The following is a 57,671-nucleotide window of genomic DNA, read 5'->3' as shown; positions in this document are numbered from 1 at the left end:
AGCTCTATAGGTGTTATATTAAAAGAAAACGGAGAAAGTTCTTTAGCTGTTGGAGTAGTAAGTTCTTGTTTTTTTGTAGGCGCTCTTATTGGAACCATCAGTGCTCATAAAATTATTTCTCGTATAGGTCATATACGCTCTTTTGGGCTATTTGGTGCTATTTTTGGAATTTCAGCTATGCTTCATACAGTAAGCGAAAATCTTATTTTTTGGGCTGTTTTAAGATTTTTCATAGGAATTTGCTACTATGGACTTTTAATGGTCATAGAATCATGGCTTAATGAAAAAAGCAAAAATGCCATTCGATCTAGAATTTTAGGTTTTTATGAAATTGTTTTTTATCTTGCGTTTGGTATTGGAGTTTTAATCATAGCGTTAAATTTAAGCAAACATAGTGTATTTATCCTCAGTGCAACTTTAATTTTACTTTCATCTTTACCTTTAAATCTAATTAAAATCAAAGAACCTGTTTTACCCGCATCAAGTCCTATTTCTATACCTAAAATTTTTGATATAGCTCCTTTAGCTATCGTCACAAGCTTTATAGCCGGAATGCTTATAAATGGCTTTTTTTCTATGGCATCTTTATTTATACTTTTGCAAGGTTTTGATACAAAAGCGGTTTCTTATTTTATATTTTGTGGGGTTTTAGGTGGTTTTATTGCACAAACCATCATAGGAACTATTTCAGACAAACTTGGTCGCAAATTTGCCATTATCACTTGTGCAAGTATAGGATTTATCACTATGCTTATATTTATCTTTTTTAAACTTCATTTATATATGCAATATTTTTTAGGAATTACTCTTGGTATAGGAATATTTTGCTTATATGCTTTAGCACTTGCTAGAGCAAATGATGTTTTAGTAAGCAAAAATAAAGGTGTAGAGTTAGGTCGTGGGGTTCTTTTTTGTTATTCTTTGGGCTCTTTGTTTGGCCCTTTAATTTTAGGTTTTTTAATGCAATATTTTGAAATCAAAGGTTTTATATGGTTTTATATAGTTTCTTTAGCATTTTTAATTCTTTTTGCTATCAATAAACCAAATATTTTAAATAAAAAATTTAAGAAAAAGCCTGGAAATATGGTGATATTTGATGATTAATACTCAACTAGCAAGTCAAATTGCCAATACGCAAAAAAATGATTTAAAAGTAGATAACTCTGCTTCAAAAGATAAAACAAATTTAAAAGACAATCCAAAAGAAGCACTTGCACAAGCTTTAAAGCAAAATTTAGGTTTAAGCAAGGACGCTAGTAGTGAGGAAATACTAGCAAAATTTGTTCAAAATGAAACAGGTACCAAATTAAAAGAACTTGTTAATAAACTTTTAGATCAAATCAATGCTCAAAAAAATCCCGATTCCCCTGTACTTAAACAAGGAAAAAATTTAAATTTAGCTCCTAATTTTGCTAATGAATTAAAAATCTTAAGTACAGAACTTGCAAAAAGTGATACTTTTACACAAGTTTTAGACAGATTAAATCAAATTTTAAAACCTGCCAGTGAAATAAAAAACAATAACTTAGCTCCTTTGTTTAAAAATTCAGGCGTATTTTTAGAAGCTAAATTAAAAGATGCCCTAAACGAAGAATTACTACCCAAAAGTTTTCACTCTCTTTTAAGTACAATCAAAGGTCTTAGTAGCGAAAAACTAAGCGTTCAGATAGCCCAGCTTGCAAATACAAATTTAAGCCCAAAAGACACTTTAAAAGAATTAAAAAATATTATTAATTCTAGCAAAAATGAAAATAAGCAAATTTTAAATCAAAGTTCTTTTAAAGCACTTTTAAATTTAAGTTCTAAATTGGAAAATTTTAAAAATTATATAAGTAAAAATCCCAGTCATGCTCAAGAAAAAATCACCCCTATAGCTAATAAAATTTTAAAAGAATTAAATTCCATCAAAAATGATTTTTTCAAAGCTCTTAATAAGCCAGAAAATTTAATGATAAAAGATCCAAACATCCTTAAGCAAACTGCTACCGCCTTTGAAAAACTTGAAAATACTTTAAAAAATATACTAGGCAATCAAGCTTCTAAAATACAAGATAAAGAAAATATTTTAGAAAATCTTTTAAGTAACAAAGAAAATATCAAAGAAGAAAAACTTAATCATAACACAAAAAACCAAGATGAAGAAAAATATATAAAAGTATCAAAAGAAGAAACTCTCGCAGATGATGCTAAAACCAATATTAAGCAAGATGTAAAAAACGAAGAAAATTTACCTAAAAAAGAAGTTAATGCAAATTTAGATTCTAGCACAAAAACTCACGAAGAAAATATCAAAGAAAATCCAAAATTTTATGAAACAAAAACAGAAAGCAAAACTTCAATCAATACAAATACTAACACAAACAACACGCAAAATTTAAATAATTCTCAAAATATTCAATCTAACAATAACCAAACTATGCAAAATATTTTTAAAAATCAGGAATTTATAAAACAAAATATTGTAAAAAATTTAGCATTTAATGTAGAAAATTTAGATCTAGAACAAGTGCAAGATTTAAGTAAAAATTTAAGCAATCTTTCTCGTAGACTTAATGAAAGCTTAAAAGAACTTGAACCCTATGCTCAAAATGCCAAGCTTAATCAAGCAGAACTTAAAAATCTCGAACACAAACTCAATCTTTCTATCAAAGATCTAGTGCAAATTAAACCAAAAACAGAACAAGATATAGCTGAATCTTTACATCATGATGTAAAATCAACACTTTTGCAAATTTCAAATTTGGCTAAAAATGAAGGCAATGAAGCTGTATACAATCAAGCTAATCGTCTTTTAGCGCAAATTGAAATCAATCAGCTTATGTCTTTAGCTAATGATTCTATCAATACTTATCTGCCTTTTTCTTGGGATGATTTAAATGATTCTAAAATTATGTTTAGACGCGGAAAAAAGGACAAATTTTTTGCTCAGATTAAACTCGAATTTGCAAAACTTGGGGATTTAGAAATTCTTATTTCTTTAAATAATGAAAAATATATAGATATTAATATTATGGCAGAAAATATTGAATTTAGAAAAACCATCTATGAAAATGCCCATGAGCTTAAAAGAAATATCAATAAAGCAGGACTTTTAAGTGCAAATTTCTTTGTAGGTGATATCATAAGAAGTAAATTTGATACTAGAAATATGAAAAATTTAGATCTTGAAATGGGTATGGATAAAAAAGTATGAGCAAAATCAAAAGATCGATTAAAAAAGCTGTAGCTCTAGGCTATCAAAAAGAAAAAAACTCTGCACCAAAAGTGCTTGCAAGTGGCAAAGGCGAAAGTGCTGCTAAAATTATTTCTTTAGCCAAGGAACACGGAGTTCCTATTAAAGAAGATGAAGATTTAATAGAAATTTTAAGCAAGCTTGACTTAGGTGATGAAATTCCACCTAATATGTATAAAGCTGTAGCTGAAGTTTTTGCCTTTATCTATCAAATGGCAAATAAAACTCCTAAAAACTAATCCGCTATTTTTTCTCCAAATTTAATACCCTGCCCTACTTTTAAATTAAAAGTTAAAAGTCCTTTTTGAGAGATTAAAACTATAGTAGAACCTAGCTCAAAATTTCCTAGTTCTTCGCCTTTTTTGAAATTTAAATTTTCATATTTTCTAGTAAAATTATGAGAAATTTTAGCATTGGTTTGTATGCTTGCATCAAAATTAAAACGCATTTTTCCTACATTTTGCGCTCCTACAAAAACAAGCCAAAAAATACCTTTTTCATTTTGACATTTCAAGCTCACTCTTTCATTTTTTACATATAAATTACTAATGCGTTCTAAATGTTTTTCATTTACGCTATAAAGCACTCCACTTGTGTAAGTTGCACTTAAAATTTGCATATCACAAGGGCTGTGATAACGATGATAATCTTTTGGAGAAAGATAAATATTGACATAATCAAGCCCATTTTTAAGCTCATCTTTTTCAAAGCTATCTTTTAAAAGCTCCTCAATGCTATAAGTATGTCCTTTTATAGAAAAAGCAAAATGTTCTTCATTTGCCAAAAAAGTACTTCCACACTCTAAAATTTTACCATCACTTGGACTGATAAAACCTTCTTCAAGCTTTCTTGGAATTTGCAAAGTTCTTGTAAAAAGAGCATTTAAACTCTCGTATTCACAAGGGCTTTTAAATTCACTCATATTGATATTAAAATACTTAACATAATTTTCATTAATAACTTTTTGTATCATTTTAGGAAATTTAATCCCCGCTACAAAACCAAAAAGTCTCGAACTTTCTTTTGAAAAACTCATTTTTTTCCTTTTAAATTTAAAATCACTATTTCACTCGGAGCAAAAACTCTAAGACTTGGCCCCCAAAATCCTGCTCCACTACTCACATAAAGCTTAGTTTTTTCTCCTAAATCATAAAGCCCATGAACAAAACCTTGCTGAAGTTTAACTAAAAACATAAAAGGGAAAATTTGCCCTCCATGTGTATGCCCACTTAAAACAAGATCAAAATCACTTAAATCATAAAGCAAAGCTGTTTTAGGTTGATGTGTGAGTAAAATACTAGCTTTACTTGTATTTAAATCCACTTTTATTCTTGCCAAATCAGGAGCATATAAACCCCTATCAAGTCCGGCTAAATCTCCAAGTCCAGCAATATCTATAAAACTCAAATCTAAATTTTGATTGACTAAAATTTTCATATTAGTATGTTTTCTAAGTAAATCCAAAACTTCATTGATACCATGATAATACTCATGATTTCCCAAAGCATAAAAAGTTCCGTAAGTGGAGTTAAAATCATTAAGTTTTGAGATGTAATTTTTTAAATCTTTAGGATTAGTATCAATCAGATCCCCTACTATTACAACCATATCAGGACTTTGCAAATTCACTTTAGTGATGAGCTTGTCTAAAAAATTTTCATGCAAATTTTTACCCAAATGTATATCAGTAAGCATGACAATTTTTAAATCTTTTTTAAGATTTGGTATTTCAACATCAACACTCTTTACTTCAGGTGTTTTTAGAGCATTATTTATACTTACATAAATTAAAAACACACTTAAAACTATAAGAGAAAGTTCAAAAATCAAACGCAAAATAAGATTATATGTTTTATCTCTTTTACCCATAAGAGCTAAAATCAATTTAACAAAATCCCATGCTAAAGTCATAAAAAACAAACAATAAGTCGGCGCATAAAACATGGCTAAAATTTCATACCAAGTATCACTTAAATATTCATCTCTACGAAATATTAAAAACACAGCTTGAGCTAAAAAAAGCACAATAAAAATAAAGGAAAAAATTTTATAAAAATACTTAAAAAGAGTAATTTTCTTGATTAATCTTTTATAAATATAAACATTTGCTAAGCCAAAAATTAATAACACAATGAAAGAAAAAATTAAAAATATCATAAAAGTATTATAACCAAGTAAAATTAAATATCCGTATAAATTTTTCTGTTATAATAAGCTTTTAAATAATTTTAAAGGCTATAAGATGTACCGTTTTGCACCTTCTCCCACAGGTGATATGCACATAGGAAATTTACGCGCAGCAATTTTTAATTATATCTGTGCAAGACAAAAAAATATGGATTTTATCTTACGTATTGAAGATACTGATAAGGCTAGAAATATAACAGGAAAAGAAGAAGAAATCAAAGAAATTTTAAATCTTTTTAGTATTTCATGGCAGCATTACTATATACAAAGTGAAAATTTAAAATTCCATCGCCAAATGGCTTTAAAACTTGTAAGCGAAAAAAAAGCTTTTGCTTGTTTTTGCACCGAAGAAGAACTTGAAGCAAAAAAAGAGCTGGCTAAAAAACAAGGTAAAGCTTATCGCTACGATGGCACTTGTGAAAAACTAGCCGATATTGATGTTTTAGAATGTGAAAAACCCTTTGTTATCCGTCTTAAAAAACCTACTCATACTATGAAATTTACTGATTTTATCAAAGGCGAGCTTAGTTTTGAGCCTGAAAACATAGACTCTTTTGTGATTATGAGAACGGATAAAACTCCAACTTATAATTTTGCTTGTGCGGTTGATGATATGCTTGAAAATGTCACTTGTATTATACGCGGAGAAGATCATGTTTCAAACACTCCAAAACAAGAACATATCCGCGCAAGCTTAGGTTATAATAAAGCCATGACTTATGCACACTTGCCTATCATTTTAAACGAAGAAGGTGTTAAAATGAGTAAAAGAGAAGCACATTCTTCTGTAAAATGGCTACTTGAAAGTGGAATTTTACCTAGCGCAATCGCAAATTATCTGATCATGCTAGGCAATAAAACTCCTTGTGAAATTTTTACCTTAGAAGAGGCTATAAAATGGTTTGATATTTCTAAAGTTTCAAAAGCTCCCGCAAGATTTGATCTTAAAAAACTTTTGCAAATTAATCGCGAACATATCAAAATGATAAAAGATGATGAGCTTAATAAAATTTTAGATTTAAACAAAGATCTTGCACCACTTGCTAAATTTTACACTCAAGAAGCAAGTACTATAAAAGAACTTAAAGAAAAAATGCAAGCTATTTTTAACGCAAAAAATTTTGGCGAGTTTGAAACAGAATGTAAAATTTTAAAAGAACTCTTAAAAGATATTGAACTTTTTGAAAATTATGAAGATTTTAAAAATGAACTTTTAAACAAAAGCAACTTAAAAGGTAAAAAATTTTTCATGCCTTTAAGGATAATTTTAACAGGAAATATCCACGGACCTGAGCTTAGCGATCTTTATCCTTATATTAAAAATTTTATTCACGAATTAGCAAGGATTTAACTATGGTTATAGACTCTTTTATTATTTCTATTTTTCAAGTACTACAAATTGTCATTAACATTTATACTTGGATTATTATCATCACAGCACTTCTAAGCTGGGTAAACCCTGATCCTTATAATCCTATAGTGCAAATTTTATATAAACTAAGCTACCCTGCTTACGCCTTAGTTAGAAAAATTCCAACACGCATTGGTAATATTGATCTTGCGCCTTTGATTATAGTCTTAGCATTGCAGTTTCTTGGCATTTTTCTTGGGAATATCTTAAGGAGTATATTGTGATAAAAAAAATACTCGTTTTTTTATTTATTTTTTCAAGTTTAAATGCTACACAATATAGTATAGAAAAACTCAAAAAGGAAGAAAATTCACTTGCTAAGGATTATTATATTTATAGGCTTTTAGAAAAAAATAAAATCAGTAAAAAAGATGCACAGGATTTAAATTCTCATATTTTTCGCTATATAGGAAAAATTAAATCTGAACTTGAAAAAATCATCCCTTTAAAGCCTTATATCAACCCAAAATATGCTAAATGCTATACCTATACAGCAAATACTATCTTAGATGCAAATTTAACTTGTCAAAGTGTGCGCTTAAATTCATTAGTTTTTATAGCGAGTCTAAATTCCAAAGACCGAACTACTTTAGCTCAAACCTTTAAAAATCAAAGACCTGATTTGACAAATTTATTGCTAGCTTTTAATACTTCTGATCCTATGAGCTATATAGTACAAAAAGAAGATATTAATGGTTTTTTTAAACTTTATAATTATTCTAAAAAATACGACTTAGATTTAAATACAAGTTTAGTCAATAAACTACCAAACCACATTGGTTTTAAAGATTTTGCACAAAATATTATTATTAAAAAAGAAAATCCAAAATTTAGATATTCTATGCTAGAAATAAATCCTGAAAATGTAAGTGAAGATTCTGCTTTCTATTTAGGAGTCAATGCCTTAACTTATGATAAAACAGAGCTTGCTTATGACTTTTTTAAAAAGGCGGCACAAAGTTTTAAATCGCAAAGTAATAAAGACAATGCTATATTTTGGATGTGGTTGATTAAAAACAATGAAGAAGATTTAAAAACTTTATCGCAAAGTTCTTCTTTAAATATTTATAGTCTTTACGCAAAAGAACTTACCAACACACCTTTTCCAAAGATAGAAAGCCTTAATCCAAGCAAGAAAAAAAATAATTTTAATATGCAAGATCCTTTTGCTTGGCAAAAAATAAACAAACAAATTCGCGATGCTAACGCAAGTCAACTAGATGTCTTGGCAAAAGAATTTGACACACAAGAAACCTTGCCTATTTATGCTTACATATTAGAACGCAAAAATAATTTTAAAAAACATTATTTTATAATGCCTTATTATGACAATATAAAAGACTATAACAAAACAAGACAAGCTTTAATTTTGGCTATTGCCAGACAAGAAAGTCGTTTTATTCCAACTGCTATTTCAGTTTCTTATGCTTTAGGCATGATGCAATTTATGCCATTTTTGGCCAATCACATAGGGGAAAAAGAATTAAAAATTCCAAATTTCGATCAAGATTTTATGTTTAAACCTGAAATAGCATATTACTTTGGAAACTATCATCTAAATTACCTTGAATCACGTTTAAAATCTCCACTTTTTGTCGCTTATGCTTATAATGGCGGTATAGGATTTACTAACCGTATGCTTGCAAGAAATGATATGTTTAAGACAGGCAAATTTGAACCTTTCTTGTCTATGGAACTAGTTCCTTATCAAGAAAGCCGAATTTACGGAAAAAAAGTTCTAGCTAATTATATTGTGTATCGACATCTTCTGAACGATAGTATAAAGATTTCGGATATTTTTGAAAATTTAATTCAAAACAAGGCAAATGATCTAAGCAAATCTTAGCTACAAGCCTAATCTCTTCCTTGACACTAGGAAGAGATGCTTTAAAATAATCAGTATAGTTGTTTTGTATTATATATTTTAAATACTCATCATCCAATTTTTCAATATTGGCTTTTTTATTATTGATAAAAACTTCTAAATTTTGAATTTTTAATGTATTTGGAGTAAAAGATAAAGCTAATACATCATCTTTACTTGTCTTGTCTAGAATTGGGTTTAAATAAGACATAGTTATAATGGCATTAATCTTATCTTGTGTGATTTTGTATTTTTGAGTAAACATTAAAGTTTGAGATTTTAAATTTGTATCCACAATCGCCTGATCTTTTAAAGAACAAGCTCCAAGCAAAAAAGCACCTAAAATTACACTATAAATTTTCATTCTTTTTCCATATTTTTTAGTATTATTGTAGCCTTTTAACCCTATTTTTTGGTTTAAAAAGATATAATTTTGCAAAAAAATTAAGAGTATATTTTATGAAACAACTTATTATAGCTTTTAGCGGGCCTTCAAATTCAGGAAAAACTACACTCATAACCAAAATAGCTGATAATTTTTTGCAACAAAATTTAAAAGTTTTAATCATTAAACATGATCCTGCCGATAAAGCTCAATTTGATTTTAACGGTAAAGATAGTTTTAAATTTTTTCAAAGTGGAGCTGAAGTCATGGTTTTAAGCCCTACAAGAACAACTTTTTTTTCTCATGAAAATAGAGATATTTTAAAAGCTTTAAAATTAAGCCCTGATTTTGACATTTGTTTGGTTGAAGGATTAAAAACTCTTGATTTACCACGCATTAGCGTATTTTGCAAAGAAATTGATGAAAGTTATTTTATTTTTTCAAACGCCATTGCAAGCTATGAAAAAATTTCTCACCCTTATCTTACTTGGCTTGATTTAAACGATATACAAGCTATTTGCCAATACATACTTAAAAATGCTAAAAATTTACAAGGAGAATTATAAAATGCAAGAAGTGATTTCTTATATACAAAAAGCGGTTTTAGAAATTTCTAACGCTTTAAAATTTCCCGATACAAGCTACAGTCAAAATCAAAATTTTACAGGCGATACCCAACTCAAATTTGATGTTTTAAGCGATGAAATCATCACAAAAACTCTAAGTCAATGTTCAAGTATTAAAGCCATCATAAGTGAAGAAAAAGACGAAATTTTAACGCTTAACGAGAGGGCAAATTTTATCGTAGCTTATGATCCTTTAGATGGTTCTAGCTTAATGGATGTTAATTTTGCCATAGGTTCTATTTTTGCTATCTATGAAGAAAAAGCAAGTGCTAAAAATTTAAGAGCTGCGCTTTATAGTATGTATGGAGCGCGATTAGAACTTGTGATTTGCAAAGATCAGCCAAAACTTTATCGCTTAAATGCAAATAATGAATTTATTTTTATAAAAGATCTTAAAATGAATGAAAAAGGCAAGATTAATGCTACAGGCGGAACGCAAAAATTTTGGGAAGAAAAACACGCTAAATTTATCAAAAGTCTTTTTGATGAAGGCTATCGCTTAAGATATTCTGGAGCCATGGTAAGCGATATCAATCAAATTTTATTAAAAGGGGGTGGCATTTTTAGCTATCCTGCAACACAAGATGCGCCTAATGGCAAACTTCGTGCCTTTTTTGAAGTCTTTCCTCTAGCCTTTATTATAGAAAAAGCAGGCGGAAAAACTACAAATGGAAAAAACCGCTCTTTACTTGAACTTGAATTTGATAAAATCCATGCGACAACTCCTTGTTTTTTTGGCTCAGAATATGAAATTTCAAAACTTTTAAAGGCTTACAATGAATGAAGTTAGAGATGAATTTGAGCAAGATATGGATAAAAAAAAAGAAATTTTACTTTCATGTCAAAACTCAAAAAACCTAAACTCTTGTTATAATTGCGATGAAATTTTTAACTGCCAAACTAGAAAAAATTATGTTGATGCAGTCTATAACAGTATGTCTAAGGGTAAAACCGAAGGCGGATTTGACTTTTAAAGGAAAAAAATGCGTTATATTACAACACCAATTTATTATGTAAATGATGTACCTCATTTAGGTCATGCTTATACTACCATCATAGCCGATACTTTAGCAAGATTTTATCGTTTGCAAGGACATGAAACAAGATTTCTAACAGGAACAGATGAGCATGGACAAAAAATCGAAGAAGCTGCCAAACTAAGAAATTCCATTCCTCAAGAATACGCTGATAAAATCAGTTTTGAATTTAAAAAATTATGGGATGAATTTGAAATCACCTATGATATTTACGCAAGAACAACTGATACAAGGCATATTGAATTTGTTAAAGCTATGTTTTTAAAAATGTGGCAAAAAGGTGATATTTATAAAGATGAATACGAAGGACACTATTGTATTTCTTGTGAAAGCTTTTTTACTCAAAGTCAGCTTATTAACGATTGTTCTTGCCCAGATTGTGGCAAACAAACTAGAATTTTAAAAGAAGAAAGCTATTTTTTCAAACTTTCAAAATATCAAGATAAAATTTTACAATGGTATGAAGAAAAAGATCCCATCTTGCCAAAAAACAAAAAAAACGAACTTATAAATTTTGTCCAAAACGGCCTTAAAGATCTTTCCATTACAAGAACAAGTTTTGATTGGGGGATTAAACTACCTCAAGAAATTAATGATGATAAACATATTATTTATGTATGGCTTGATGCACTTTTTATCTATATAAGTTCGCTTGATTTTCAAAGCAAGGGAGAAAATGCTAAATTTTGGCCTGCGCATGTGCATTTAGTAGGAAAAGATATCTTGCGTTTTCATGCCATTTATTGGCCAGCTTTTTTAATGAGCGTAGATTTACCTTTGCCAAAATTTATAGGTGCACATGGCTGGTGGACTAAAGAAGGTGAAAAAATGAGCAAATCTAAAGGCAATGTTGTAAAACCTAAAGAAGTGGTTGATGCTTATGGAAGCGAAGCTTTTAGATATTTCTTGCTTAGAGAAGTACCTTTTGGTAATGATGGGGATTTTAGCGAAAATATGCTGATAAATCGTATCAATGCTGAACTAAGCAATGAATTTGGAAATTTACTTAATCGCATTATAGGTATGAGTACAAAATATTCTCAAGGAAATATTTCAAAAGAAGGTGTTTTAAAATTTTACAATGTTGAATTAAATCAAGCAAAAGAACACTTAAATTTAGCGGTAGAATTTTTAGAAAACTTACAGTGTAATCGTTATTTAGAAGAACTTTTTAAAGCCTTAAGTGTGGCAAATTTAGCTATTAGCAAATACGAACCTTGGAATTTAATCAAAGAAAACAAACACGAACAAGCTAATGCTTTAGTAGCGCTTTGTGCAAATATTTTAGCCAAAACAAGCCTTTTATTAAGCCCTACTCTACCAAAGTCTTGTCAAAAGGTGGCCTTAGCTTTAAATTTTGAAATTTCATCTACAAATTACGCAAAAATAATACTTGATAATGAACTTTTAGATTTTAAAGCAAATCCTTGCGAAGCTTTATTTCCAAAAGTAGAAAAAGCTCTTTTAAAACAAGAAATTAAAGAAGAACCTAAAAAAGAAGAAAGTCCTAAAATAAAAATCGATGATTTTGCAAAAATTGAAATCAAAGTCGCTAAGGTGCTTGATTGTCAAAATATAAAAGGAAGCGAAAAACTTTTGAAATTTCAACTCGAACTTGACGATAAAGAAATCCGTCAAGTACTCTCAGGCATAGCAAAACACTATAAAGCCAGTGATTTAATCGGTAAACAAGTTTGCATTATAAGCAATCTTAAAAAAGCTAAAATTTTTGGACATGAAAGCGATGGTATGATACTTTCTGCAAAAAGCGGAGATAAGCTTGTTTTAATCACCCCTGAACAACTTGTACAAAACGGTTCTTTAGTGGGTTAAAATATGCAAATTAGCAATTTAGGTGAACTTTTAAACGCAACACTCATTCATGAAGGTAGCGTTTTAAGCGCGGAAGGTTTTGCCATAAATTTAAACGAACTTAAAGCAGGCTTTGCCTTCTTTAATAACGATAAAAAAGAAATTACCCAAGCTGTAAAAAAAGGCGCTTATGCTATAATTACAGAAAATGACATTACTATTGAAGATAAAGATATTTTTTACTTTAGAGTAGAAAATCTAGAACAAGCTCTTGTAAGATTTTTACGCTTTTTTTGTGAAGATAAAGAATGTGAATTTTTGCTTTTTAAATCTTACGAACTAAGTCTTTGCAAGGCTTTTTATTTTAACATTTTAAAAGGAAATATTTTTGCTGATTTTGAAAAACTAATCAAAGCAAAAAAGGGTGAAATTTTTTGCTACTGTGAAGAAAATTACTTAAATAAACTTTGTGCCTATTCTCATAGTCTAAAAGATGCTAATTTTACCTTATTATCGCGATCTAGCTTCTTTTTTACAACTTTGATTTGTGAAAATTTATATTTTAAAAATCTTAATTTGCCTTTTTTTTACGCAAATAGTTTTGCAAAAATTATTTCTTTTTTAAAAGAAAAAAATCAAAAAATAATATTTGACTTTAATAAGATTGATGATTTTAAAATTTATTTTATTGATGATAAATTTGAAATCACTCCTTTTGGTTCAAGCTCTCAAGCGTTTATTGTAAGCAACAACCAAAATACCTTTGAATTCTGGAAAGAAAAATTTAAAAACATAAAAGACTTTAAAATTGCTTCTAAAAATTCTTTATTTTGCGATTTTTCCTATAATCAGCTTTCAGATTTAAGAAAATTAAAAAATTTTAAATATTGTTTAATTCTTGAAAATTATGATATTTTTGAACAAGAATTTGAAAACAAAGAAAATCAAACCCCAAGCTTATTTTAAATTCACTCCTTCATTTTCAAGCAAAAATCTTTTTATTTCAAGCCCTCCATTATATCCTCCTATGCCATTGCTTGCAATAACTCTATGACAAGGTATAAAAATAGGAATTTGATTTTTAGAATTTGCATTTCCGACAGCTCTAAAAGCTTTTGGATGATTGATTTTTTCTGCTATATCTTTATAAGTAGCTATTTTGCCATAAGGAATTTCCATTAAAGCCTTATAAACCTTTGATTCAAAATCCGTACCTTGTATCAAAACAGGAATGCTAAATTTTCTAAGCTTATGAGTAAAATATAAATCAAGTTCATATTTTGCTAAGTCAAGCAAACTACAATTTTTTTCTGATCTTTTATTATCACAAAAATCGACTCTAGTTAAAAATTTTCCATCACTATGTAAAGATAGGTAACATAAAGGCATTTTATAATAAACTTTAAACATTTTTTATCCTTCAAAGAGCTACAATTATAATAAAAAATATTTAAGGAGTAGAAAATGTCTTTTATACAAGAATACAATAAACTTGTTGAAGAAAGAGCCGCTTTGGGCATACCACCCCTTCCTTTAAATGCAAATCAAACTAGAGAACTTTGTAAATTACTTGAAAATGAAAATAATGAAGAGCTTGCAAATCTTTTAGAAAATAGAGTAAATCCTGGTGTTGATGATGCAGCTTTAGTAAAATGTGAATTTTTAGATTCCATACTTAAAGGCAAAATCAGTGCTCCAAATATAGACAAAGAAAGAGCCTTAAGAATGCTTGGAACTATGCTAGGCGGATATAATGTTAAAGTTTTAATCGATGCCTTAAAAGATGAAAACATAGCCAAAGATGCTGCAGAAGTGTTGAAAAATATTATTTTTGTACATGATAATTTCCATACCATAGCTGAACTTAGCAAAAACAATCCACACGCTAAGGAAGTTTTACAAAGCTGGGCAAATGCGGACTGGTTTAATAAAAAAGAAAAACTACCACAAGTGATTAAATGTATAGTTTTTAAAGTAGCAGGGGAAACAAATACCGATGATCTAAGCCCTGCAGGAGATGCTTTTACAAGAAGCGATATTCCTTTACATGCAAATGCCATGCTAAAGGTAAGACAAACAGGATCCTTAGAAAAAATCAAAGAGCTTAAAAAAAGCGGTCTCGAAGTGGTTTATGTAGGTGATGTTGTAGGAACAGGTTCAAGTAGAAAATCGGCAATAAATTCCATACAATGGCACTTAGGAAAAGAAATAGAAGGTGTGCCAAACAAGCACAGCGGTGGTATAGTAATGGGTTCAACCATAGCACCGATTTTCTTTAACACTGCTCAAGATAGCGGGGCTTTACCTATCATCTGTGATGTAACAAACTTAGAAATGGGCGATGAGTTTGAAATTCATCCTTATGATGGAAAAATCATAAAAAATGGCTCTGCAATCGCAGAATTTACACTCAGTCCAAACACTCTCTTAGATGAAGTTAGAGCAGGAGGAAGAATCCCACTTATCATAGGTCGTGGGCTTTATACTAAGGCTAGAGAATTTTTAGGAATGGAAAGCGAAAATATCTTTACCAAACCTGAACAACCTAAATCTTCAAGCGGTGGTTATACCTTGGCTCAAAAAATGCTAGGTCGTGCCTGTGGAGTTGAAGGTGTGCGTCCAGGTATGTATATAGAACCTATAACTTTAACCGTAGGCTCTCAAGATACCACAGGTCCTATGACTAGAGATGAAATTAAAGAACTTGCAAGCCTAGGTTTTAATGCAGACTTTGTTATGCAAAGCTTTTGCCATACAGCTGCGTATCCAAAAGTAAGCGATTCAAATTTACATAAAACCTTGCCCAATTTCATGACAAGTCGTGGTGGGGTAAGTTTAAAACCAGGTGATGGAGTTATCCACTCTTGGCTTAATCGTTTTGTATTGCCAGATACCGTAGGAACGGGTGGGGATTCTCACACACGCTTTCCTATAGGAATTTCTTTCCCTGCAGGAAGCGGACTTGTAGCTTTTGCTGCAGTTACTGGTTCTATGCCTTTAAATGTCCCTGAAAGTGTTTTAGTACGTTTTAGTGGAGAATTGCAAGCCGGAGTTACCTTAAGAGATTTGGTTAATGCTATACCTTATTATGCAATCAAACAAGGACAACTTACCGTTGAAAAGAAAAATAAAAAGAACATTTTTGCAGGAAAAATTTTAGAAATAGAAGGCTTGCCAAACTTAAAAGTAGAACAAGCTTTTGAACTCAGTGATGCAAGTGCTGAAAGATCTGCGGCTGCTTGTAGTGTAGATTTAAGCATAGAAAGTATAAGCGAATATATCAAATCAAATATTTCACTTATAGAAGCAATGATAGAAGCAGGATATGAAGATAAAGCCACTCTTGCTAGAAGAGCGGATAAAATGAGAGAATGGCTTAAAAACCCTACTCTTTTAAGAGCAGACAAAGATGCAAAATATGCGTACATTATCGATATTAATCTTAACAATATCAAGGAGCCAATTCTAGCTTGTCCAAATGACCCTGATGATGTGGCAACCTTAAGCGAAATTTTAGCCGATGACAAGCGTCCAAAAAATATAGATGAAGTTTTTGTAGGTTCTTGTATGACAAACATAGGACATTATAGAGCTTTGGGAGAAATTTTAAAAGATAAAGGCATACTTAAAACCAGACTTTGGGTAGTGCCTCCAACAAAAATGGATAAAGCACAACTCACCAAAGAAGGGTATTATAGTATCTTTGGCTCTGCTGGCGCAAGGATAGAAGTTCCAGGTTGTTCGCTATGTATGGGAAATCAAGCAAGAGTAAATGATGGTGCTGTTGTCTTCTCAACCTCTACAAGAAACTTTGACAATCGTATGGGTATGGGTGCTAAAGTATATCTAGGAAGTGCTGAACTTGCAGCAGTTTGTGCGATTTTGGGTAAAATTCCAAGCAAGGAAGAATACTTACAAATTGTCAGCGAAAAACTAAGTAATGAGCATAAGGCAAATATCTATAGATATTTAAATTTTAATGAGATTGAAAATTTCAAACTTGAAAATTAATTCAAATTTAATACTAAATAACAAAATTAAAATTTTCAAAGGAAAAATATTGAAGTTATTATTCACTTCCTTTTGTTGTTTTGCAAGTTTAATGGCTAGCGATGCCATTAACTGCGACAACATTAAAAATAATAAAACATTGCTAAATGAAAGTTCAAATTTAGATTATTTAAATATAGCTTCAAGCTGTAAAGAATCTTTAAAAAATCAAGATTTTACAAAAAAACTCTATGCAATTTCCAATGAAATTCGCGGAAGCAATAGCTCTTGTAATGGTGTGGCTTATTTGCCAAAATTACAACAATTTGATTTTTTATTATTAAAAATAGCTATCGATCCCATCGCTTATCAAAAAACTTTAGATACACCCGAAAATTTAGAAAAAAAATATGATATTTTAAAATCTTATTTTAGATATTGGGCATATCAAAGCATAGGAAATTTTAGACTTTACAAAGCTTTTTGGCAAGAATACAATAATGCTATAGAACCTTTAGAAAAGTATTTTGAAAGTAATTTTAATTTTGACAAAGGTAGTAATATTTACTATACTAGCAATGCCTTAAACGAATTTTTAAATTGGGCTGTTGGTGAAACAAAAATTTACAAAGACATTAGTCCTTTAGCAAAAATCATGTCAAATAAAAATTATTCAGTATCTTATATACAAGATTTTATTTTTTCAAATAATCCAAGCCAAGATGACCTTACTATAGCCTTGCAAGCAGCGCTTCTAAATCAAAGAGAAAAAGAAATTTTAGAACTTTTGATTCGTTTTGGTGCTAGGATTGACGAAGGTTATGAAAGTGCTATTTTTTATGCATTGGAAAGTTATGAAAATACAAACTTTTTAATCCAAAATGGAGCAAATGTTAATCAAGCCAATGCCTTTGGTAAAACCCCACTTTTTTATGCCATAGAGTTTAATCGTCTTGATATCATAAAACTACTTCTTGATAATGGAGCAAATGTTAATCAAAAATATATTAATAACAATGAAAAATTAGCATTAAGCGCGAACATAGGTTCAAATACGCCTTATTTTATTACATTTTGTGCTCTAGAGCACACTTCAAAAAATGTTTTAATGCATGCTGCAGCCTATGGAAATGTTGAAATTTTAAAACTTCTTATTTCAAAAGGAGCAAATTTTAATGCTGTTGATGATCTTGGTTTTAATGCACTCGACTTTGCGCTATCAGCAGGTAAAAAAGAAAATGCTGATTATCTAAAAAGCTTGGGTTTAAAAGCAAACGAAAATCTATTTTACGGAGGTAGTTTAGAATGAAAACCGCATTTATTACAGGAGCTAGTTCAGGTTTTGGTAGAGCTTGCGTTGAAGCTTTTATACAAGAAGGCTACAAAGCAATCGCCCTTGCTAGACGCAAAGAGCGTCTAGAAGAGTTAAAAAATGCTTACAAAGATAAGATTTACACGCTTTGCATAGATGTAAGAAATCAAAAAGAAATCTTTGAGGCTATTGAAAATTTACCCAAAGAATTTCAAGAAATTGATGTGCTTTTTAATAATGCAGGTTTAGCTTTAGGGGTAGATGAATTTGATAAATTAAACCTTGAAGATATTAACACTATGGTAGATACAAACATCAAAGGATTTTTATATGTTGCAAAAGCTATTATTCCTATACTTCGCAAACAAAAAAATGCTTATATTTTTAACTTAGGTTCGGTTGCAGGAAGAAATCCTTATTTTGGAGGCAATGTGTATTGTGGAACCAAAGCCTTTGTAGGACAATTTTCATTGGCCTTAAGAAATGATCTTAGAGGAAGCAATATCAAAGTAACAAACATTGCTCCAGGACTTTGCAAAACTGAATTTAGTGAAGTGCGTTTTAAAGGAGATATCCAAAAAGCTGATGCAGTGTATGAAAATACGCAATTTATCAGTGCTAATGATATTGCCAAAGTGGTAATGTCTATCATTAACCTACCAAGCCATATTAATGTTAATGAAATCGAGCTTATGCCGGTAACACAAACTTGGAATGGATTTTATATAGAAAGAGATGAATGAATAAATTTTTAGTTTTATTGTTTTTACCTTTAGTTGCATTTGCAAACTCCTCAGAAGCAGCTGCAAATGCTAATTTATTTGGAGCTTTTACGCTTATACCGCCTTTAGTTGCTATTGCTTTATCCTTTATCACAAAAGATGTTATTTTGTCACTCTTTGCTGGAGTTTTAAGCGGAACTTTTCTGCTCAGTCTTTCTGCAAATATTTTCAAAGCACAACATTTAGCTTTTGTAAATTATTACAATACTACAGTAGAATCTTTTTCAAAAATTATTTCCTATATCTTAGGTTCAACTTCAGATCCAGTAAATGCAGGAATCATTTTACAAATTCTTTGTATAGGTGGTCTTGTGGCACTCATCACAAAAATGGGTGGTGCAAAAGCTGTAGCATTAAAATTTGCCAAAAGAGCCAAATCAGCTGTATCAGCTCAAGTTAACACTTGGTTTTTAGGGCTTTTAATATTTTTTGATGATTATGCTAATTTACTGATCGTAGGTCCAATTATGCGTCCTTTGGCAGATAAATTTAAAATTTCTCGTGAAAAATTTGCCTTTATTATCGACTCTACTGCAGCTCCTGTAGCAGGAATAGCTGTAATTTCTACTTGGATAGGCTTAGAAGTTTCTTTAATTAAAACCGCTTATGAACACATAGGCATTAGCGATATTAGTGCTTTTGGAATTTTTGTCGAAACCATACCTTATCGTTTTTATAATATTTTCATGCTTTTTTTTGTAGTCATGACTGCAATCATGGGACGTGAGTTTGGTTCTATGTATAAGGCTGAAGTGCGTGCAAGAACCACAGGACAAATTGCACCTCTACCTAAATCAGGCACACTAAATACTGCTGAATTAGAAGATCAGTTTTTAGCGCCAAAAGAAGGTATTAAAATTCGTGCTTTTGATGCTATTGTTCCTATTTTTACTTTAATCATTTTAGCTATATTAGGATTTTATTTTAATGGACTTAGCACTTTAGAAGGCGAAGAACTTGCAAAAGCAAGTGTCAATCCTTTGTCTTTTGAAACTTTTAGAGCTGCTTTTGGAAATGCTGATTCTTCTGTGGTGTTATTCCAAGCTGCTTTGTTTGCTGCTATTGTAGCGATTTTTATCGGGGTGCGTCGTAAAATTTTCAATCTTAAAGAAGCGGTAGAAACTTGGATATATGGCTGGAAAACCATGATTTTTACCATAGTATTGCTTTTATTTGCTTGGTCACTTTCAAGCATAGTAAAAGATCTAGGAACTTCTTTATTTATCACTAGTTTGCTTGCAGACAAATTGCCTGAGTTTATTTTGCCTGCTACTATTTTTGCTTTTGCTTCAGCCATTTCTTTTGCCATAGGAACAAGCTATGGAACTATGGGGATTTTAATGCCTTTGGCTGTGCCTTTAGCTCATGAAATCGCCAAAATCAATGGTATGGATGCAAATGCTATGCATCATTATATGGTCATTAATATAAGCTGTGTTTTAACAGGTGCGATTTTTGGAAACCATTGCTCACCAATTTCAGATAATGTAATCCTTTCATCCATGAGTGCAAAATGCGATCATATGGAGCATGTAAGAACACAAATTCCTTATGCTTTATTTATCTGTGGTATTTCTTTAATCGCTGGATATATTCCTGTATCTTTAGGACTTAGCGTTTGGTTTGTCTTGCCTTTAAATTTCATACTTATTGCACTTTTACTAAGACTCATCGGAAAGAAAGTTCCATGAGTCTTGAAAATTTTGGAAATTTTCTCACTTTAGATGAAAAACATTCTTTCATAAAAAAATATTTTAAAGAATTTTATACAAAGGATTTTAAACTTTTTGCTTCAAAAGATAAACATTATCGTACAAGAGCTGAACTTTCATTTTATCATGAAAACGATACGCTTTTTTATGCGATGTTTGATCCAAAAAACAAAAAAAAGTACATTATAGAATATTTAGATTTTGCCGATGAAAAAATTTGTGCTTTTATGCCAAAACTTCTAGAATACTTGCGTCAAGATAATAAACTAAAAGAAAAACTTTTTGGCGTGGAGTTTTTAACCACAAAGCAAGAACTTAGCATAACTTTACTCTATCATAAAAATATAGAAGATATAAAGTCAAATTTAGAAAATTTAAGCAATAATCTTCATATCAACCTCATAGCAAGAAGCAAAGGCAAAAAGCTTATTTTTAAAACAGAAAATCTAAGACAAACTTTAAATATTCAAGGTAGAAAAATATTTTATGAATTTAACAACGATTGTTTTATTCAACCTAACACTACTATAAATGAAAAAATGATTACTTGGGTGTGTGAAATTTTAAACACTCAAAAAAGAATGGATTTGCTTGAGCTTTACTGTGGATATGGAAATTTTACTTTAGCTTTAGCGCCATTCTTTTTTAAAATTTTGGCCACTGAAATTTCAAAAAGCAATATTAATTTTGCTTTAAAAAATTGCGAGCTTAACAATACAACAAATATCCACTTTGCAAGACTTTCAAGCGAAGAATTAAGTCTTGCTATCAAAAAAGAAAGAGAATTTTTTCGTTTAAAAGATATTCGATTAGATGATTTTAATTTCTCTCATGTTTTAGTTGATCCACCCCGTGCAGGACTTGATAAAAGCGTAATTGACTTAATAAAAAAATATGAAAATATTATTTATATTTCTTGCAATCCTATCACTTTAAAAGAAAATTTAAAAGAATTAAGCCTAACACATAGAGTGGAAGAGTTTGCTCTGTTTGATCAATTTGTCAATACTCCACATCTTGAATGCGGAGTATTTCTTAGCAAGGTATAAAAAAATAATTCATTAATTTAGCCAGTATTACTATTGCAATACAAAGCACAAATACAAAAGGGTGGATAAAAGCACCGAGTGGATTTTTCTTCTTTAATATAAAATGACAAAATAAAGAAAAAACAACTAAAGATAAAATTCCAAAAGCCAAAATAATTTTTACAGCAAAAAGTAAATTTAAAGGTTTAAAATGAAAACCTGCCAAAGCACCTCCGCTTAAAAAAAGCAAAAGAACCACAAAAGGCATTATTTTAACCCCAGTAGCACTAAAAAGACTTTTGTCAAAATTAGGATTTTTCTTTTTAACTACACCCAAAACAAATACATCAACAAACAAATAACCTATAAACAAAATAGCACAAAGAAGATGGATTGTTAAAGTATATGGATAAAATTCTTCCATTTTTCCCTCCTTATTAAACTTCGGAATTTGCTATATTATAACACTTTTTTCATTTTTTAAATTCACTTTAGTTAATTTTTTAATCATTTAAGATAAAATACCAAAACAAAGGTTAACAATGAATGAAAAAGAAACTATCTCTTATATTATAAATACAAGTAAAAATATTGCCATATTTGCTTTAAGTCCAGATAAGACAAAAGCTTCTTATAAGGTAGCAGAATTTTTACAAAGAAAAAATTATAAAATTTTTCCTATTTATCCTAAAGAAGAGTTTATTTTAAATGAAAAAGTTTATAGAAATTTAGATCAAATAGAAGAAAAAATCGATACACTTATACTTTTTAGAAAAGGCGAAGTGGCACTAGAAATTCTTCCTAAGCTTGTTGAAAAAAATATTAAAAACCTATGGCTTCAACTTGGTATTAGTAATGAAACAGCCAAAGAAGAATGTAAAAAATTAGATATAAATTTTATACAAAATCGTTGCATTATGCTAGAATATCCGTATTTTAAAACAAAGGAAAAATAGTGTTAGAGCTTAATAAAATTTACAAAGCAAAACAACAAATTTCAGGGTTTGTAAACAAAACTCCTTTCATATACTCTTCTTTTTTAAGTGATATTTGTCAAAGTGAGATTTATCTTAAAAATGAAAATTTACAAATTACAGGTGCTTATAAAATTCGTGGAGCTTATAATAAAATAGCCAATCTTAGCGCTGAACAAAAACAACACGGAGTCATTGCGGCAAGTGCAGGAAACCATGCTCAAGGCGTGGCCATTAGTGCAAAAAAATTTGGCATTAAAGCAGTTATTGTAATGCCAGAATCCACTCCGCTCTTAAAAGTTTCTGCTACAAAAGCCTTAGGAGCAGAGGTGATACTCAAAGGGGACAATTTTGATGAAGCTTATGTCTTTGCAACCTCTTATGCTAAAGAAAATAATCTTAGTTTTATCCATCCTTTTGAAGATGAATTTGTAATGGCAGGACAAGGAACTTTGATGCTTGAAATGCTTGATGAAATAAGCGATCTTGATATGATTATCGCACCTGTTGGAGGTGGAGGACTTATAAGTGGTATCGCAAGTGCAGCTAAACAAATCAATCCAAACATTAAAATCATCGGAGTTGGAGCCAAAGGAGCTCCTGCAATGTATGAAAGTTTTCATGCCAAAAAAATCAAAAATGCAAAAAGCGTACGCACTATAGCCGATGGTATTGCTGTGCGTGATGCAAATCCTATTAATTTTAATATTATTTTAGAATGCGTAGATGATTTTATCCAAGTTGATGATGAAGAAATCGCTAATGCGGTATTGTTTTTACTTGAAAAACATAAAATCATAGTTGAAGGCGCAGGAGCTGCGAGTGTAGCCACCCTACTTCATCAAAAAATAAATACACAAAATCATAAAAAAATTGGCGTAGTTTTAAGCGGAGGCAATATCGATGCACAAATGCTAAATATCATCATAGAAAAAGGTTTATTTAAATCTTACAGAAAAATGCAAATTCATGTTACTTTAGTAGATAAACCTGGGGCATTATTACACCTTACAGATAGCTTAAAAATAGCCAATGCCAATATAGTAAAAATCGACTATGATAGATTTTCTACCAAGCTTGATTATGGCGATGCGATGATTTCAATTACCCTAGAAACCAAAGGTAAAGAACATCAAGAAGAAATAAGAAAAATTTTAACCCAAAAGGCCTTTAATTTCTATGAAAGTTTTTAATAACATATACGGCTTAAATAAAGCCCATTTGGCGGTGCTAAAAAGTGATTGTATTGCTTTTTGGCCTCAATCTGTTCTTTGAGTTCTTTTTCACTCATTTTTCCTTCTAAAACCTTTAAAACACTTGCTACGCTTAATCTAATTTGCCCTCTTAAAAAACCATTAGCTTTAAAATGAAAAATGCTAAAATCTTTATAAGCATAAGCTCTAGCAATAAAAATTTCTCTTAAGGTCGTTTTATTATCTCCTCCACTTTTGCAAAAAAACTTTAAATCCTTTTTTCCTACAAAAAAACCCAAAAGCTCGTTAGCCTTATCTAAGTCAAATTTAGGATAAAAATGTACATAAGAAGCCATAAAAGGACTATAAGAAGAGTGAGAAAATATATAGCGGTATTCTCTACTTTTTACATCAAATCTTACTTCAAAATCATCTTTTACTTTTTCAATTTTTTTGATATGGATAAAAGGATGGGAAAATTTATTAAGCTGTTTTTGAAGATATTCTAAATTTACAAAATGATCTCCACACTCCACACTAGCTACAGCATAGCTTGCATGTACTCCTTTATCTGTACGAGAAGCCATCAAAAGAGGTGAAACAATACCCAAATGCGATAAGGCCCCACTTAAAGCATCTTGAACACCTTTTTTATGAGGCTGACTAGCAGAACCTAAAAAAGCAGAGCCATCATAAGAAAATATAATTTTTATTTTCATCAATAACGACTCAAAATCATTTTCTTAAAACAATAAGCCGAAACAAATAAACTTAAAGAAAAAATTCCAAGGCAAGCCAAAATTGGAGGTTGAGAAAAAGAACTTAAAAGTCCAAAATATATAGCAATCACTCCAAACATACCTAAATACACATAGCCTTTTTCATAACGATAAGTAACCAAACCAAAACAAAGCGCAAAAAGCGTACTAGCAAGTGGAAACAAGGCTATGGTTGTATAAATCACAAATTCTCTTGCTCTTTGTGGATTTTCGTTTAAATCATTCCAGTATTCATAAAATTTCTTTGTTTGAAGATTGTCTGTATTAAACTGAGTATTTACTACTAAAGTGTCAAATTCTCCACTAAAAATACTTTGACCTTGCTCAAAATTATACATTTTGCCTTGATTCAAGCTAAAAGCAAAGCTATCATCTTTTCTTTGCACATGCGCTTCTTTGGCTATGATAAGTTGTTCTTTATCATCTGCTTTATGTTTAGGGCGATACATAATTATGTTTTCATACTTATCACTATCTTGTTTTTCTATAAAAATCATCCAGTCTAAAAATTTTTGTCCAAATTCTCCTGTTTTGTAGTTAAATTTCACTTGAGTGCTTTTATAGTTTACAAAGTTATCCTGAAGTTCAAATACTATAGGTATCATTACCAAAGCCACAACAAGCATAAAAGCACTAATCAAGCTTGCAATTTTAAGGAAAAATTTTGCCAAAATCATTGGTGAAAATCCCAAAGTAAAAAGTACTATGCTTTCATTTTCCTTAGAAAGCCTAAACAAAGCCAAAGTTAAAGAAATAAAAAAAGATATAGGCAAGGTAAAAATTAAAATTCTAGGCAACATAAACCCATAAAGCTTTAAAAGATCCAAAAAACTAATCTCTATGCTTGAAGTAAGTTTTGCAAGTTGAATAAAAAACACCATAGATACAATAGCAAAAAGTACGAAAAATATAGACAAATTCGTACTTAAAAATTGATTTAAAACATATCTTAAACTAAGCTTCATTAGAATAATCCTAAGTTTTTATAAAATAAAACTGCCACAAAAGCGATATTTAAAAAGGGTATCATAGCAAGTTCTTGCTCTTTTATTGCTTTAATTTTAAAAAAAATAAAAAAAGGCAAAGTTAAAATAGAAGCTATAAGTAATACTAAAAATCCATACTCAAAACCTAAAATTCCACCTATACAAGACATAATGATAATATCAGCATCACCCAAATTTTCTAAAATTTCATCTTTTTTTCGGAAATTCATTAGAAAAAAAACCAAACTTTTTAATAAAAAAACAAATCCTCCAAAACTAAAAGCATTTAGCAAAAAACCTCCGCTAAACTCTTTAAAAATCAAAAAATGTAAAATTTCACTTTCCCTAAAGGCGTAAAAAAAAGCAAATAAAAAAGCGCTCCAAAGTAAAATTTGTGGTACGGCTTTGAGTTTAATATCAATTAAAGAAAGCAAGAAAAGATTAAATAAAAATAGAGATAAAAATAAAAAATCATAAAAATTTTGACTTAAAGAATAAGCCAAAATAAGCAAAATTATGCCTAAAATTTCATTGATTAACAAAGAAATAGGCAAATGACATTTGCAAGTTTGACATTTTGCCTTTAAAAAAATATAAGAAAAAATAGGAATAATTTCATAGTATTTTAATTTTGTATCGCAAAAAAAAACAAAAAGAGCGCGAGATAAAAAAGAGTTTTTTTTCAATTATCCTACTTGCCAAACTTGTGCAAAAAGAACCCAAACAAGCCCCTAGAATTATTATGAAAAATATCATTTTCCAAAAGTTCTTTCTCTATTTCTAAATTCTTTAATAATCCTTTTAAATTCTCTCTTGGTAAGAGATGGAAATAAAGTTTCACTAAAATAAATTTCAGCATATGAACACTGCCAAAGTAAGAAATTTGAAAGTCTTTTGGCATTTCCAACGCGAAGCATCAAATCCACATCTAAAGGTAAATCTAAATTTTGCGTTAAATTTTCTTCATTTAGCTCAAGTTTTTTTTCAATCACACGCTTAGCAGCTCTTATAATTTCATCTCTTGCACCATAACTTATAGCCAAATTAACACAAAGTGCGTCACAATGCTTTGTTTTTTCTTCAACTAAGGTAATTTTTTCTCTTACTTTATCTTCCAAACGCGATAAATCACCTATAGCTCTTAAACGCACATTATTTTTTTCAAATTTTTCTAAAGCTTCATCTAAACAACGATCTAAAAGTTCAAAAATAAAATCAATTTCATCTTTAGGGCGCTTCCAATTTTCCGTACTAAAAGCAAAAAGGCTTAAATTTGAAATATTTTCCTCCATGCAAACTTCCATCAATTTTTGCATAGTTTTGACTCCTTGAGAATATCCAAGTTTTGCCAAAAAACCCTTAGCCCTAGCCCAGCGCCTATTGCCATCCATAACAACAGCAAGGTGTTTTAATTCATTCATTTTTCATCCTTTAAAATCAAAAAGCCTTTTAAAAACAAACAAAGGTTCAATCTTGTTTTCTTGCGATACATTAAAATCTAAATGTTCATTTAAAAATTTTTGCACCTTAGCAAAAGGTGTAAAAACACTAATGCCTTGCGAGTCTATTAAAATTTTCAAAGCTCCAAAAACACTAAAATATAAGTAAATTTCTAAATATTTTGCTCTTTTACGCATTTGAAACAAGCAAGATTTATTTTCAAAAATAAAAGGAATATGATAAATATTTTCAAAACTTGCAAAAAGCATTTCTTTTAATATCTGATAACGCTCTATATCTTTACAATCTAAAAGATTTTGTATGATGAATTTTTTATAAGAAATTTTATCCTGTAAAATAGCGATTATCAAAGCCAATCCCTCTTCAAAAGGTTTAAAATTAGGACGCTTTGAAAGATGTTTAAATTGTATAACTCCACCATTTTGCATATAAAGTTCAGCTAAATATTCAGCGCCAATTTCAAGCTCTATCATGCTTTTAGTTTGAATCTTTTTGTGATTTAACAAAAGCGTATAATGTCCATAGCCTGATTTAGCCAAAACTTTCATTTGTATAGGCAAGGTAGAATTAATCATACTCATAATTTTTCACACCATTTTACTAATTCAAATGCCAATTTTTCTTTGCTTTGCAAAGTGCTTTTATTTTCATTGTTTAAAGTGATAAAATAAAGTTCATTTTGATCACTTCCAAAATAATTTTTTTGATCAATGATATTAAGACAAACCATATCAAGTTGTTTATCTTTTAGAGATTTTTTCGCATTTTCTAAGGCATTTTGAGAATCAAATTCCATCTTAAAACCTATCTTTTTGCCTTGAAATTTACAAGTTTTAAGCAAATCTTCATTTAAAGATAGATGTAAATTTAAACCCTGCAAATGCTCATTTTTTTTAATTTTTCCTTTTACACTTTGAGGGATAAAATCACTCACTGCAGCCGTCATAATCAAAAAATCATGATTTAAATTTTTATCCAAAAGCTCCTTTAGATCCTTAGAACTTTCAAATTTGCAAAGCTCATAAGGCGTATCAAATTCCACAGAGCTTAAAAGTTTTACCCTAGCTCCTAAAAAATAAAAAGCATCAGCTATGGCCTTTGCCATTTTTCCACTTGAAAAATTACTCACACAACGCACATCATCGATTCTTTCCCTTGTGCTGCCACCTGTGATAACTACGCTTTTATCACACCAAAACTTTTCTTTTAAAAGTTCTCTTTTGGTGATATTAAAAATATCCTTAACTTCAGCTAAGGCTCCTACGCCTTCATCTTTACAAGCTAAAACTTTACAAATAGGCTCTATAATCAAAGCTTTATTTTCTTTAAGTATCTTTAAAGAATTTTGTGTGCTAAAATGATGAAACATATTTGTATTTGCCGCAGGAGCTATGATAAGAGGTTTATTTGCTGCGATTAAGGTTTGGATAAAAAGATTATCCGCTATACCAAAAGCAAGTTTATTGATAGAATTAACACTTGCAGGAGCAAATAAAACAAGATCTACATCCTTACTAAAAGCTATGTGATTGTTTGAATTTTGCCAACTTTCATTTTCCTCGCATAAAACTTCATCAACCAAGGCTTCAAAACTCATTTTGCTAGCAAATTTTAACAAACCATTAGAAAGCAAAACTTTCACCCTAAAGTCTTCTTTTTTAAACAAAGAAATAAGCTCGTAAGATTTATAAAAAGCTATGCTACCGCTAATGGCTAAAAGTATGGTTTTCATTTTTGAAATTTCTTGTAATAATAATCTTTTATCATTTTATGCCCTGCTCTATTGATAAACAAAGCACCCTTTTCTACATTGACACTTACTGTGCTTCCTGCTGCTATGATTACTTCATCTTCGATTTTTACAGGTGCGATAAATTGCGTATCAGAACCTACAAAAACATTTTTTCCTATGATGGTTTTATGCTTTTTTACCCCATCATAATTACATGTAATAGTCCCACAGCCTATATTGGTTCCACTATCTATCTCACAATCTCCTAAATAGCTCAAATGCCCTGCTTTTACGGTATTTAACTTTGCATTTTTGCATTCTACAAAATTTCCTATATGAGTGTTTTTTAACTCACAATTTGGACGCAAATGTGCCAAAGGCCCCACATCGCTATTTTCTACAATGGAATTTTCTATCACGCTTGAACTTTTAATGATAGAGTTTATAATCTTACTTTTGCCCTCTATCCTTACATTTTCATATACTTCACATTCACCTACAAATTCAACATCTGCACCTATAAAAGTGCTTTGCGGTAAATGAAAAATCACACCCTGTTGCATCCAGTATTTTTTAATTTTTTTTTGCATGAAATTTTCAGCTATACTGAGTTCAAATTTATCATTAATCCCCATAAATTCATCTTCATCTACAAAAACTGCTTTAATCATCACATCTTTTTCTTTTGCTAGTTTTACAATGTCGGTTAAATAATACTCTTTTGCCGCATTATTGTTATCAATCAAAGGTAAAAGCTCTTTTAAAAGCCTCGAGTCAATCACATAAACCCCAGCATTGCAAGTATTTATCTCTTTTTCTTGCGTATTTGCATCTTTAAATTCAACAATTTTTTCAACGCTATCGTTTTTTATCACCACCCTACCATAACTTTTAGGATCTCTTGCTTTAAAAACTGCTAGATTTAATTTTGCATTATTACCCAACAAAGCTTCCAAACTTGTTTGCTCAACCAAAGGCATATCACCACAAAGAATCAACACTCTTTCATTTTTAGGCTCAAACCCACTTAAAGCTCCCGCAGTTCCTGGATAATTTTGCAAATCTTGCTCTAAAATTTGTGTTTTTGGAAAATATTCTAAAATTTCTTTTTCAACGCGTTCTTTTTGATGCGATAAAACTACACTTACATCATCACTTAAAGCAAAAGCCTTTTTTAAAATGTGTAAAATCATACTTTTTTGACAAAGCTCTTGCAAAACCTTTGGCTTTTGTGATTTTATTCTAGTGCCTAATCCTGCCGCTAAAATCAAAATAGAAGTTTTCATTTTTTACCTTTGTTATTAAGAAGTCTAAAAGACTATTTTAGCAGTTTAAAGTTAAAATCCTAATACCCTTAAACTAGTTTTTAGTCATCAAAAGATAAAATTTAAATTTCTTTAGTAAAAAACAAAAAAAGGTTTTTAAATTTTGAAAAAAATATTATTATTTTTACTTTTAAGCATGAGCTTATTTGCTGCTGAAGCAACTATCCCTACAGTAAATTTAAGCTTAAGTGCACCCAATACACCTAATCAGCTTGTTACTACTTTAAATATAGTGATTGTTTTAACCATACTTGCGCTCGCTCCAAGTATAGTTTTTGTTATGACTTCTTTCTTGCGTCTTATTGTAGTATTTTCATTTTTGCGACAAGCTATGGGGACGCAAAGTATGCCACCTAATACCATTTTAGTAACCTTGGCTTTAATTTTAACTTTTTTTATCATGGAACCTGTAGCTACAAAATCCTATAATGAAGGTATAAAACCTTATTTAGCAGAAAAAATAGGCTATGAAGAGGCTTTTATAAAAGGAGCAAAGCCTTTTAAAGATTTTATGCTTAAAAATACTCGCGAAAAAGATTTAGCCCTTTTTTATCGCATACGCAATCTACCCAATCCCAAAACCATAGATGATGTTCCCCTTACGGTTTTAGTTCCTGCTTTTATGATTTCAGAGCTTAAAACCGCTTTTGAAATAGGGTTTTTAATCTACCTACCCTTTTTAGTCATAGATATGGTTGTAAGCTCAGTTTTAATGGCTATGGGTATGATGATGCTACCTCCTACTATGATCTCTTTACCTTTTAAACTCTTAATTTTTGTATTAGTGGATGGATGGAATTTGCTAGTGCAAAGGCTTGTGGAAAGCTTTGTAACCTAAGATTTATAAAATCTTAAAAACAAAATTCCAAGAAAAAGATACAAAAGCAAAAATAATTCTAAAGCTAAAAGTATATACAAAAACAAGCCTTTAACGCAAAAAAGGGCTATAAAAACAACAAAAAGAATTACTAAGGCTGTTCGCCCTAGAAAGACTTTTTCTAGGGTCTTGATAGAATAAAAAGTAAAATCTAAAATAAGAGTAAAAATAAATTCTAGCATTGTAAAATACACCCAAAAACTAAGCTTAGTGGCATCTTGCAGCCATCATGTCAATTTTTGAATTGTAAGTACTTCCGCCCGGTGCAGGTGCATTCGCAACCCCAGCACCTACTACCCCCAATCTTATTCCATAATTTAAAATTAAAGGTATAGCTCTATCTTCTTGATAAGCATATTTGCAATACTCCCTAGCTGCGTTTAGTACAGTGCAAGATAAAAACAAAAATAACAAAAAAAATGCAACTTTTTTCATTATCTTAAATCCTTTTATTTAAAATTTAGATAATGATATTGTATATCAAAATTCATAAAATTAATATTAATTATCAATATTTTATTAAAAGCCTACAAGAAAAAAGTGATATTATTTTGCTTAAAAACTTCTTTAATGTCTTTTAAATACTTATTGCCCAAAAAATCTAAAAAGCCATTTTTCCTACTCTCATCAATGAAATTATCAAGCTTGTCCTTTAAAGCTTCATCACCTTTTCTTACAGCTATACCCCAAAACTCAGGATTTTCTTGAAAAGGCGCTAAAATGGCTCTGGTTGTATCTTGATGCTTTTGCCAAGTCCGATAAATCGTAAGTTGATCATAAAAAAATCCATCAGCCTTGCCTTGAATCACTTCCAAAATAGCAGCATTTTCTTTATCAAATAAATTAATAGTTGCATTTTTTAAATTTTTAACCGCATATAAATGCCCTGTAGAACCACGCTTTAAAGCCAAAACTTTGCCCTTTTTATCTAAATCTTTGATATTTGTAATATCAGAGTTCAAAGGAGTTAAAATAGCCAAATTTGCCTTAGCATAAGGAATGCTAAAATCCACCACTTTCTTTCTCTTATCGGTAATTGTCATAGAGGACATAATAAGATCTATCTTGGCTGTTTTTAAAGCAGGTATTAAACCATCCCAAGCGATATTTTTTACTACAAGTTTATAGCCGTTTTTCTTTGCAAAAGCTTCTAAAAAATCCACGCTAATTCCACTTGCTTTGCCTGTTTTATCGCTCATTTCAAAAGGCGGATATCCAAGCTCCATTCCTACAACCAAATCTTTTGCACTCAAATTTAAAGCAAAAAAAGAGATAAAAATCAAAATAATTTTTTTCATAATTTCCTTTCAATTTTTTTTGTAAAAAAATTATACTAGTTTTATCTTATTTTGTTATTAGCAATTTATTTCAAACTTAAAAAATTAATACTTCCTAAACCCTAGTTTGTCCCAAAAGATTATTTAATCTATCCATTATAGAATCAGCGTAGGAATCAATAGTGCTAGGTTTTGCTTTCCAACCATTAGCAAGAGCTTGTTTAATCTCAGCGTCTAAAGCCCAATTACCCATAGCAGATTCTTTAGGAATGTTATTTTCATACATATATAAATCACCTTCTGCTATGCCACGCTCTGCCCAGTATCTAAAAAAGCTTTTAAAGTCACTTTTACCTGTCATAATACTATCTAAGTGTATGGCTGGACCACTAAAACTCTCTTTAGCCATAGCCCTATTATAAGCTTCTATTGTGGGATTAAGTGTGGTTTTTGGACTCTCAATAGGTTGACCACCTTGAGATTTTAAAAAACTCATAAACAAAGTTTCTTTAGAATAACTTCCATCTTCATTTTGTGGATAAACTGACATATCAGGATTAAATTGCCAATCTTCACCTTTAGAAACATTTTTGATTTCTTCTAAGGATAGACCTAAAGTCTCAGATGATAATCCCTTGATCATACATCCTGAATCAAACCAAATTTCATTAGCTTCTTTTGCTTGTTCAGGGGTTTTATAAACATTTGAAATTAAAGAATTTGAGAAATCTCTTAAGTGGGTGATATTCATTCTATTGCTTGGATCATTAAAGTCCATTGATTGCGTTCCACTTACACCATAACCACTAGGCATAGAATTTATATCTGCTTCACTAAAACTTGTTTTATCATTTGGAAAACTTTGACCTAAAGCATTGGAAAAAAGATTATAATATTGTTTTATGGTTTCAGCCATATCGATATTAGTATAATACTCACTTACACCAAAATATTGTTTCATATCTGCAATATAAGGTTCATTTTCAGCAGCTTTTTTAATCTCATCCAAAGTAGATTTATGTATCTTAAAATCTTCAGGTAATCCTGCAGCTTTATTAAAATCACTTCCCATATAACCATCTTTATCTACACTATAACCATAGGCTGTATTAGTAGAAGTATTACTTATATCTACTTGTTTGTATTTTAGAGTATAAATAGAGTTTTTAAATTCACTAGATATATCATAATTAGGAGAACTTGTCTTACTACTTATACTAAAATTAGTATTATTGCTAGTATTTGTTGTATTAGTAGAATTTAATGCTTCACTTCTTGCTAGAGTTTGTGAATTTGCATTTTGAATTTCATTTAACTTACTAGCATTTTGTTTTAAAAAAGCATTAGCAAAACTTATTTTAGAATTTTCTTTACTTTCTTTACTCTCTTTACTTTGCATAGTTTGAGTTATCATTGATACTAAAGATACTCATATTAATTCCTTAATTTAGATTTTTCTGCCTTCAATCTAAATATATTTATATAAATAATATAAGCAAGATCTGTTCCATTTTGGGATGGAGTTATTTTTCTAAATAAATTTTTAAAGCCTTTTCATAGTCTTCTTTGGTATCAATCCCCATGCTTGTTGTTGAAATTTCAAGCATTTTGATTTTTTTACCATTTTCTATAGCTCTTAATTGCTCTAACTTTTCCGCTCTTTCAAGTGCAGAACTTAATAAAGAACAAAACTCTCTCAAAGCTTTTACACTATAAGCATAAATGCCTAAATGCCCTTTAAAACTTTCCTCGTAATTTTCTCTTTCATAAGGGATTTTAGCTCTTGAAAAATACAAAGCATATCCTTCTTTATCGCAAAGCACTTTAACCAAATTAGGATCCATAGCTTCTTCTTGAGTGATTTTTTTATAACAACTCGCCATAAAAGCTTTTTTATCCAAGCAAGAACTTGCAAATTCTTTAAATTTTAATAAATTTTCACATTCTATAAAAGGCTCATCAGCTTGGACATTGATAATAATCTCATCATCTTTTAAAGATAGTTTCTTACAAGCTTCATTAATCCTATCCGTACCGCTTTCATGATTTTTGCTTGTTAAAACTGCATTTAAACCATATTCTTTAGCGATACTTAAAACCTTTTCATCATCTAAAGCTATACAAACTTCATCCACACTACTTACCCTTCTTGCAGTAGCCACAAACATAGGCACTCCACCTACATCACATAAAATTTTCTCATGAAAACGACTTGATTTTAATCTTGCAGGAATAATAATCATTTTTGCATCCAATCTAAAATTTCTTTTTTTATACTTTTGGCTTCAAATACCTTTTCATTGCTATTTTTCAAGTCAAATAAAGCCAAAATTTCATCTTTAACTTGGACATTAAACTCTTTAGCTATAAATTTTAAATCTTCTTTTTCATTCTTAGAATCCCTATCGTATAAAGCTTTTATCATACTTGGAGTAAATTTTGTCCATTCTGCTGTAGAGGTAATAATGCTAGGTTTTAAAGGATCAAGCATTTTAAAACAAGTTGCGGTGTGCGGATCGATTAAAATCTTGCTTTGTTTGATAAATTGCATACATTCTTCATCGGTGCAAAAATCCGCCTCAAAATCTTCTTGTAAACTTTGCAATTCTTCTTTTTCAAGTTTAAAATATCTCTCATTTTTCAACAAATTCATCAGTTCTTTGGTTCTTTTATCTTTAAATTTCGCAAACAAAAGTCTTTCGATATTAGATGAAATAAGTATATCCATAGCTGGAGAAATAGTCTTCTTAAGACTTTTTTCACGCAAATCATAAACGCCATGATTAAAAAATTCACTCAAAATATTATTCACATTTGAAGCGATTTTGATTTTTGAAATTTTAGCTCCCATTTTTTTAGCATAAAAAGCTCCTAAAGCATTGCCAAAATTTCCACTTGGAACAATGATTTGTACTTCTTCTAAAAACTCATTAAAAAGTTTTAAACTCGCATAATAATGATAAATAATCTGAAATAAAATACGCCCAAAATTTACAGAATTCGCTGCGCAAAGCTCATAATTTAAAGCTTTAATTTTGTTTTGAAAATCTTTTGAAAAAAGCAATTCTTTTAAAGTGCGTTGCGCTGCGTCAAAATCCTCATCTATAGCAAAAACTTTCAAATTATCCTTATCTAAAGCTCGCATTTGCAACTCTTGAACTCCACTTGTGCCACCTTTTGGATACATACAAGCTACTTTAACATTTTTTGCATTTTCAAAGCTTTTTAGGGTTGCAGGTCCTGTATCGCCGCTCGTAGCACAAATAATTAAAATATTTTTATCCTTTGAAAATTCGCTTAAAAGCACGCCAAAAGGCTGTAAAGCCATATCTTTAAAAGCTCTTGTAGGCCCATGCCAAAGCTCGTTAATATAGGTTTTTTCAGAGATTTTTTGCAAAGAAATAGGTGTATTTTTATCATCAAAGCTTTCGTAACTTTTCAAAGCCTTTTTAAAAAGCTCTTCTTCGCCAAAACCAAAACTTTCTATAAGCTTTAAAGCAAAATCTTTATAAGACAAATTGGCATATTTTTCTCCTTCAAAAATAGGCAAATTTAAAGGCGAGTAAAGCCCTCCTTCTGGGGCGTTTGGGTTAATCAAAGCTTCCTTAAAACTTGATACATTATTTACATTTCTACTCTCGACCAATTTCACTGTTCAAACTCCTTGATATAAGTTTTTATTTTTTCCCTTAATGAATCTTTTAATTCTATATTTAATTCTATAATTTGACATTTAAAACCAAAATCTTTAACTTTAACAAAATCCTTAAAAGTAAGCATTAGTGTATCGCAATTATGTTTTTTTAGCAAATTTTCTAATTCTTCTTTTTTAAACTCATAATGATCTTTAAAAAAATAACAAGCCCTTGCTTTGATAAAATGCTCATACAATCTAAAAGGTTTAGCAATAGCAGTTGCCAAAACAGCCTTTGGATTTTCTTTTACAAAAGAATAACGCACAAAATCCCTGCCTTCTAATGCAATAAAATCAGCCCTTTTTTCATAAAATTTTGGCAAACGATAAGCTCCACTTGGTAAAGTAAAATCAAAATAAGGTTTGATTTTGCTTTCAAGTAAAATATCAAATTTTTTAATATGAAATTTAGAAAAAGCATCATCGAGTACAACGATTTTAGCTCCCAATTCAAAGGCTTTTTCAATACCTTTTACTCTATCTTCACTCACAATCACACCTTTGATATTTTCTTCAAAAGCATACTCCATAGCTTCATCGCCACTTTGTGCTAAGGTGCATAAAATTTCATTTTGATTTTTAACAACAAACAAACCTTTAGACTTTCTTTTATAGCCCCTAAGTACTATAAAAACGCCATCAAATTCCCTTGCTATAGCTTTACAAAGCGGGGTTTTTCCATTACCTCCAAAACTTAAATTACCAACGCTAATAACAGGCTTTTTAAAAACTATTTTTTTACGAAAAAAAGTATTTAAAATCGCAAAAAAAGCATAAAGCACACTTAAAGGTAAAAGTATAAAAGCAAGGCATTTTTGCCAAAAATTGGGCTTAAAAAAATAATTATCAAGCCAAAGTTCATAATTTTTTTCTTCATTCATTGTTTAAATTTCCAAAATTTCAGGCATTTTTCCCTTAAAAGCATTTTTTTGCATGCGATTTTTTAACATAGCAATCAAAGAAGGATCAAGCGTTCTTAAAAGTTTTTCATCATTAGTTTCTAAAGCTTTTAAACCTTCATCGATTTTTGCATAAGAAAAACCTAAATCCGCCTCATCACTTTGATTTTCCCAAAGATCCGCACTTGGAGCTTTTTTGATGAAATTTTCATGCAAGTTAAGGTATTTTGCTAAGGCATAAATTTCACTTTTATAAAGCGATCCTATAGGATTAAAAGCACAAGCTAAATCCCCATAAATCGTACCATAACCTAAAAGCAATTCGCTTTTATTAGAAGTGCCTATGACTAAAGAATTTTTCAAAGCAGAATAATCATAAAGCAAACTCATTCTAATACGCGCTGCAAAATTTCCCAAAGATACTAGAGTGGTATTTTCACTTTGCTTTATAAAAGCATCTAAAATGCTTTGAATTTCTATGATTTTATATTCAAGATTTAAATCCGCACAAAGCCTTAAAGCATCTTCAAGATTGGCTTTGTTTGAAATTTGAGTTGGCATTAAAAGAGCAAAAACATTCTCTTTTAAAGCTCTTTTACAAAGCGTTGCTACCAAAGCAGAATCAATCCCGCCACTAAGCCCCAAAACCACACCTTGACTTTGAGAATTTTTCACTTTTTCTTGTATAAAATCACACATTTTTTCCGTAATCTTTTGCCAATCCATAAAGCTTGCCTTTTAAAAATTTAATGTATAATTATATTTATTTAAGGCAAATTTTTTATTAAAGAGGCAAAAAATGCAAATTATCAAACAAGCTTGTGGAGCTTATGAGACAAATTGTTATATTTTATTTGGTGAGCATGGAGAAATTATAATTGATCCTGGTTTTGATGCGCTAAATTTCATCAAAAAACATGTAAAAAATCCTTTAGCGATTTTAAACACTCACGGACATTACGATCATGTTTGGGATAATGAAAAAGTAAAACAAGCCTATCAAATCCCCATTTATATTCATAAAAATGATACTTTTATGCTTGAAGATCCTTTTAATCAAGGTTTTATGCCTAGCAAAGCGGATTATTTGATTGATGATGAAAATATCATTTCTATAGGCGGACTTGACTTTAAATTTCACTTTTTACCAGGACATACACCAGGTTGCACTATGATAGAAATTGTAGGTAAAAATATCATGTTTAGTGGAGATTTTTTATTTTATAGAAGCATAGGAAGATGGGATTTTCCTTATTCAGATGCAAATTTAATGAAACAAAGCTTAGAAAAAGTTATGACTTACAAAGAAGATTTTAAACTTTTACCAGGACATGGACAAGAGACTACTTTAAAAGAAGAGCAAGTCCATCTACCCTCTTGGCTTAGATACTTTTAAGGTATATTAAAATGGAATTAGATCAAATTTTATTATATGCTTTTATTTTTTTAAATCTTTTTGCCCTTTTTGGTTTATTTTTAGGAAATAAAAAGAAAAATCAATTTAACGATAAAAAATTTTATAAAATCTGCCCATGTAAAAAAATGGCAGAAAATGGATCTTTAAGTACGATTTGTATTTATTCAGCTGTGGGAGGATTTTTTTACAGCGTATTATCTATAGGTTTTGTAGGTTTTGGTAATTGGACTTTAAATTTTATTTTTTTACTTGCATTATTAAGTGTTTTTTTAGGGTGGAAATTAAAACTTGATTGAAAAATATTTTTAAGAAAAATCCATTGATTTTTCTTAATTTTTATTTAAAAGTTGTACCACCATCAACGATGAAAGTATGTCCTGTAACCCAACTTGCCTTACTTGAACAAAGAAAAAGACATGCTCCAGCCAAATCTTCAGGCTGCCCCATGCGATTTAAAGGGCTTAAATTTATAGTAGCCTGTTTTACTTCTTCATAATTTGTAAAAGCTCTTAAAGCATCAGTTTCAATAGGCCCACCACTTACGACATTTACACGGATATTTTTTTCTCCAAGTTCAGTAGCCGCATATCTTGCCATAGCTTCTACAGCGGCTTTTGCTGTACCATGACCTGAATAATTTTCTATATACACTAAATTTCCTGTAGATGAGATAGAAATAATGCTTCCACCCCCTACTTTTTCCATCCTTTTAGCTGCTTCTTGTGCGCCCACAACAAAAGCATTTACTGTGGCTGTAAAAATGTTATTAATTCCCTTTGGTTTTAACTTCATAAATTTGGTATAGCCACCTACAACCGCACGTCCTGAAATGATAGCATTTGAGATAAAATAATCCACTCTATCAAAATCCACATCAATTTTTTCAAAAAGTTCTTTATAGGTTTCAGGTTCTAAGATATTAAATTCATAAGCTCTAGCTTTGATTTTATAATTTTTCTCCAAATCTTGAACCATTTCATCAGCAATTTGCGCATTAGAATTATAAGTAAAAGCTATATTTGCACCCACTTTAGCAAATTCATAAACTATAGCTTTGCCTATCCCGCGAGTTCCACCGCTAATCACTAAAGTTTTTCCTTGAAATTCTGTATTCATTAAAATCCTTTGATCTTATATTTTTTCATCACTTCTTCAATTTTAGCAAAATTTTCCTTACTTGGAGAACAAAGAGGAAGTCTAAATTCCAAACTTTCTATCAATCCAGCTAAATACATAGCCGTTTTAATAGGAATAGGATTACTTTCGCAAAATAAAATTTTATTGATATTATAAAGCTCATCATTGATTTTTTTAGCTTCTTTATAATTTTCATCTAAAGCAAAATGAGTTAAAGCGCTAATCATATCGGGTAATAAATTTGAAGTTACTGAAATCACTCCCTTTCCACCATTTGAAAGTATAGGATAATTGATCGCATCTTCCCCTGAAATAAGCATCATTCTAGGTTCGTGTGCAAGCAAATCCACACACTTATCGATATTTCCACTCGCTTCTTTTACTCCATAAATATTTTCACAATCTCTAAAAAGCTTGATAATAGTATCCGTTGAAATTTCACAACCTGTTCTTCCTGGAACATTATATAAAAGCACAGGAATATCTACACTTTGCGCAATAGCCTTATAATGCTCGTAAAGTCCTTGTTGCGTAGGTTTATTATAATACGGTGCCACACTTAAAATCCCATCAGCACCATGCTCTTTAGCAAATTTAGCCAAACCCACTGCCTCATGAGTTGCATTACTTCCCGCACCTGCTAAAACCTTAACTTTAGTTTCTTTACAAGTCTCAACGGCTATTTCTATGCAAGTTCTATGTTCTTCATGAGTTAAAGTTGCACTTTCTCCTGTTGTTCCTACTGGAACTACTGCATCGATGCCATTTTCTATTTGTCTTTTAATCAATCTTGCATAACTTTGCTCATCAACTTTTCCATTTTTAAATGGTGTAATAAGAGCCGTCATCGCCCCAATGATAATATTTTTATCCATTTGAATCCTTTCTTAGAATTACCGTAGTTGAATTTTCTTGAATAAAATATTTTTTAGCACAAGAAATCAAATCTTTTAATTCCAAATTTTGTATATCTTTCTCATAATTTAACAAAGGATTGATATCTCCTCTTGCTAGATATGAACCATAAATATTTGCCACTGCACTAGCATTGTTAAGTGAGAAAATAAAATCACTTTTGACATTATTTTTCACTCTTTGCAAATCTTTTTGAGAAATTTTACCCATTTTAAGTTTATCAATGATTTTTAAAAGCTCTTTTTCTACTTTTTCTGCATTAACATTGGGGTTACAATTACAAATAAAAATAAATAAATTTTCATCTATACAATCATTAACATAAGCATAATAATCATTGATTAAATTTAATTTATCAATCAAAATTTCACTCATTAAAGAACTTTTCCCACTTCCTAAAAGCTCGGATAAAGCATTTAAAGCAGGTATATCTTTGTGCTTGAAATTTGGAATTTTATAAGCAAGGGCTAATAGTTCAGTATCTGAGTTTTTATGTAAATATATTCTTTTTACTCCATCTTGCTTAGGCTCTTTTGTGTGAATTTTAGGTATAGTCTTAGTATTTTTAATCTTTTCAAAATGTTTTTTTGAAAGCTCAAAAACTTCCTTACTTTCTATATCGCCACTTACAAGTAAAATCGCATTTTTAGGTTGATAATAAATACTGTGAAATTCTTTAATATCTTCAATACTCCAATTTTCTATATCCTTAAAAAAACCTATAGGAGTCCAATGATAAGGATGATACATAAATGCATGATTAAAAAGCCTAAAATAAAGATATCCTAAAGGGTTATTATCTGTTCTCCATCTACGCTCTTCTAAAACCACTGCTCTTTCAGGCTGAAATTCTTCATCTTTTAAATTTAAATTCGCCATAAGTTCTGCAAAAAGCTCTAAAGCTTTATCTAAATTTTTCTTCGCACATTTAATATAATAATGAGTATAGTCAAAACCTGTGCTTGCATTATCCACACCACCAAAACCCTTAACAATCTCATCAAATTCGCCAGCTTTTAAATTTTTAGTACTTTTAAAATTTAAATGTTCTAACATATGAGCTATGCCACTTTTTCCCATGATCTCATTTCTTGAACCCACTTTATAAAAAATATCAACGCTAATCACATCGCTATTTTTATTTACAGGCAAAGCATAAACTTCAAGCTTGTTTTTTAATTGAATTTTTTCATAAGCAATCATTTTAAATTTACCCCAACAGCTTCGCTAATGTGTAAAAAACCATCTTTTCTTAAAAGCTCTATAAGATTTTGATTGATATTTTTTACCAAAGAAGGACCTTTAAAAATCAAAGCTGTATAAACTTGCACCAAATTAGCCCCATTTTTAATACGCTCATAAGCAATATCAGCACTATCAATCCCTCCACTTGCAATAAGCAAGGTTTTGCCAAAAAGAATTTTAGCTACTTCTTTGAAAAAAATACCACTTTTTTCCGTAATCAGTCTTCCACTAATACCACCAAAAGTACGATTATTATCTAATAAACTATAATCAACACTAGTATTGGCTAATATAAACCCATCTGCACCTTTTTTAATGGCATTTTCACATAAATTTAAAGCATCATCTATTTTCATATCAGGAGCAATTTTTATCAAAATAGGCTTAGAAGTGATTTTTTTGGCTTCTTCAAGCAAGGTATTTAAAAAATCATCATTTTGCAACTCTCTTAAATTTTTAGTATTAGGAGATGAGATATTAACGATAAAATAATCACACAAATCCTTAAAATCTCTAAACAAAGTAAAATAATCCTCCAAGGCTTTATCATTTGGAGTGATTTTATTTTTCCCTATATTTACCCCTAAAGGCAAAACAAAAGGATAGGTTTTTGCAAGTCTTAAAGCAATCTTTTCAGCACCTTCGTTGTTAAAACCCATAGCATTTTGTATACTTTCTTGTTTTACAAGTCTAAATAGACGTGGCTTTTCATTGCCTTCTTGAGGTTTTGGAGTAAAAGTTCCCACTTCTAAAAAGCCAAATCCTAAAGCACTCAAAGGTCTTATCATAGTGGCATTTTTATCAAAGCCTCCTGCTAAACCTACAGGATTATTAAAATCAAGTCCAAGTAAATTTTGCCTTAAACTCTCATCATCAACTATATATTTGTGTGCTAAAAAACTTAAAGCTCCTGGAAAACTGGCACTTAAAGCCCTTAAGCTATATTCAACCAAAGCATGTGCATGCTCAGGGTTTAACTTAAAAAGTAAAAGTTTTATCATTTCATAAGCCATTTTTTAATCCTTTTTGAAATTCTAACTAAAATTAACTAAAGCTGGGCTTTGTTTTTTCTTTGCTTTTAAATTTTTGATACAAAGAACAAGTTTGCAAAAGCTCTTCATCTTTACCTATTGCCAATACCTTACCCTTATCCAATACTACTATTTTATCCGCATTTTCTATAGTGCTTAAACGATGTGCAACCACTAAAATCAATCTATCTTGTTTTAAATTTTCTATAGTTTTAACTATTGCTTTTTCACTTTCATTATCCAAAGCTGAAGTTGCTTCATCAAAAATAAGCACATCAGGATTTTTATATAAAGCTCTAGCGATTGCTATTCTTTGTTTTTGCCCTCCACTTAAGTTCTTACCATGTTCTTTCACTTCAGCCCAAATCCCGCCCATTTCTTTAACAAATTCATAAGCATTGGCCAATTTTAAAGCTTGGATGACTTTTTCTTCTTCTAACTCTTCGCTATAAGCAATATTTGCAGCAAAACTATCATTAAAAAGATAAATATTTTGCGTTACAAGTCCTATTTTAGCATGTAAGCTTTCTATGGTAAAAGTGCTAATATCTTCTTGATTGAGTAAAATTTTACCTTTTTGCTTTTCATAAAAATACATCAAAAGATTAATAATAGAAGATTTACCACCCCCACTTGTCCCTACAAGAGCAAGCATTTGCCCTTTAACAAAATCAAAATTTACGCCTTTTAAAACACTTTTATGCGGGTTTTCATAAGTAAATTCAACATTTTCAAAGCTAATTTTTTCAATGTTTTTTAATTCTTTGCTTCCACCTTTAATTTGAGGTTCTAAATCCAATAAATAAAAAGTTCTTTCACTTGCCGCAACAGCACCTTGAAGTTTTCCATATAAAGACGAAAGACGCTTTAAAGGAGTATATATCGCAAAAAGTGCCGAAACAAAACTGATAAAACTTCCCACACTCATAGAACCATTGATAACCTCTCTACCCCCTACAATAATCACCACAGCAACCCCAACAGAACCCATCATATCCATTAAAGGACTTGTAAGTGCATCAATACGTGCGGATTTTAGGTTTAATTTACATAAAGTATCATTATGCTTAGCAAATTTATCACTTTCTTTTTTTTCATTATCATTAGCTTTGATCAATTCAATATTTGAAAAAATTTCACCCAAATAAGAAAGTAAATCCGAATTTGTTTCTTGTATATTTCTTGCATATTTTTTAAGTTTTTTAGCAAACCATACCAAAGGAAAAATAGCTAAAGGCAAAATCACTAAAGCAAAAAAAGCCAAAGTAGGACTTTGATACAAGACTACCGCAAGCAGTCCTATAGCAGTTAAAAGCTCTCTAAAAAAATCAGGAATAATGTTTGATACTATGCTTTGAAGTGCATTAATATCATTAGTACAACGACTTACAAGCTCTCCGCTTCTATAGCGTTTAAAAAAATCCATATCCAAGCGTAAAACATTTTTTAAAACCCTAGCACGCAATACTCTTAACATATCTGTTCCTATAAAGGAAACATAAAAACTTTGTAAATAAGTTCCAAGATTTTTAAAAAAATACATCAATACTAGCAAAAAAGGTACTGTATAAAGTAAAGCTTCATTTTTTTCAACGAAAATATAATTTAAAATAGGCTCTAAAGCATAAAAACTTCCAGCAGTTCCTCCGCTTGCTAAAATCATACCAAAAATAGCTATAGCAAATTGTTTCCAATATCTTTTATAAAAGGGCTTAAAGCGTATTAAAACCTCTTTTAAATTCATCTCATTATGCATTTATTTTCTCCCAAATTGTTCCATTTGGAGTATCCAAAAGAGTGATTTTTTTACTATTTAATTGCTCTCTTATTGCATCAGCTGTGTTAAAATCTTTGTTTTTCTTAGCCTCAGTTCTTTCTAAAATTAACTTTTCAATCTCTTCTCGTTCTTCTTTGCTTACACCCCATTGAAAATATAAAGTTGCATCCATAAAACCAAAGCCAAAAATTTTAGCTAGCTCACTTAAAGCTTCTTTGATATTTTGTTTTAAAATTTTATTTTTGCTTTCTTTATCCAACTCTAAATTTGCACTACTGATAAAATCATCCAAAAGAGCTAAGGCTTTAGAAACATTTAAATCATCATTTAAAATCTCTAAAATTTGCTTAGCAATTTCGCTTTTTATTTCAATATCATTTAAAACATCAAAATCAGAAATTTCACCTAAATCCAATCTTTTTTTAAGGCGATAAAATTTATCTAAACGTTTTTTAGCATTTTCTAAATCCGATAAAGAATAATTAAAATGAGATCTATAATGAGAACTCAAAAGATAAAATCTTAAAGCCTCGCCCATAAATTCTTTTAAAGCATCTTTTATAAAAAAACTATTATTTAAACTTTTACTCATTTTTTCGCCATCGATTTTTACAAAACCATTGTGAAGCCAAATATTTGCTAATTTTCTCTTACATCCACAACGACATTGCGCAGCTTCATTTTCATGATGAGGAAAAAGCAAATCTATCCCTCCAGCATGTATATCAAGAGTATTTTCAAAAATAGAATCAATCATAGCAACACATTCAGTATGCCAACCTGGACGCCCTTTGCCAAATTCACTTTCGTAAAAATTTTCATCAAATTTCCAAAGCACAAAATCGCTTTCATTTCTTTTTTGCACTTCATTACTTAGACGAGAGATATTTTCTTCTAAATTGCGATTTGATAGGCTTAAATATTTTTCATCTTTACTTGTATCAAAATAAATTCCATCTTCTAGAGTATAAACAAACCCATCCTTAGCAAGCTTTTTAATCAAATCAAGCATAGCTGTTATATAATGCGTTGCACGAGGTTTAAAATCAGGATCTAATACATTTAAAACCCTCATATCCTCTTCATAACTTTTGATATAAAATTCCGTAATTTCCTCTAAAGTTTGACCACTTTGAGCCATTTTTTTCAAAATCTTATCATCAATATCTGTATAATTTCTAGCAAATTTTACCCTATTGCCTTGAGCAAGTAAAACCCTACGCAAAAGATCAAAACAAACACTACTTCTTGCATGTCCTAAATGTGCATCATCATAAACCGTAGGTCCGCATAAATAAATACTAATATCTTTTTTATCAAGTTTTATTTTCTCTTTTGTTACACTATCTAATAATCTCATTAAAAAACTCCTTTAAAACTTGTAAAAATTCCTATAAAAAAACTTAAAATATAAGGTTTAATCAAAATAAGTAAGATCGTAAAAACAATCAAAGCAACTATAACCAATAAGCAAATTTTAATAGATATTAAAGCAAAAAATTTCTTAAAACCAAATTCTTTGATATTAGCTCCAAGCAAATAAAAAGCACTAATAGAGCTTGAAAGTGCTACTGCAATAACCTTTAAACTTTCATCTTTAATCAAAAATATAAAAGCCATAGAACATAAAGCACTGATAATTAAAGATTTTACCGCGATCCAAGCTGCTGTTTTTTGTTTAAATTTTGCATAAAGCCACAAAGAAAAAAGCTTTTGCAAACCAAAAGGTAAAAGCCCTATAAGATAAGCAATCAAAACATAAGCCGTAATCACACTATCTTCGTGAGTGAAATTTCCTCTTTCAAATAAAAGTTTTGAAATTTCCAAAGCAAACACAGAACCTACAATACTAGAAGCAATAAGCAAAATGCTTAAAAGCGCTAATGCTCTTTGCATAAATTTTAAAGCTAAATTTTCTTGACCACTTTTTAAATGTTTTAAAATTTTTGGAAAAGAAACTTGAGTTAGAGCGATAGCAAAAAGTGCAAGGGGGAGTTGGAAGACGCGATTTGCATAATAAAGATAAGAAATACTCCCGCTCATTAAAAAACTAGCTATGGTTGTATCAAGCAATGAGCTAAATTGAGTCGCAGAAGAACCTAAAACTCCATGAAAAAAATTGCCATAAAAACCTTGTAATTTCGCCTTGGCTTTTTTAAATTTTATACTTAAAGCCATAGCACGTATTACAGGATTGTTTTTTAAAACAAGCAAATGTAAAATAAGCTGTGCCACCCCACTTAAAACCGTTGCATAAGAAAAATAATAAAGTGTATTTTGCGGTGCATTTTTATCCACAAAAAAGGCAGCTATAACAATACTTAAGTTAAATAATGCCGCAGAAAAAGAGGTAATGAAAAATTTTTGTCTATAATTTAAAATAGCTCCTAAAAAAGTAACTAAAAAAATAAAAAACAAATACCAAAAATTAATCGCCACCAAAGGAGCCGCTAAAGCTATAGTATCTGCGTTAAACCCAAAAGCAAAAAGCTTAGTAAAAAAAGAGGAAAAAAAACTTACCAAAAGACAAAATAAAAAAACTATAAGGCTAAATTGCATCATTACACTAACGCAAAAAGCTCCCTTTTTTTTCGCTTTTACAAAATTAGGCAAAAAACTTTGTCCAAAAGCCCCTTCTGCAAAAATTCTTCTAAAAAAAGCAGGCATTTTTAAAGCCACAAAAAAAATATCACTATAAAGCCCTGCTCCTAAAAAAAGCGCTATTAAAACATCTCTAGCAAGCCCTAAAATTCTTGAAAATAAAATTCCTAAAGCATTGATAATAAAATTTTTAAATACTAAACTCTTCATTAAATTTTTTCATAAATTTCAAAATATAAAGAGAACTATTTTAACTAAAATTGATTAAAAATTGACTATAATTACATTCTTAATTTTTTACAAGGGGAAAGTTTTGGCTTTGGATGAAAAAATTATTGCCTATACAGAAAATCCAGCTCGAGAGCTTTTAAGCGTAGCTTCACGAACAAACCTTAGCTTAAATGAGCTTGATTTTAGTTTATTGGCATTTTCTACACAATATCGTTTTGGAGATTTAGAATGGGAAAAAATCTCTGAAAAAGAATTAACTCTTTTTGATAAAGATGAAATTTTTTTAAAAAATGATCTTCAAATCAAGCAAGAATACAAAATAGAAATTTTCCACGGTATAAACCAAAGCAAAGCATCTCAAGCAGTCAAACTAGTTGCAAATAAAAATTTAACCAAAATAGTTGCTCAAATTGATTTTACAAATTTAGACTTTCATGAAAAACTAGCACTAGAACTTTTGCAAAATATTTATAAAAAGATGTTGAAACTTAAATTTTTAATAGGTATCCGCATTTTTGATTTTAAGAAAAAATTAATGTCTTTTTGCAACCAATATAAAAACACCCCTTTAAATAAAACTATACAAATCACCGTTGCACAAGGTATTGATCCTATAGAAAGTCAAGATGAATCTCTGATCTTGACTTATAAAGAAAAAATCAAAAACTACACTATCGATGAAAAACGCTCAGGTATTATTGTTGTTGATGAAAATGAAGTTGTTTTAAAACACGTCAAATTTAAACAAGGTAAAGAAGGAAAAGACTTAAATTTACACACCTTAAAAGTTTTAGCCGCAAATGAAAATAAAGTTAAATTTTCTTGTTCTTCGGCTTTTAAACAAGTAGAGCAAGATGGATACACAGAATATATAGCCTTAAAAAAAGGTTATGTAGTACAAGATGGTGAAAAATTTGATATCGCCAATGAACTAGATTTTAATGGGGTAGATTTTAAAAATATAGGGATTATAAGAGCTGGACTAGACAAAAATGTCAAAATCAATATAAAATTTCTTTCAGAAGTAAAAGATGCTGTAAATTCTGGCGTTGGGATAGAATGTGAAGAATTAAATGTAGTCGGAAGCGTAGGAAGCAACACTCAACTTAATGCCACCAAAATGAAAATTGAAGGCACTACGCACTCTAAAGCCAAAATTCAAGCCAAACAAGCCTATATAAAAACTCATAGAGGATTTGCGGAAGCCGAAATTTTAAATATAGATTTGCTCGAAGGTGGAACAATCAAAGCCAAAGAAGTGAGAATTAAAAAAAGTTTAGGCGGAAATATACAAGCTGATAAAATCTATATAGAAAATTTAGAAAGTAATAATTCTTGTGTGTTTTTTGAAAACACCACAATAGAACGCATTAACGGGGATAACAATAAATTTCATGCTAAAATTAAAACTCTTGATAAAAATTATGATGAAGAATTTGCGATTTTAGGAGAGCAAATTTCTAAGTTAAATCATAAAATAAATAAAATAAGACAATACATTTTATCAAGCAAAAATGGAATTTTAAGCGTTGAAAAAAAGATAACAGAACTTAAAAATCAAGGTCAAAATGTTCCTGTACAATACGAAAAAGCCCTAAAAGATTTCTCTTTACAAAATCTTGAATTAAATAAACTACAAAATGAAGAAAAAGAACTTCTTGAACGCAAAAAATCTTTACAATTAGAATTAATCAATTTGCAAAAAATGCTTTTTGAAGCAACTTTTATAAATAAAAGCGGCAAATGGACTGACATGAATGAGATCAAATTTTCACTTCTAGAACCTAAAGAAGATATTTTTTACTCTTCATTTGTTAATGAAAGTGCTAAATTTATAGGCATTAAAAAAGTCATACAAAACAACCAAGAAAGTATAGAAATACATAAAAAATTAGATTATGAAGAAAAGGATATAGCATGGTTGTCGGCATCGAAGGAATAATCACAAAAAAAGAACCTACTTTTATCATTGTTAAATGTGCTAGTGGTTTAAGCTATGGGATATTTATTTCGCTTTTTTGTTCTGCTAAAATTCAAACTCAAGAAAAGCATGAGTTTTTTATTACTCAAATCATCAAAGAAGATTCTAATAAATTTTATGGCTTCTTGGATAAAGATGAACAAAAAATGTTTGAAATGCTTTTAAAAGTCAATGGAGTGGGTGCAAATACTGCTATGGCAGTATGCTCTAGTCTTGATGTAAATTCTTTTTACAAAGCGTTAAGTTTGAGCGATGAAAGCGTGCTTAAAAAAGTACCTGGCATAGGTCCAAAAAGTGCAAAACGCATTATAGTAGAACTTTCTGACACAAAAACCAAACTTGAAAATGTAAGCGATGATAAAAGCGAAGCCTTAGCCGCACTTCTTACTCTAGGCTTTAAACAAGAAAAAATCATAAGTGTTTTAGCAAGTGCTCAAGCAACAGGCACAAGCGAACTCATCAAAGAAGCTCTTAAAAAACTAGGATAAAGGAATAAAATGAAATTTGCAATACTTTTTGGCGGAAATTCTTATGAACATGAGATCAGTATAGTAAGCGCTGTAGTGCTTAAAAAAGTTATCAATCAAAATTTAGAATTTATTTTTTGTGATGAAGAAAGAAGATTTTATCATATCCCAAGTGAAAAAATGAATTCTAAAACTTTTAGCACTAAAGCTTATAAAAAAGAAAAAGAACTCTTCATCAAACAAGGAGGTTTTTTTAACAAAGGCTTTTTAAAAGAAAATAAACTAGAGTGCGAATGCGTGATCAATCTTATCCATGGTAGAGATGGAGAAGATGGAAAAATTGCGGCTTTATTTGAGTTTTATTCTATTAAATTTATAGGACCTAGGCTTGAAGCTAGTGTATTATCTTTTAACAAAGAACTTACCAAACTTTATGCCAAAAGCGTTGGAGTAAAAACACTTGATTATACCATACTAAGAAAAAATCAAAACTCTAAAGAAAAGCTTAGTTTTCCTTGCATTATCAAACCTGCAAGACTTGGAAGTAGTATAGGTATTAGTATAGTAAAAGATGAAAAAGATTTAGAATACGCCAAAGATGTAGGTTTTGAATTTGACAATGATCTTGTAGTAGAAGAATTTAAAAACAATATCAAAGAATACAATCTTGCAGGATGTATGATCAATGATGAGTTTGTTTTTTCCATTATAGAAGAGCCAAAGAAAAAAGAATTTTTAGACTTTGAACAAAAATATCTTAGCTTTTCAGGACACAATGAACTTATAGAAGCAGATTTAAGCGAAGAATTAAAAGAAAAACTCAAAGATAGCTTTAAAAAGATCTACAATCCTTTGTTTAAAGGTGCTTTAATACGCTGTGATTTTTTTATACTGAATAATGAAGTATATTTAAATGAAATCAACCCAAACCCTGGTTCTTTGGCTAATTATCTTTTTAAAGATTTTAATACCACTTTAAACGCTTTAGCTGATCAAATTTCACTTGAAAAAATGATAAAAATCAATTACAACTTCCTTCACTCCATTAACGGACAAAAAGGAAAATTATAAGCTTTTAAGTCAAAATGCGCTAAATTATACATAAAATTTAGCGTATTTTAGGAAGAAAAATGCTCTCTTTTAAACAAGATGAAATTTACACTGCCACCGAAGTGGTAAGAAATTTTAGCCCCATTATGGAAAAACTCAAAAAAAGCGAAAGTGGAAAAATAGTTATTTTAAAAAATAACAAATTTGAAGCTGTAATGCTTAGTATGAAAGAATTTGAACGCTTACAAAATGCCATGCAACTTTTAGAAAATATCTACAAAAATCAAAAGGCTTAAAATGGCTCAAACTCAACTTTCTTATAAAAACAAAACTTATCAAATTTCTTATGAAATTTTAGGTGATCTTTCCTTACCGCAAATACTTATCTTACACGGCTGGGGAGCTGATAAAAAACTTATGAAACAAAGTTTTTGTCCTTTTTTGAAAGATTTTTGTCAAATTTATATGGATTTAGCAGGTTTTGGAAATTCAAGCGTGGAAGAAATTTTAAACACTCAAGATTATGCCAATATCACAGAACTTTTTTTAAAACAAAAAAAACTCAATGTCTGTTTTTTCATGGGGCATTCTTTTGGTGGAAAAGTAAGTACCCTACTCGCAAAAGAAAAAGACACCCTAATCTTACTTTCAAGTGCAGGAATTTTGGCTAAAAAATCCCTAAAAGTGCGTTTTAAAATCCGTATTTTTAAAATTTTAAAACTCTTTGGTTTGGGAAAATTTTATCGCTATTTTGCTAGTAAAGATGGAGCAAATCTTAGTCCTATAATGTATGAAACCTTTAAAAAGGTTGTTGATGAGGATTTTAGTGAAATTTTTGCCAAGCAAAAGGCTAAAAGCTTGATTTTTTGGGGAAAAAGCGATGAAGCTACGCCTTTGTATTGTGGTGAAAAAATGCATCAATTTTTAAAAAATAGTACTTTTTATCCTTTAGAGGGGGATCATTTTTTCTTTTTAAAACACTCTGCTTTCATAGCTCAAAAAATCAAGGAAATTTAAATGCTTATCAATACTCTTTATTTTATCAATTCTTTATTTTTTAATTTTTGTATAGCTTTTTATCTTATGAGTGCTTTACAATGGTATTCTTATAAATTTAAACGCGTGTTTTTTCATTATCATAAACCTTTGTGGCATTTGTATTTTTTATTTATTCCTTATTTTTTATTCTTAGCTTTTCCTTTATACTCTTTGGCATATTTTGCATTGATCCATACTCCGATTTTGTATTTTTGGAATAAAGGCATAGATAAAAAGCTTGTTTTTACAAGTAAGGTTAAATGGTTTTTTGTTTTTGTTTTTGTTTATAATGCTATTTTTACCATCCTTGCTTTGCGTTTTTCTTTTCTTTTTAATCTTTTTAGTCTTCCTTTTGCTTTATTGAGTCTTAAAATTTATGAGTTTTTTACAAATTTATATTATAAAAAACAAGCCAAAGCCAAACTAAGAGCCAATGAAAATTTAAAAATCATACTCATTACCGCAAGTTTTGGAAAAACAAGTATTAAAAATTTTTTATACGAACTTTTAAAAGATGACTTTAAAAGCTACAAAACACCACGCTCTGTCAATACCTTACTAGGTATAGTTGCTGATATCAATGCTAATTTAAGTCAAGATACTCAAATTTACATAGCTGAAGCAGGCGCTAGACTTAAAGGCGATATCGATGAAATCACGCATTTTTTACAACCTCAAATCAGCATAGTAGGAGAGATAGGCAATGCACATTTAGAGTATTTTAAAAGTGTTGAAAATATCCGCTCAACCAAACTTGAAGCCTTAAATTCCGAAAGACTAGAAAAGGCTTTTTTACACTCTAGCACCCAAAAAGAAGAAGATAAACTCATCAGCCTTTATGATGATAAATTAAGTCTTATTCATTCAAGTCTTGAAGGTTTAGAATTTAAAGTCGATATAGAAAATAAATCCTATGATTTTAAAAGTCAAATTTTAGGGGATTTTAATGCGCAAAATCTTTGTGTTTGTATACTTTGTGCTCATTATCTTGGCATAAAACTAGAAAAAATTCAAAAGCAAGTTTTAAATATAAATTCCGTAGAACATCGCTTGCAAGTGCTTTCAAGAGAGCCTAAATTTATCATAGATGATGGTTTTAATGGAAATTTTAAAGGTATGAGCACAAGCTATAAACTTTGTAAAAGCTATAAAGGACGCAAAGTTTTAGTAAGTCCTGGTATAGTAGAAGTAAGCGAAGAAGAAAATATAAAACTTGCCAAAATCATCAATGAGTGTTTTGATCTTGCTATCATTAGTGCACAAATCAATGCTGAAATTTTCAAAAAAGAGTTAAAAATAAAAACCATTATACTTAAAGAAAAGAGTCAACTAGTTCAAACTCTAGCTAAAGAAACAAAACACGGAGATTTGATACTCTTTTCAAACGATGCACCTAGCTTTATGTGATTTGCATAAGTATTTGCAAATGTCATCATTTTTAATTTGACTTCGTACAAATACTTCCTAAACCCTAGTTTGCCCCATAAGATTATTTAATCTATCCATTATAGATCCAACATAAGAATTGATACTTTCACTGCTTGCTTTCCAACCATTAGCTTTTACTTGATTAAATTCTCTATCAAACCAAGCTACACCATAACCTATGCTTGTATTTTGCCAAGCAACCCCTTTATCCATTGCATATATATCTGCATCAAGCCAACCCTCTTGTGCATAGCCTTTTAACAAACTTGCAAAATCAACTTTACCTGTCATAATGTCATCTAAAGAAGCTAAAGAGCCATCAAAGCTTTCTTTAGCCATAGCTTCAGCATAAGACTTAGCTATAGGATTTAATGTTGCACTACCTTCTCTTGGCGATACACCCGTTGATTTTAAAAAACTCATAAACAAAGCTTCTTTAGAATAACTTCCATCTTCATTTTGTGGATAAACTGACATATCAGGATTAAAAGTATCTATTGCAATGTCTTTATCTAAATTTTGAGTTTGCATACTTTGCGGAGTGAAATTTAATGGTTGTAAGCCTATATTAATATGTCCAAACATTCCTAATTGTTCTGCTTCATTATATTGCTCTTGTGTATTATAATAGTTTGTTATTGTTAGCTTGTCATAATTTTTCGGCATAATACCTATAGTTTTATCAGATGATAATTCACTAATTCCCTTAGGCATAGAATTTATATCTGCTTCAGTGAAACTTGTTTTATTGGTATCATTAAAAGCATAATTAACAATTTGATTAAATTGATTATAATATTGTTTTATGGTTTCAGCCATATCGATATTAGTATAATACTCACTTACACCAAAATATTGTTTCATATCTGCAATATAAGGTTCATTTTCAGCAGCTTTTTTAATCTCATCCAAAGTAGATTTATGTATCTTAAAATCTTCAGGTAATCCTGCAGCTTTATTAAAATCACTTCCCATATAACCATCTTTATCTACACTATAACCATAGGCTGTATTAGTAGAAGTATTACTTATATCTACTTGTTTGTATTTTAGAGTATAAATAGAGTTTTTAAATTCACTAGATATATCATAATTAGGAGAACTTGTCTTACTACTTATACTAAAATTAGTATTATTGCTAGTATTTGTTGTATTAGTAGAATTTAATGCTTCACTTCTTGCTAGAGTTTGTGAATTTGCATTTTGAATTTCATTTAACTTACTAGCATTTTGTTTTAAAAAAGCATTAGCAAAACTTATTTTAGAATTTTCTTTACTTTCTTTACTCTCTTTACTTTGCATAGTTTGAGTTATCATTGATACTAAAGATACTCATATTAATTCCTTAATTTAGATTTTTCTGCCTTCAATCTAAATATATTTATATAAATAATATAAGCAAGATCTGTTCCATTTTGGGGTGAAAAGAAAATATTTATCACACCAAAGGTAAGGTAAAATAAAAATTCTTAGGATCACTTTGAAAACTTAACTCTCCCTTATGAGCGTTTATGATTTCTTTAGAAAGAGACAAGCCAAGTCCATTGCCTTTAAGTTTTGTTGTTTTAAAAGCTTCAAAAACCAATTTCTCATCTTTTATTTCACAACCATTATCATACACTCTGATGCATATTTTTTCATTATCATAACTTGCTAAAATTTTAATCATAGGCTTTTCACATTCGCTTTCTTCTATCGCATCAATAGCATTATAAATCAAATTTTGCAAAACCAAACCAAGAAGAGCTTTATCAGCACAAATCTGCTTATCCAAAAAAGATATTTCAAAGTCTATTTGAGAAGTGAAATTATAAGAGTTAATGGCACTTTCACACTCTTCTTTTAACTCTAAAAGATTAAAATTTAAAGCATTGATGTGTACACCCTTAGTAAAAAGTAGAGTTGAATTTACGATACGCTCCACTCTAGCAATAGCCTTTTGGATTTCAAGAACTATATGCTTATTTTTAAGCTCACTACGAGCAAAAAGGGTTGAAGCAAGTAAAGATATAGATCCAATAGGATTTCTTATCTCATGTGCCAAATGAGCCGCTACACTACCCATGCTTGCAAGCCTTTCATTGCGTTTTTCATCGCTAATATCTGTAGCTGAAACTATAGTTTTTTCATTATGCGCTATGATTTTTACCGCATAAAACCTACCTTCAAATTCAAGCTCATCACGAATTTTATCAAGACTAATGATACTAAGTAATTTTGGATTTTTCAAGGCTTCTTGATTTTGTAAAATAATATTTTTTTCTTTATCTAAAATCCAAAGCGCACTAGGCAACACCTCTATAATCTCATCAACCATCGCGCGTAAGGAGTTATAGTTTTCATTTAAAGTTTTGTATTCATTTTCTATTACATAAGTTTGTTCTATAAGACTTTCTAAGCCTTTTTGTAGGGTTTCTTTTTCATTTGAGTCTAAACTTTTTAAAATACTTTCATTCATTTATCATTCCTCTAATAAAATCTTAAAATCATTCAAATCAAGTAAAAGCAAATTCTGTTCACATATTTTATCAATTTCCTTGCTAAAACCATTTTTTGAGATTATAATGTAATAATTTGGAGCCAAATTTAAAGACTTTGCTTTTGATTTTAAAAGATTTAAAATATTTTTACAAATTTTTTTATTTTTAAATTTAACTTCTCCGACAAAACACAAATTTTCATCTTGATAATAAAGATCAAGTTCTAAATTCTTATCCCAGTAACTTTGCACTCCATTGATATTGAATTTTTTCTCAAGTAATTCTCTAGAAAGCTGTTCAAAACAAAAACTTTGATAAAGTTCAAATTTTTCCTTAATACATTCTAAAACTTCTTTATAACGATTTTGCAAAATAAGCTTTTCATTGGGCTTTAAAAAATAAAAAAAGAAACGAGTAAAATGGTTGCTAAATATAATCTTATCTTGGACAACATAAGATCTTAGTTCTTTTTTGATTTTTTGTCTTTTATCTTTTATTTTTTTAGCTTCCTTACTATACTCAAGTTTTATTATACCTGTTTCTAAAAGATATTTAAGTGTAGATAAAGCTTTAAAATGCTGAATTTTTCTATTGATAGAAAAACGCTTGCGATTGTTTTTAGCTAGTAAAGTAAGAGCGTAAGAACTTGTTTCATCCAAGGCGAAATAACTTTTAATTTTTAGATAATCATCAAGCAAAATTCGCTCTATATTTGTAAATACATCGTCTTCAAAATTTAAAATGTTTAATTTTTCAAAACCTTCAAACACACTATAAAAATCAAAAAGCTTACTTAAAGACAAATTCTTATGCAAATCTACAAAGTTCTTAAATTTTATATTTTTCCTTTTATAAAGCATTTTTATAGTATAATTTTAGCAAATTTTTATAAGGATTGTATTTGCAAATTTCAGATTTAAAAAAAGAATTGATCTTAAAAAAAGGTATTTTGCATTTTGACTTCACAGCAAGTGCTTTAGCTCTAAAATGTGTAGAAAAAGAAATTTTAAAAATTCTCCCAACCTATGCAAACACACATTCTGATAGCTCTTTGAATTCTTTTAAAACTCAACAAACTTACGAACAAGCAAGAAAAGATATAAAAAAAAGTTTATCATTAGATGAAAATTTTGCCCTTATAGCTTGCGGAACAGGATCAAGCAGTGCTATTAAAAAATTTCAAGAATTGATCGGCATTTACATTCCCCCTCTTGTAAAAGAAAGATATTTTACGCAAATTGATAAAAATACCTTACCTTTAGTTATCGTAGGGCCTTATGAGCATCATTCTAATGAACTTTCATTTCGAGAAGGCTTGTGCGAATGTATTAGAATTCCCTTGGATAAAAATGGAGAAATTGATTTTGATTTTCTAGAAAAAACTTTACAAAAAAACAAAAAAAGAAAAATAATCGCTAGCTTTTCTTTAGCTTCAAATGTTACTGGGATATTAAGTGATTACAAACGCATTTCTGAAATGGTTCGTAAATTTAAAGGGATAGTTGCTTTTGATGCATCTAGTTTCATTCCCTATAAAAACATATCTTGTCAATACTATGATGCGTTGTTTATAAGTTCTCATAAATTAATCGGTGGTATTGGCGGTTCTGGACTTTTAGCCATCAAAAAAGATCTTTGTGGAAACAAACCTAGCTTTGCCGCAGGTGGAACTGTGGGCTATGTTTCTCGCACTTCACAATGCTACCTTTGCAATGAAGAAGCTTTAGAAGAAGGAGGAACACCTGGAATTTTACAACTCATTCGCGCTAGCTTAGCTTTTAAAATCAAAGATTCTATAGGGGTTAAAAATATAGAAAAAAAAGAAGAAATTTTAAAAGATTATTTTTTTGAAAAACTAAAAACTATACCTAATTTAATTTTATACGCAAAGAATTTAAAAACCCGATTGCCTATTTTTGCTTTCAATATCAAAGGAATTTCTCCTTTTGATATCGCTTACGAACTTAGTAAAAAATACCACATAGAAACACGCGCTGGATGTGCTTGTGCTGGGCCTTATGGTCATGATTTGCTAGGCTTAAAAGATAATCAAAAACTTAAAACAAAACCAGGTTGGTTAAGAATAAGCTTGCATTATACGCATGAAAAAGAGGATATTGATTATTTTTTTAATGCTTTAAATAAAACTATAGTAAAATTATCGCATTAAAATATTATAGTTTTATTATTATGTATAAAAATTCTATCTTCAAAAGCCAAATCAAGTGCTTTTGAAAGAACATCTTTTTCTATATTTCTACCTGCTTGTTGCATATCTTGCCAAGTAAATTCATGGTT

Annotated in this window: 57 protein-coding genes and 2 pseudogenes (2 of these 59 only partly in view); 28 read left to right on the top strand and 31 right to left on the bottom strand. The window is 29.9% G+C overall.

From position 1 onward, the window contains the following. The 3 genes in view from FBF11_RS04175 to FBF11_RS04165 are tightly spaced (each overlapping or abutting the next) and all read left to right on the top strand, a layout consistent with a single transcriptional unit that may run on beyond the window. Positions 1–1,104 carry the 3' portion of an MFS transporter gene (locus FBF11_RS04175; RefSeq protein ID WP_002859526.1) on the top strand. It extends 84 nt beyond the left edge of the window, so the window shows 1,104 of its 1,188 coding nt (coding positions 85–1,188); the start codon falls outside the window, past its left edge; the stop codon is at positions 1,102–1,104. Further along, positions 1,097–3,193: a flagellar hook-length control protein FliK gene (locus FBF11_RS04170; protein ID WP_057096914.1), complete on the top strand. Its 2,097-nt coding sequence runs from the start codon at positions 1,097–1,099 to the stop codon at positions 3,191–3,193. Before FBF11_RS04175 ends, FBF11_RS04170 begins: the two co-directional genes overlap by 8 nt. After that, positions 3,190–3,471, top strand: coding sequence for a FlhB-like flagellar biosynthesis protein (locus tag FBF11_RS04165; protein WP_002852641.1), 282 nt, complete (start codon positions 3,190–3,192; stop codon positions 3,469–3,471). The genes FBF11_RS04170 and FBF11_RS04165 overlap by 4 nt, the downstream gene beginning before the upstream one ends. On the opposite strand, the gene FBF11_RS04160 is transcribed toward FBF11_RS04165, so the two are convergent. Next, positions 3,468–4,268, bottom strand: coding sequence for a phosphatidylserine decarboxylase (locus tag FBF11_RS04160; RefSeq protein ID WP_052798879.1), 801 nt, complete (start codon positions 4,266–4,268; stop codon positions 3,468–3,470). The two genes, FBF11_RS04165 and FBF11_RS04160, sit on opposite strands and share 4 nt — an antisense overlap. Next, on the bottom strand, positions 4,265–5,389 hold the full coding sequence (locus FBF11_RS04155) for a metallophosphoesterase (RefSeq protein ID WP_057096915.1): 1,125 nt from the start codon (positions 5,387–5,389) through the stop codon (positions 4,265–4,267). The genes FBF11_RS04160 and FBF11_RS04155 overlap by 4 nt, the downstream gene beginning before the upstream one ends. 85 nt (positions 5,390–5,474) lie before the next feature. On the opposite strand from FBF11_RS04155, the gene gltX reads away from it, so the two are divergent. Genes gltX through FBF11_RS04140 form a run of 3 tightly spaced genes read left to right on the top strand, consistent with a single transcriptional unit; the run spans position 5,475 to position 8,676 of the window. Then, the gene (gene gltX / locus FBF11_RS04150; protein WP_002868150.1) at positions 5,475–6,770 is read left to right on the top strand and encodes a glutamate--tRNA ligase; all 1,296 of its coding nucleotides are present in this window, start codon (positions 5,475–5,477) and stop codon (positions 6,768–6,770) included. Positions 6,771–6,772: 2 nt separating this feature from the next. Further along, positions 6,773–7,054: a YggT family protein gene (locus FBF11_RS04145; protein ID WP_002852501.1), complete on the top strand. Its 282-nt coding sequence runs from the start codon at positions 6,773–6,775 to the stop codon at positions 7,052–7,054. After that, positions 7,051–8,676, top strand: coding sequence for a lytic transglycosylase domain-containing protein (locus FBF11_RS04140; protein WP_002868151.1), 1,626 nt, complete (start codon positions 7,051–7,053; stop codon positions 8,674–8,676). The genes FBF11_RS04145 and FBF11_RS04140 overlap by 4 nt, the downstream gene beginning before the upstream one ends. On the opposite strand, the gene FBF11_RS04135 is transcribed toward FBF11_RS04140, so the two are convergent. After that, entirely contained in the window at positions 8,573–9,058 is a 486-nt protein-coding gene (locus FBF11_RS04135) for a hypothetical protein (RefSeq protein ID WP_002868152.1), read from the bottom strand. The genes FBF11_RS04140 and FBF11_RS04135 overlap by 104 nt on opposite strands. A gap of 95 nt (positions 9,059–9,153) precedes the next feature. Between FBF11_RS04135 and mobB the strand changes: the two genes are divergently transcribed. From mobB to FBF11_RS04110, 5 genes are read left to right on the top strand one after another with little or no spacing between them, the layout of a single operon-like run. Next, on the top strand, positions 9,154–9,645 hold the full coding sequence (mobB, locus tag FBF11_RS04130) for a molybdopterin-guanine dinucleotide biosynthesis protein B (protein ID WP_002852644.1): 492 nt from the start codon (positions 9,154–9,156) through the stop codon (positions 9,643–9,645). A gap of 1 nt (position 9,646) precedes the next feature. Beyond that, a complete protein-coding gene (locus FBF11_RS04125; protein ID WP_002868153.1) occupies positions 9,647–10,489 on the top strand; it encodes a class 1 fructose-bisphosphatase in 843 nt (280 codons plus the stop codon). After that, a complete protein-coding gene (locus tag FBF11_RS04120) occupies positions 10,482–10,679 on the top strand; it encodes a hypothetical protein (RefSeq protein WP_002797008.1) in 198 nt (65 codons plus the stop codon). Before FBF11_RS04125 ends, FBF11_RS04120 begins: the two co-directional genes overlap by 8 nt. Before the next feature lie 9 nt (positions 10,680–10,688). Next, the gene (gene metG / locus FBF11_RS04115) at positions 10,689–12,575 is read left to right on the top strand and encodes a methionine--tRNA ligase (protein ID WP_057096916.1); all 1,887 of its coding nucleotides are present in this window, start codon (positions 10,689–10,691) and stop codon (positions 12,573–12,575) included. 3 nt (positions 12,576–12,578) lie between these two features. Next, positions 12,579–13,520 (top strand): hypothetical protein, encoded by a 942-nt coding sequence (locus FBF11_RS04110; RefSeq protein WP_002882329.1) that lies wholly within the window; start codon positions 12,579–12,581, stop codon positions 13,518–13,520. Here FBF11_RS04110 and FBF11_RS04105 read toward each other — a convergent pair. Then, positions 13,512–13,964, bottom strand: a complete 453-nt coding sequence (locus tag FBF11_RS04105) for a methylated-DNA--[protein]-cysteine S-methyltransferase (protein ID WP_002852552.1) — start codon at positions 13,962–13,964, stop codon at positions 13,512–13,514. The genes FBF11_RS04110 and FBF11_RS04105 overlap by 9 nt on opposite strands. A 54-nt stretch (positions 13,965–14,018) precedes the next feature. Here FBF11_RS04105 and FBF11_RS04100 point away from each other — a divergent pair, with 54 nt between their 5' ends. The 5 genes from FBF11_RS04100 to trmA are packed head-to-tail and all read left to right on the top strand — an operon-like array spanning position 14,019 to position 21,399. Next, positions 14,019–16,565, top strand: coding sequence for a bifunctional aconitate hydratase 2/2-methylisocitrate dehydratase (locus tag FBF11_RS04100; RefSeq protein WP_168977460.1), 2,547 nt, complete (start codon positions 14,019–14,021; stop codon positions 16,563–16,565). Between the two features lie 49 nt (positions 16,566–16,614). Then, positions 16,615–17,853 (top strand): ankyrin repeat domain-containing protein, encoded by a 1,239-nt coding sequence (locus tag FBF11_RS04095; RefSeq protein ID WP_002867487.1) that lies wholly within the window; start codon positions 16,615–16,617, stop codon positions 17,851–17,853. Then, complete coding sequence (locus tag FBF11_RS04090) at positions 17,850–18,599, top strand: SDR family NAD(P)-dependent oxidoreductase (RefSeq protein ID WP_002852646.1); 750 nt, start codon at positions 17,850–17,852, stop codon at positions 18,597–18,599. Before FBF11_RS04095 ends, FBF11_RS04090 begins: the two co-directional genes overlap by 4 nt. After that, positions 18,596–20,329 (top strand): Na+/H+ antiporter NhaC family protein, encoded by a 1,734-nt coding sequence (locus FBF11_RS04085; RefSeq protein ID WP_002874175.1) that lies wholly within the window; start codon positions 18,596–18,598, stop codon positions 20,327–20,329. The genes FBF11_RS04090 and FBF11_RS04085 overlap by 4 nt, the downstream gene beginning before the upstream one ends. Further along, positions 20,326–21,399 (top strand): tRNA (uridine(54)-C5)-methyltransferase TrmA, encoded by a 1,074-nt coding sequence (gene trmA, locus FBF11_RS04080; RefSeq protein WP_057096918.1) that lies wholly within the window; start codon positions 20,326–20,328, stop codon positions 21,397–21,399. The genes FBF11_RS04085 and trmA overlap by 4 nt, the downstream gene beginning before the upstream one ends. Here the strand turns inward: trmA and FBF11_RS04075 are convergent. Next, positions 21,386–21,802, bottom strand: a complete 417-nt coding sequence (locus FBF11_RS04075; protein WP_002856751.1) for a membrane protein — start codon at positions 21,800–21,802, stop codon at positions 21,386–21,388. The two genes, trmA and FBF11_RS04075, sit on opposite strands and share 14 nt — an antisense overlap. Positions 21,803–21,920: 118 nt before the next feature. Between FBF11_RS04075 and FBF11_RS04070 the strand changes: the two genes are divergently transcribed. Both FBF11_RS04070 and ilvA read left to right on the top strand, forming a co-directional pair. After that, positions 21,921–22,334: a CoA-binding protein gene (locus FBF11_RS04070; protein WP_057096919.1), complete on the top strand. Its 414-nt coding sequence runs from the start codon at positions 21,921–21,923 to the stop codon at positions 22,332–22,334. After that, positions 22,334–23,545 (top strand): threonine ammonia-lyase, encoded by a 1,212-nt coding sequence (gene ilvA, locus FBF11_RS04065; RefSeq protein ID WP_002866959.1) that lies wholly within the window; start codon positions 22,334–22,336, stop codon positions 23,543–23,545. The genes FBF11_RS04070 and ilvA overlap by 1 nt, the downstream gene beginning before the upstream one ends. Here the strand turns inward: ilvA and truA are convergent. From truA to glmU, 7 genes and pseudogenes are all read right to left on the bottom strand, one after another. Then, a complete protein-coding gene (truA, locus tag FBF11_RS04060) occupies positions 23,542–24,267 on the bottom strand; it encodes a tRNA pseudouridine(38-40) synthase TruA (RefSeq protein ID WP_002857108.1) in 726 nt (241 codons plus the stop codon). The two genes, ilvA and truA, sit on opposite strands and share 4 nt — an antisense overlap. Beyond that, a complete protein-coding gene (locus FBF11_RS04055) occupies positions 24,264–25,289 on the bottom strand; it encodes an LptF/LptG family permease (RefSeq protein ID WP_002856798.1) in 1,026 nt (341 codons plus the stop codon). Before FBF11_RS04055 ends, truA begins: the two co-directional genes overlap by 4 nt. Beyond that, positions 25,289–26,066: pseudogene (locus FBF11_RS04050) on the bottom strand (prepilin peptidase). Before FBF11_RS04050 ends, FBF11_RS04055 begins: the two are co-directional and overlap by 1 nt. Continuing rightward, complete coding sequence (uppS, locus tag FBF11_RS04045) at positions 26,063–26,731, bottom strand: polyprenyl diphosphate synthase (RefSeq protein ID WP_002852565.1); 669 nt, start codon at positions 26,729–26,731, stop codon at positions 26,063–26,065. The pseudogene FBF11_RS04050 and the gene uppS overlap by 4 nt, the downstream one beginning before the upstream one ends. 3 nt (positions 26,732–26,734) lie before the next feature. After that, a complete protein-coding gene (locus FBF11_RS04040) occupies positions 26,735–27,352 on the bottom strand; it encodes a hypothetical protein (protein WP_002856908.1) in 618 nt (205 codons plus the stop codon). Next, positions 27,349–28,503 (bottom strand): bifunctional phosphopantothenoylcysteine decarboxylase/phosphopantothenate--cysteine ligase CoaBC, encoded by a 1,155-nt coding sequence (gene coaBC, locus FBF11_RS04035; protein WP_002868802.1) that lies wholly within the window; start codon positions 28,501–28,503, stop codon positions 27,349–27,351. The genes FBF11_RS04040 and coaBC overlap by 4 nt, the downstream gene beginning before the upstream one ends. Next, positions 28,500–29,789 carry a bifunctional UDP-N-acetylglucosamine diphosphorylase/glucosamine-1-phosphate N-acetyltransferase GlmU gene (glmU, locus tag FBF11_RS04030; protein WP_002856902.1) on the bottom strand — a complete coding sequence of 430 codons (1,290 nt, stop codon included), beginning with the start codon at positions 29,787–29,789 and terminating at the stop codon, positions 28,500–28,502. The genes coaBC and glmU overlap by 4 nt, the downstream gene beginning before the upstream one ends. Before the next feature lie 142 nt (positions 29,790–29,931). Between glmU and fliP the strand changes: the two genes are divergently transcribed. Continuing rightward, on the top strand, positions 29,932–30,666 hold the full coding sequence (gene fliP / locus FBF11_RS04025; protein WP_002852529.1) for a flagellar type III secretion system pore protein FliP: 735 nt from the start codon (positions 29,932–29,934) through the stop codon (positions 30,664–30,666). Here fliP and FBF11_RS04020 read toward each other — a convergent pair. The 8 genes and pseudogenes from FBF11_RS04020 to FBF11_RS03985 form a co-directional block, all read right to left on the bottom strand. Continuing rightward, positions 30,663–30,887 carry a hypothetical protein gene (locus FBF11_RS04020; protein WP_002780361.1) on the bottom strand — a complete coding sequence of 75 codons (225 nt, stop codon included), beginning with the start codon at positions 30,885–30,887 and terminating at the stop codon, positions 30,663–30,665. The genes fliP and FBF11_RS04020 overlap by 4 nt on opposite strands. A gap of 25 nt (positions 30,888–30,912) precedes the next feature. Next, the gene (locus FBF11_RS04015; RefSeq protein WP_002852403.1) at positions 30,913–31,140 is read right to left on the bottom strand and encodes a lipoprotein; all 228 of its coding nucleotides are present in this window, start codon (positions 31,138–31,140) and stop codon (positions 30,913–30,915) included. Between the two features lie 92 nt (positions 31,141–31,232). After that, positions 31,233–32,003 (bottom strand): transporter substrate-binding domain-containing protein, encoded by a 771-nt coding sequence (locus tag FBF11_RS04010; protein WP_002858779.1) that lies wholly within the window; start codon positions 32,001–32,003, stop codon positions 31,233–31,235. A 94-nt stretch (positions 32,004–32,097) separates the two neighbouring features. Beyond that, positions 32,098–33,415: pseudogene (locus FBF11_RS04005) on the bottom strand (hypothetical protein). A gap of 90 nt (positions 33,416–33,505) precedes the next feature. Continuing rightward, a complete protein-coding gene (gene kdsB / locus FBF11_RS04000) occupies positions 33,506–34,225 on the bottom strand; it encodes a 3-deoxy-manno-octulosonate cytidylyltransferase (RefSeq protein ID WP_032582894.1) in 720 nt (239 codons plus the stop codon). Beyond that, positions 34,222–35,634, bottom strand: a complete 1,413-nt coding sequence (thrC, locus tag FBF11_RS03995) for a threonine synthase (protein ID WP_057097122.1) — start codon at positions 35,632–35,634, stop codon at positions 34,222–34,224. Before thrC ends, kdsB begins: the two co-directional genes overlap by 4 nt. After that, positions 35,631–36,557: a tetraacyldisaccharide 4'-kinase gene (locus tag FBF11_RS03990; RefSeq protein WP_002860774.1), complete on the bottom strand. Its 927-nt coding sequence runs from the start codon at positions 36,555–36,557 to the stop codon at positions 35,631–35,633. The genes thrC and FBF11_RS03990 overlap by 4 nt, the downstream gene beginning before the upstream one ends. A gap of 3 nt (positions 36,558–36,560) precedes the next feature. Then, positions 36,561–37,301, bottom strand: coding sequence for an NAD+ synthase (locus FBF11_RS03985; RefSeq protein WP_002857155.1), 741 nt, complete (start codon positions 37,299–37,301; stop codon positions 36,561–36,563). A gap of 73 nt (positions 37,302–37,374) precedes the next feature. Between FBF11_RS03985 and FBF11_RS03980 the strand changes: the two genes are divergently transcribed. Continuing rightward, positions 37,375–37,971: an MBL fold metallo-hydrolase gene (locus FBF11_RS03980; RefSeq protein ID WP_002873848.1), complete on the top strand. Its 597-nt coding sequence runs from the start codon at positions 37,375–37,377 to the stop codon at positions 37,969–37,971. Between the two features lie 11 nt (positions 37,972–37,982). Further along, positions 37,983–38,288, top strand: coding sequence for a hypothetical protein (locus FBF11_RS03975; protein ID WP_002852583.1), 306 nt, complete (start codon positions 37,983–37,985; stop codon positions 38,286–38,288). Between the two features lie 40 nt (positions 38,289–38,328). On the opposite strand, the gene FBF11_RS03970 is transcribed toward FBF11_RS03975, so the two are convergent. From FBF11_RS03970 to murJ, 7 genes are read right to left on the bottom strand one after another with little or no spacing between them, the layout of a single operon-like run. Then, on the bottom strand, positions 38,329–39,108 hold the full coding sequence (locus tag FBF11_RS03970) for an enoyl-ACP reductase (RefSeq protein ID WP_002852476.1): 780 nt from the start codon (positions 39,106–39,108) through the stop codon (positions 38,329–38,331). Then, positions 39,108–40,004: a 4-hydroxy-tetrahydrodipicolinate synthase gene (gene dapA / locus FBF11_RS03965; RefSeq protein ID WP_057097123.1), complete on the bottom strand. Its 897-nt coding sequence runs from the start codon at positions 40,002–40,004 to the stop codon at positions 39,108–39,110. Before dapA ends, FBF11_RS03970 begins: the two co-directional genes overlap by 1 nt. Further along, a complete protein-coding gene (locus FBF11_RS03960; RefSeq protein ID WP_002852436.1) occupies positions 39,997–41,247 on the bottom strand; it encodes a pitrilysin family protein in 1,251 nt (416 codons plus the stop codon). The genes dapA and FBF11_RS03960 overlap by 8 nt, the downstream gene beginning before the upstream one ends. Then, positions 41,244–42,302: a quinone-dependent dihydroorotate dehydrogenase gene (locus FBF11_RS03955; protein ID WP_002868110.1), complete on the bottom strand. Its 1,059-nt coding sequence runs from the start codon at positions 42,300–42,302 to the stop codon at positions 41,244–41,246. Before FBF11_RS03955 ends, FBF11_RS03960 begins: the two co-directional genes overlap by 4 nt. Before the next feature lie 31 nt (positions 42,303–42,333). Beyond that, positions 42,334–44,076: an ABC transporter ATP-binding protein gene (locus FBF11_RS03950; protein WP_057042384.1), complete on the bottom strand. Its 1,743-nt coding sequence runs from the start codon at positions 44,074–44,076 to the stop codon at positions 42,334–42,336. After that, on the bottom strand, positions 44,069–45,457 hold the full coding sequence (gene cysS / locus FBF11_RS03945) for a cysteine--tRNA ligase (RefSeq protein WP_002871728.1): 1,389 nt from the start codon (positions 45,455–45,457) through the stop codon (positions 44,069–44,071). Before cysS ends, FBF11_RS03950 begins: the two co-directional genes overlap by 8 nt. After that, positions 45,457–46,908, bottom strand: a complete 1,452-nt coding sequence (gene murJ / locus FBF11_RS03940; RefSeq protein WP_002856935.1) for a murein biosynthesis integral membrane protein MurJ — start codon at positions 46,906–46,908, stop codon at positions 45,457–45,459. The genes cysS and murJ overlap by 1 nt, the downstream gene beginning before the upstream one ends. A 103-nt stretch (positions 46,909–47,011) precedes the next feature. On the opposite strand from murJ, the gene FBF11_RS03935 reads away from it, so the two are divergent. The 6 genes from FBF11_RS03935 to murF are packed head-to-tail and all read left to right on the top strand — an operon-like array spanning position 47,012 to position 52,872. Further along, complete coding sequence (locus FBF11_RS03935) at positions 47,012–48,871, top strand: flagellar assembly protein A (RefSeq protein ID WP_057097125.1); 1,860 nt, start codon at positions 47,012–47,014, stop codon at positions 48,869–48,871. Further along, a complete protein-coding gene (gene ruvA / locus FBF11_RS03930) occupies positions 48,847–49,398 on the top strand; it encodes a Holliday junction branch migration protein RuvA (protein ID WP_057042382.1) in 552 nt (183 codons plus the stop codon). The genes FBF11_RS03935 and ruvA overlap by 25 nt, the downstream gene beginning before the upstream one ends. Positions 49,399–49,407: 9 nt before the next feature. Further along, positions 49,408–50,448 carry a D-alanine--D-alanine ligase gene (locus FBF11_RS03925; protein ID WP_002874678.1) on the top strand — a complete coding sequence of 347 codons (1,041 nt, stop codon included), beginning with the start codon at positions 49,408–49,410 and terminating at the stop codon, positions 50,446–50,448. Positions 50,449–50,507: 59 nt separating this feature from the next. Next, positions 50,508–50,723, top strand: coding sequence for a type II toxin-antitoxin system Phd/YefM family antitoxin (locus tag FBF11_RS03920; RefSeq protein ID WP_002852622.1), 216 nt, complete (start codon positions 50,508–50,510; stop codon positions 50,721–50,723). 1 nt (position 50,724) lies between these two features. After that, complete coding sequence (locus FBF11_RS03915) at positions 50,725–51,444, top strand: alpha/beta hydrolase (protein WP_002852645.1); 720 nt, start codon at positions 50,725–50,727, stop codon at positions 51,442–51,444. Then, positions 51,445–52,872 carry a UDP-N-acetylmuramoyl-tripeptide--D-alanyl-D-alanine ligase gene (murF, locus tag FBF11_RS03910; RefSeq protein ID WP_002874679.1) on the top strand — a complete coding sequence of 476 codons (1,428 nt, stop codon included), beginning with the start codon at positions 51,445–51,447 and terminating at the stop codon, positions 52,870–52,872. 57 nt (positions 52,873–52,929) lie between these two features. Here the strand turns inward: murF and FBF11_RS03905 are convergent, their stop codons facing one another. From FBF11_RS03905 to FBF11_RS03895, 3 genes are all read right to left on the bottom strand, one after another. After that, the gene (locus tag FBF11_RS03905) at positions 52,930–54,210 is read right to left on the bottom strand and encodes a hypothetical protein (protein WP_168977459.1); all 1,281 of its coding nucleotides are present in this window, start codon (positions 54,208–54,210) and stop codon (positions 52,930–52,932) included. Positions 54,211–54,331: 121 nt separating this feature from the next. Continuing rightward, complete coding sequence (gene flgS / locus FBF11_RS03900) at positions 54,332–55,351, bottom strand: fla regulon two-component system sensor histidine kinase FlgS (protein WP_002852488.1); 1,020 nt, start codon at positions 55,349–55,351, stop codon at positions 54,332–54,334. Between the two features lie 3 nt (positions 55,352–55,354). Beyond that, complete coding sequence (locus tag FBF11_RS03895) at positions 55,355–56,233, bottom strand: DUF234 domain-containing protein (RefSeq protein WP_002852402.1); 879 nt, start codon at positions 56,231–56,233, stop codon at positions 55,355–55,357. A 35-nt stretch (positions 56,234–56,268) separates the two neighbouring features. Between FBF11_RS03895 and FBF11_RS03890 the strand changes: the two genes are divergently transcribed. Further along, positions 56,269–57,543: an aminotransferase class V-fold PLP-dependent enzyme gene (locus FBF11_RS03890; RefSeq protein WP_002864147.1), complete on the top strand. Its 1,275-nt coding sequence runs from the start codon at positions 56,269–56,271 to the stop codon at positions 57,541–57,543. Here FBF11_RS03890 and purU read toward each other — a convergent pair. Continuing rightward, positions 57,540–57,671: the end of a formyltetrahydrofolate deformylase gene (gene purU, locus FBF11_RS03885; RefSeq protein WP_002852510.1), read on the bottom strand. 693 nt of this gene lie beyond the right edge of the window; 132 of the gene's 825 nt are visible here — the last part of the coding sequence; its start codon lies off the right edge, out of view — the gene reads right to left on this strand; it ends in the stop codon at positions 57,540–57,542. The two genes, FBF11_RS03890 and purU, sit on opposite strands and share 4 nt — an antisense overlap.

The sequence above is a fragment of the Campylobacter sp. CFSAN093224 genome, assembly GCF_012897395.1.
Lineage (GTDB): Bacteria > Campylobacterota > Campylobacteria > Campylobacterales > Campylobacteraceae > Campylobacter_D > Campylobacter_D jejuni.
Note: the sequence above shows the minus strand (reverse complement) of the source record. Positions and strands in the feature narration are given on the sequence as shown.

Bases quoted from the DNA above. Each gene is read 5' to 3' on its own strand.
- FBF11_RS04170 (WP_057096914.1), top strand. From the start codon at position 1,097: ATGATTAATACTCAACTAGCAAGTCAAATTGCCAATACGCAAAAAAAT.
- FBF11_RS04165 (WP_002852641.1), top strand. From the start codon at position 3,190: ATGAGCAAAATCAAAAGATCGATTAAAAAAGCTGTAGCTCTAGGCTAT.
- FBF11_RS04160 (WP_052798879.1), bottom strand. From the start codon at position 4,268: ATGAGTTTTTCAAAAGAAAGTTCGAGACTTTTTGGTTTTGTAGCGGGG.
- FBF11_RS04155 (WP_057096915.1), bottom strand. From the start codon at position 5,389: ATGATATTTTTAATTTTTTCTTTCATTGTGTTATTAATTTTTGGCTTA.
- gltX (WP_002868150.1), top strand. From the start codon at position 5,475: ATGTACCGTTTTGCACCTTCTCCCACAGGTGATATGCACATAGGAAAT.
- FBF11_RS04145 (WP_002852501.1), top strand. From the start codon at position 6,773: ATGGTTATAGACTCTTTTATTATTTCTATTTTTCAAGTACTACAAATT.
- FBF11_RS04135 (WP_002868152.1), bottom strand. From the start codon at position 9,058: ATGAAAATTTATAGTGTAATTTTAGGTGCTTTTTTGCTTGGAGCTTGT.
- mobB (WP_002852644.1), top strand. From the start codon at position 9,154: ATGAAACAACTTATTATAGCTTTTAGCGGGCCTTCAAATTCAGGAAAA.
- FBF11_RS04125 (WP_002868153.1), top strand. From the start codon at position 9,647: ATGCAAGAAGTGATTTCTTATATACAAAAAGCGGTTTTAGAAATTTCT.
- FBF11_RS04120 (WP_002797008.1), top strand. From the start codon at position 10,482: ATGAATGAAGTTAGAGATGAATTTGAGCAAGATATGGATAAAAAAAAA.
- metG (WP_057096916.1), top strand. From the start codon at position 10,689: ATGCGTTATATTACAACACCAATTTATTATGTAAATGATGTACCTCAT.
- FBF11_RS04110 (WP_002882329.1), top strand. From the start codon at position 12,579: ATGCAAATTAGCAATTTAGGTGAACTTTTAAACGCAACACTCATTCAT.
- FBF11_RS04105 (WP_002852552.1), bottom strand. From the start codon at position 13,964: ATGTTTAAAGTTTATTATAAAATGCCTTTATGTTACCTATCTTTACAT.
- FBF11_RS04100 (WP_168977460.1), top strand. From the start codon at position 14,019: ATGTCTTTTATACAAGAATACAATAAACTTGTTGAAGAAAGAGCCGCT.
- FBF11_RS04090 (WP_002852646.1), top strand. From the start codon at position 17,850: ATGAAAACCGCATTTATTACAGGAGCTAGTTCAGGTTTTGGTAGAGCT.
- FBF11_RS04085 (WP_002874175.1), top strand. From the start codon at position 18,596: ATGAATAAATTTTTAGTTTTATTGTTTTTACCTTTAGTTGCATTTGCA.
- trmA (WP_057096918.1), top strand. From the start codon at position 20,326: ATGAGTCTTGAAAATTTTGGAAATTTTCTCACTTTAGATGAAAAACAT.
- FBF11_RS04075 (WP_002856751.1), bottom strand. From the start codon at position 21,802: ATGGAAGAATTTTATCCATATACTTTAACAATCCATCTTCTTTGTGCT.
- FBF11_RS04070 (WP_057096919.1), top strand. From the start codon at position 21,921: ATGAATGAAAAAGAAACTATCTCTTATATTATAAATACAAGTAAAAAT.
- FBF11_RS04055 (WP_002856798.1), bottom strand. From the start codon at position 25,289: ATGAAGCTTAGTTTAAGATATGTTTTAAATCAATTTTTAAGTACGAAT.
- uppS (WP_002852565.1), bottom strand. From the start codon at position 26,731: ATGAATGAATTAAAACACCTTGCTGTTGTTATGGATGGCAATAGGCGC.
- FBF11_RS04040 (WP_002856908.1), bottom strand. From the start codon at position 27,352: ATGAGTATGATTAATTCTACCTTGCCTATACAAATGAAAGTTTTGGCT.
- coaBC (WP_002868802.1), bottom strand. From the start codon at position 28,503: ATGAAAACCATACTTTTAGCCATTAGCGGTAGCATAGCTTTTTATAAA.
- glmU (WP_002856902.1), bottom strand. From the start codon at position 29,789: ATGAAAACTTCTATTTTGATTTTAGCGGCAGGATTAGGCACTAGAATA.
- FBF11_RS04020 (WP_002780361.1), bottom strand. From the start codon at position 30,887: ATGCTAGAATTTATTTTTACTCTTATTTTAGATTTTACTTTTTATTCT.
- FBF11_RS04015 (WP_002852403.1), bottom strand. From the start codon at position 31,140: ATGAAAAAAGTTGCATTTTTTTTGTTATTTTTGTTTTTATCTTGCACT.
- FBF11_RS04010 (WP_002858779.1), bottom strand. From the start codon at position 32,003: ATGAAAAAAATTATTTTGATTTTTATCTCTTTTTTTGCTTTAAATTTG.
- kdsB (WP_032582894.1), bottom strand. From the start codon at position 34,225: ATGATTATTATTCCTGCAAGATTAAAATCAAGTCGTTTTCATGAGAAA.
- FBF11_RS03990 (WP_002860774.1), bottom strand. From the start codon at position 36,557: ATGAATGAAGAAAAAAATTATGAACTTTGGCTTGATAATTATTTTTTT.
- FBF11_RS03985 (WP_002857155.1), bottom strand. From the start codon at position 37,301: ATGGATTGGCAAAAGATTACGGAAAAAATGTGTGATTTTATACAAGAA.
- FBF11_RS03980 (WP_002873848.1), top strand. From the start codon at position 37,375: ATGCAAATTATCAAACAAGCTTGTGGAGCTTATGAGACAAATTGTTAT.
- FBF11_RS03975 (WP_002852583.1), top strand. From the start codon at position 37,983: ATGGAATTAGATCAAATTTTATTATATGCTTTTATTTTTTTAAATCTT.
- FBF11_RS03970 (WP_002852476.1), bottom strand. From the start codon at position 39,108: ATGAATACAGAATTTCAAGGAAAAACTTTAGTGATTAGCGGTGGAACT.
- dapA (WP_057097123.1), bottom strand. From the start codon at position 40,004: ATGGATAAAAATATTATCATTGGGGCGATGACGGCTCTTATTACACCA.
- FBF11_RS03960 (WP_002852436.1), bottom strand. From the start codon at position 41,247: ATGATTGCTTATGAAAAAATTCAATTAAAAAACAAGCTTGAAGTTTAT.
- FBF11_RS03955 (WP_002868110.1), bottom strand. From the start codon at position 42,302: ATGGCTTATGAAATGATAAAACTTTTACTTTTTAAGTTAAACCCTGAG.
- FBF11_RS03950 (WP_057042384.1), bottom strand. From the start codon at position 44,076: ATGCATAATGAGATGAATTTAAAAGAGGTTTTAATACGCTTTAAGCCC.
- cysS (WP_002871728.1), bottom strand. From the start codon at position 45,457: ATGAGATTATTAGATAGTGTAACAAAAGAGAAAATAAAACTTGATAAA.
- murJ (WP_002856935.1), bottom strand. From the start codon at position 46,908: ATGAAGAGTTTAGTATTTAAAAATTTTATTATCAATGCTTTAGGAATT.
- ruvA (WP_057042382.1), top strand. From the start codon at position 48,847: ATGGTTGTCGGCATCGAAGGAATAATCACAAAAAAAGAACCTACTTTT.
- FBF11_RS03925 (WP_002874678.1), top strand. From the start codon at position 49,408: ATGAAATTTGCAATACTTTTTGGCGGAAATTCTTATGAACATGAGATC.
- FBF11_RS03920 (WP_002852622.1), top strand. From the start codon at position 50,508: ATGCTCTCTTTTAAACAAGATGAAATTTACACTGCCACCGAAGTGGTA.
- FBF11_RS03915 (WP_002852645.1), top strand. From the start codon at position 50,725: ATGGCTCAAACTCAACTTTCTTATAAAAACAAAACTTATCAAATTTCT.
- murF (WP_002874679.1), top strand. From the start codon at position 51,445: ATGCTTATCAATACTCTTTATTTTATCAATTCTTTATTTTTTAATTTT.
- FBF11_RS03905 (WP_168977459.1), bottom strand. From the start codon at position 54,210: ATGATAACTCAAACTATGCAAAGTAAAGAGAGTAAAGAAAGTAAAGAA.
- flgS (WP_002852488.1), bottom strand. From the start codon at position 55,351: ATGAATGAAAGTATTTTAAAAAGTTTAGACTCAAATGAAAAAGAAACC.
- FBF11_RS03895 (WP_002852402.1), bottom strand. From the start codon at position 56,233: ATGCTTTATAAAAGGAAAAATATAAAATTTAAGAACTTTGTAGATTTG.